Genomic DNA, 57422 nt, shown 5'->3' on the forward strand with positions numbered 1-57422 from the left:
GCCAGGGGCTTGTGGATCATCAGCCGTGACCCGGCGTGATAGCTCGGCTTCAACCCCGATATCAGCACGATGGAAGCCGCCATCAGCACAACCATCAGCGCCACAATCATCACCATCCGGCGACGGAGCAAACGTAATCCCGATGTCAGATCGAACTCCTCCGATTTCATCTCCGTCTGAAACCGGGGTTCATAATGCACCGCCGGGAGCGGGACGTTGCGATCTGGCGGAAAAGTTGAAATTGTCATTGTGCGCTAACCCTTGCTTGAGGTTGCGCGGAGATGGTTTCGTAGAGTTTTTCCATCGACCGCATATATGCCTTCATGCTGAAATGGTTGAGATAATGGGCACGCGCCCTGGCCGACAGGTGGCTGCGGACATCTGGATCAGTAACCAGTCTCGCAAGGGCCGCGGCCAGAGCGTCCTTGTCTCCGACAGGGACGAAGACACCGTTTTCGCCGTCGGAGATGACCTCGTCGTGCGCTCCAACGCGGGTGGTGACAACAGCAAGCCCGTGGGAAAGTCCTTCGAGCACCGCCATTGCCAGGCCTTCAGCATGCGAGGGCAAGACCAGGATATCGGCGCGGGCGCACAGCGCGCGGGCCTCGTCGGCGCCAAGCCATCCTGGCATCTCCACCAGACCTGAAAGGCCCATGTCCGCAGCCTGGCGGCGATAATCCTCTACAGGCCCATCGCCGGCCAGCACGGCGCGCCACCGAAGGTCTTTCATGATCGGATGGCTCAGGGCGAGCAGAAGTTCCGGAACGCCTTTGCGTTCGCTCAGCCGACCAAGGAAAACGATCAACGGCGGTTCGCCGGCACGAACATTGTGCGCGCCGGGATCGGGAACGCAATTGCGAGCGATCACGAGGCGGTGCTCATCTACGCCCAGAAGTGTTGCGAGTACCGTGCGATCCCGCTGGCCCAGCGCCACGACGCAGTCGGCACGCTGAAACATCCGGCGTATGAGCGATTGCTGACGCGGCGAGCGTGCAGCAAAGTCGCTGGCATAGTCGTAGTCGTGCAGGTGCAATATGTGAAAGCACCCGAGCAAATGGGCAACCTCGGTCAGGATCAGTTTTCGGGAGGTGCTGCCGCGGCCCGCAATATGGATATGGTGAATGCGTGTTGGATCGACGATTCGATCCTTTGCCATTGTCAGGATGGCGCCGAGCAGGCGCAGCGACGACGTCGCCGCCGACCATCGAGGCCCTCTTGTGTCGGTGACAGCATGTTCTGCCCCGCCTTCTTTCGCCGTGCTGGTTATATAACCGACCAGCCTGCCAATGCCGCCGCCGTTCTCGCAGCCACCCGGAACATAGTGGCGGACGCTTGCCGTGTTTCGCATCGACAGCTGATGACCATCCGTGCGCACCTTCATCAGCATGATCCGACCACCTCGCGATAAACGGCTGCGGCCCGGGCGCCGACCTGTTCGGGCGAATTCGGTCCTGTGGCCCATTCGAGTGCGCTGGCGCCGAGATTGTTTCTAAGCTCGCTATTGTCAGCCAATATCCGGATGGCTTTTGCGAGCTCTTCCGCATTGCCCGGCGGGACCACCATTCCCAATCCGTTGGGCTGAACGGTCGCTCGCAATTCGCCCACGTCAGTCACGATAACGGGTTTGCCGAACGCCGCAGCAAGGTTGAGCACGCCGCTTTGGGATGCTTCGGTGTAGGGAAGGACGACAATATCAGCGTCCAGGAAAAGCTGGGCGACCTCCTCGTCTTCGATAAAGCGGTTGCGAATGTCGTAGCGGCCGGCTTCGCCCATCAGTCGCTTGAAGACCCAGGGGTCGTCGCCGCGACCTGCGACCGTAATGTGCAGATTGGGGAGCGCATCCTTGAGCATCGCCTCGGCGCGGATCAGATATTCCAGGCCCTTGTAAGCGAAAATCCGTCCAAAGAGCAGGACGCGCAAAGTTCCGTCAGTGGTACGTCGCGCCATCTTCTGCCGCCGCGCGAGTTCCGCATAGCGATGGATAGCGGGATGCGACAGGACATGGACGCAGTCCGGGGATTTTGAATATCGATCGAGGACCATCCGCTTCAGCCCCTCGCCATGCACGACGACATGCCCCGACTGCCTCACCATCAATTCCGGAGCCCAGCCGGGCAGCGTGCGCGTATCGGAATCGCCGGGATGCACCTCCACATCATGGACGGTGGTCACGAGCGGAATCGGGCGCCAGAACGGTGCGGCAAAGTTCAGCCACAGCGTGGAGTTGCTCAAGAGATGAATGAGGTTCGGCTGCTCGTGCCGGATGAGACGCGTGAGCTGATGCAGGAACCAGGGATTGGCAAGCGAGCGGTGCCGTGGCCAGTCCAGAAGGTGAAGATCGACGGCCGGATCGAACCAGGAAGCGAGATGCGCGTAGCGCCGGCGCGGGACGCCAAGGACGACCGGCATGTGTTGGGCAACGCCGCTCGCGAAGGCAATGGTGTAGTCTTCCAGTTCAGAAACCAGCAGCAGTGCCTTCATTTGGCTGCCTCCGACAAGCCCACGTCCCGACTGGGGCGAGGAAGGTGGTAGGCGCTACGCAACGCGTCGCGCGTCCGCCGCAGCAGGTTTGGTTCTCCAGCGAAAAGCAGCCCTTCGACAGCAAGCCTGAGCCGGGTGCGCGCATTGACGCCATCCAGCTCTGCTGCCGCCATCTGATAGGGATAGTGATCCGAGAGACGGAGCCTTGCCGGCAAGTCGTGGAATGAGAGAAACCGGTTCGTCGCTTCGACACTACGCTGCCAATGCGCCATTCGCCTTTTCAGCATGGAGACATCATCGACTGGCCGGTACCAGTTGTTGCTATGAATTCGGTAGAATCCAAGTGAGTCCGGCAAGGCGGCAACGTCGCCCAGAAATGGATAGATCCCCGTGAGCCATGCATCGGCGGATATGCGGAACTGTTCGGGAATAGGCCCTGCAGCATCCCACGCGCTGCGCCGTACGGAGATGGCCGATGTCATCGGGAAGGGCCACCAGCCGGCCGATTTGGTCAACTGCGGCGACAGGTCTCCCGAACACAGGGTTCGGGGGATCGGCTTGAGGGTCGGGGAGCCATCGATCGAAGTTGGCTGAAGTCGGTGGTAGACAAGCGATACTTCGGGATGCGAGCGAAAAGCCGCTTCCGTCGCCGACAGCTTGCCCGGTGCCCACCAGTCATCGGCATCCAGAAAACAGAGGATGCCGCCGCTGCTGAACTTTACGGCCGCGTTGATCGCGGCCGCCTGTCCCGAGTTCTCCTGAAAGATCACTTTCACCCGGCTGTCATAGGCTTCCAGAACGGAACGTGACTCGTCGCTGGACCCATCATCGACGACGATTATCTCGACGTCGGCAATCTCCTGGCTCAAGACGCTGTCGATCGCATGCCCGACAAAGCGACCGTAATTGTAATTGTTGATGAGAACGCTGATGCCCTGCCGCTCCATGACACCCTCTCAAGCGGCTTGCTGCGCTGCACCGCGGTGCAGCAACATGATCATGATCGTGTCCATTGGGAGCTCCATGATGGCGACATCCAGGGCATCCCTCCGCTTGGCCGGGATATCGCATGGAACTGGAAAGGTCGCCGCCAAAAATGCCGGGACGGGTGACGCTTCCATCATGTAATGTGCAGAACTAGGACCAGAACGCGAAACCATAGGAATCCCAACCTCTAAGCGTCAACTACGAACAATCAGCCTGCGCCGGAACCATTGCCTTACGTCATCAGAAACTACTGCCCAGCCATGTCCTTTGCGCTATGCATTCCTTTCCAAGCTACCGGTGAATGGACACCCGCAACATCTGCTCTTATTGGCAATCCCCTAGACCCTGGCCGCCACCCTTTGGGGGAGGCAACCGCTGAGGGCGTAAGTGCAACCCGCTCCCTGGATAGTGGGTGTATGCTTTAGGCGTAGATACCGCCGCTACCGGGTTAGTTCCTTGCGGATGCGGTCGGATTGTTGTGAGGCGGTTTTGATGTCGCCGACCTACGTTGCCGGCGGCGACGGTATCAGGATCGCAGTCAAGCTGATCGAGCGCGCCGCACTGTTCGGCACCGCCAGCGGCTCACCGCCCGACCGGAGTAGCCCTGCGCACCATTTTCGATGGTGCGCAGTCATGGCAGGCACGATTGTGTACATTGAGATCAGTGCCTGAAGGCCGGATGTGGTTAGGCAGGCGCCCCGATAATCGGTGGAACAACGTTGTTGACAGCGAGCTGTGACAGCACGTCCGCACTGAGCGTTCCCCGAACGCCGGGATGGCGATGGCGGCCTTCCTCGGCATAGGAGTATGTCTCCGCATCTGATGGACCGAATGTCATGAAAACCGCGACGCGGTCAGGCGTTCTGCTGAGCCGTCGAATGATTGATCGCGTCACGGTGAATGCCTTCTGAACGTCCAGGCGAAGCAGTGGCCCGATCCGCTCGAAGAATTTGCGTAGGCTCCTGTCAACCAGTGTGGGCATCTGCCCGGCATGTTCGATGCGCACGTCGAAGATAATCGCATCGCCCGCCCGTACCCCAAGGCCCTTCGCTGGCAGGCTCTGGACCAAACCCTTGAGATGGGATCTCGGTCGCACCTTCAATGTGGCGTTCGAGTTCTCGTTCTGGTCCTGCAGGTAGAATGCGATCTTGTAGACCCTGAAGCTCTCGTCCGAGAAAATACTTCCATCAACGCAGCGAGGATGGTGAGGGACGTCATTATGCCACGACGATGTCGTGTTGATCATGAGATCGCATTCGCCTGTAAGAACGACATCGAGCGGTTGCGTTATTTCCTTGAGGCGATTGAGGATCGTATCGGCGGTCATAAACCTGGCGACTTCGTCCACGGCATACATGGCGTGAAGCTGGAATTTGCCGCCGTACAGATACTTGCCGCCGGACCTCAGATATTGTTTGGCAACCCGCCTTAATCTTTCCACCTGCTCAGGCGCCAGGACATCCCTGATGACGATATAGCCATCAGAGGTCAAATCGTTCTGCAGCTGGTTGGTCATGCTGGGCGCCTTTGAAGGCTCTCTGGTCGGCACCCGGAATTCGTCTATTGAATTCACCCCTGTTGAATTCACCATTGTCTCTCTCCCCGGCTTTATCGCGCTCAAACCTCCCCAGCTTTGGCCGCGCTAAAGCGACTGTCTTCTGCGGCAGCGCGAAGGTCAAACCGCTCTTTTGGGGTAACGCTTATCAAAAAGAGCAATCAGGCATACCCCGGGGACACTGCCTTACTTCGAATATTGTAATTCATTTCTATACAGAACGCAGAAATGGGAAGTCTTTCTACGTCCAATAGCTGCAGCTGCAAGTATGGAGGCAACAGGCTTGCCAGCATATTCTAGCTACAGTTTCAGTTGGCAAAAGCGTAGGTCATGAGAAATTCACCAGCAGACAGAAACCAAACTTCAGTCCTTGATCCAAAGGGTTCCCTGAAGTGGACGAATGTCCTTGGTGTTCGAGTTTCCGCAGTCAATCTCAAAAGCGCGACCGGGCTTATCGAAAAGGCGATTGAAGACGGCAGGAGAGAATATGTGTGCGTTCGCGACGCGCACGGTGTCGTGCGGTGTCAAAAAGATCCCGAGCTTCGGTCCATCCATAACCGGGCGTTCCTCGTAACCCCCGACGGCATGCCGTTGGTATGGGCACTGAAACACGCTGGTCATGTGGAAAGCGACAGGGTCTACGGACCCGATCTCATGTTGTCCGTTTTCACTGCCGGCAGCTCCAAAGGCGTGCGCCACTTCCTTTATGGCGCGACAGCCGAAACGCTCGAGCAACTGCAAGCGCGCCTTCTGGCAAAATTTCCGCAAGCACGGATCGTTGGCTCCTATGCGCCGCCGTTCCGCCAACTGTCGGTGCAGGAGGAAACAGATATTGCCGACCGGCTCAATCGGTCGGGCGCCGATATTATCTGGGTCGGGTTGAGCACTCCCAAGCAGGAGCTCTGGATGGCGCGCATGCGCGACCGTCTGGAGGCACCGATGCTCATCGGTGTCGGCGCTGCCTTCGATTTCCACGCCGGCCTCAAGCGCCAAGCTCCAAGGATCATTCAAAGAAGCGGCTTCGAATGGGTGTTTCGTCTTCTATGCGAGCCGCGACGGCTGTGGCGGCGCTATGCGCTCGTCGTGCCGACCTTCATCTCACTGACTGCCTTCCAGAGACTGGGCCTTCGGAAGTTTCCGATCGAAGACGCCGTTTCTGGATTGGGTACGTCGGGACAGAGGCCGTAGAGGAGTAAAAGCATCATGTCCTCATTTGCGCCGTCAGCGATAACATCGGGTCCGTCGAAGACATCCGCCACAAATGACATGACGTCGCGGGCAATTCCGGCAGGTTCCGTGCCACCGATAGCAGCCAGGACCGCCGATCCCCTGGGGCAGTCCGAGCTGAATATGCCGATTGCGCTGCGGCGCCGGCTTCCTCGGCTTGCAACGTCGTCATTCCTGGTTGCCGGCGACATTGCAAGCTATCTGGTTGCCTATTTTACTCTCCTGTCCTTTCTTCCCAGTGGTTCGGAGAGCACGGTTTTGGAGCGTGCTTTCACCCTGGCAGCGCTGGCTGCGATCGTTCTTTATGCATCGGCCGGCCTCTATCCCGGATATCGGCTGCACGACCACGAACATCTGCGGCGGCGCACGATGGCTGCCGTCAAGGTGGCTGTCCTGGCGGCATTCGGAGCAATCATCCTACCGGAAGGGGAACGGCTGCTGCTTGCCATCATTGGCTTCCTCGGCCTCGGGCTGGTCGTTCAGCCATTCATGCATTGGTTCGCACGAGGCCTGTGCTGGAGACTTGGAATCTGGGGGGAGCGCGCGGTGATCATAGGGGGCCGCAATCTTCTCCCCACGCTCATGGCGCATTTCAAGGACCATTGGCAGTATGGCATCAGGCCGGAGCCCTTTTCCCCTGAGACGTCGGAAGCATCGCCCGATGGCGGGCCATCCATTGCCCTAATTGCGGGTGACGCGGGCTCGCTTGTACCCGATCTGGCGGCGATGCGCGGGAAGTTCGCCGAAGTCATTCTCCTGTCCGATACGCCGAGCCTCAAGATCAGCGGCTTGCGACCTGCGGATGTCGGCGGAGAGATCGGTATTCGCCTCACCACCGGTGGGAGTTCGGTCAACACGGACCTGGTTCGCCGGATCCTCGATCTCGCAATCGCCATCCCTGCCGCAATCGTGGTTGCGCCCTTCATCGCGGTTGCGGCCGCCGCAATCTACGCCATCGATCCCGGACCCGTCTTCTTCCGACATGCCAGGGAAGGTCTGTCCGGCAAGCCGGTGCACGTCCTGAAACTGAGGACGATGTACAGAGACGCGGAACAGCGCCTCGAGGCATTGTTCCGAGAGAACCCCGCCATGCGGGCCGAGTGGTTGGCCCACTTCAAGCTCAAGGACGATCCGCGCGTCCTGCCGGTTATCGGACATCTCCTGCGCACTTCAAGCTTCGACGAGCTCCCGCAATTGGCGAACATCATTGCAGGCGAGATGGCCATCGTCGGACCGCGTCCGTTTCCGGAATATCACCTCCTGGCCATGGACGGTGAATTTCGAAACAAACGCCGTTCAGTAACGCCGGGGCTCACGGGCCTTTGGCAGATATCCGAACGAAGCAATGCTGATATCGAGCTGCAGCAGCAACTCGACGAGTTCTACATCGACAACCGGTCCCTGTGGTTCGACTGCCAAATTCTTCTCAGCACAATCCCTGCGGTCTTCAAGCGCAGGGGAGCCTACTAACCATCCTCGTTTCTGCGGGGCAACCATCAACAACGGAGCACACCAATGCACGGACAAAAGCGAATTATGGTAACCGGCGGCACCGGCTTTCTGGGGTCATTCCTGTGCGAAAGGCTCTTGCGCGAAGGCAATGATGTCCTCGCCGTAGATAATTACTACACCGGCTCGCGCGACAACGTGCTGCATCTTCTCGACGACCCACGCTTCGAGATCCTTCGCCACGACATTACCTTCCCGCTTTATGTGGAGGTCGATGAGATCTACAATCTCGCCTGTCCGGCATCTCCGGTCCATTATCAGTTTGATCCCGTTCAGACGGTCAAAACCAATGTACACGGGGCCATCAATATGCTTGGCCTTGCCAAACGCACCAAGGCGAAGATCTTTCAGGCCTCGACGAGCGAAGTCTATGGTGATCCGGCAGTCCATCCTCAGCCCGAGGAATATCGAGGCAGCGTCAATCCCATAGGGCCGCGGGCATGTTATGACGAAGGCAAGCGGTGTGCCGAAACATTGTTCTTCGACTACCATCGTCAGTATGGCGTGGAAATCCGGGTGGCGCGGATCTTCAATACCTACGGGCCGCGCATGCAGACCAATGACGGCCGTGTTGTCTCCAATTTCATTGTTCAGGCGCTTCAAAACGAACCGATCACCATCTTCGGCAACGGCACGCAAACGCGTTCGTTCTGCTACGTGGACGATCTGATCGAGGGTTTCATCCGCCTGATGGGCGCGCCGGCCGGTGTCACAGGCCCGATCAATCTCGGCAATCCGGGAGAATTCCAGGTCCGGGAACTGGCCGAAATGGTCATCGAAATGACAGGATCGAAATCAAGCATCGTTTACAAGCCTCTGCCGGTCGACGATCCGACGCAGCGCAAGCCGGACATCAGCCGCGCAAAGCAGGACCTGGGCTGGCAGCCGACGGTGAATCTGCGTGAGGGGCTTGAGAAGACGATCACCTATTTCGAGTGGAAGCTTTCTGGCGGAACCAGGAGCATGCCTGGCGTCCGGCCCCCGCAACCGGCTTACACCCATCTGCCCACCCCGGCCGTCGGCCTTCCTGTTCAGGAAGCCGTGTCGATCGGGACGTGAACAGCAACGTCGATCATAAGGCGAAGCTCGTTTTCTTTCGATGGGATGGTGCCGGAAACATGAATGTGCATAGCATACCAACAGGAGCCGCCCCTGTGGGCGCAAAACAGCGGTTAGGGCCTATCGTCTTTGCAGTCGATGCGGCCTACGCCGTTCCCTTGGCGACCGCCCTTAGATCGGTCGCCGAGAACAACGGAAGCGCATGGCCCCTGGATATCCATGTCATTCATGAAGGAATAGGCGAAGAAACCAAGCGACGGATCTTTGATTCTCTGCCCGCAAACTCTGCCGTCATCCAGTGGCATCCCATCGGTACCTTATCCTTCGCGAGCGGATTTTCCACTCGCCCCGGCGTCTCGAAGATGACCTTCGCAAGGATACTTCTGCCGCAGTTCCTCCCGGAGACTTGCAACCGGGCTCTGTATCTGGATGGTGACATCCTCGTGCTGACGGCGCTCGAACAGTTGTGGAATATCGATCTGGGCGAGGCAGTGATCGGGGCCGTACCGGATTACTGGCTGGACAATGTGGTGAGCAGCGGCCGGGGTGCTACAGGCGGCGCTCGAGTCGAGCGCTACTTCAACGCCGGCATTCTTCTTATCGACCTTGCAAGATGGCGAACCGAGCGAATATCGGAACGGTCTTTGGACTATCTCGATCGCTTTCCGACCACTGAATATTCAGATCAGGACGCTCTCAACGTCGCCTGCGACGGAAAGTGGAAAGTCCTGGACCGCGCCTGGAATTTTCAGTTCGAGCCTACGCAGGCGCTTGCTCGTATCACTCTCGAGCATAAGCCCGCGATCGTTCATTTCGTGACCAATGTGAAGCCCTGGAAATCAGGAAGCTTGAGCCCGAATGTCGCATTTTACGATACGTTTCGATCCCGGACCCGTTTTGCGCTCACGCGTCGGGAGCGCGTTCAGAGCGGCTTGAAGCGTGCAGGCTCCCGGCTGCTTGCCCGATCCGCCTTCTTGAGAGCTGCATGGTCCTGCACGAAATCGGCGATACGGGCGCACGCTTCAACGTTGGCGCGAGTGAAACGGCGAGTGAAGAACACATAAGAGCGAAAGCAAGCCGAATTCAGGGTGTCATGAAATGGCCCGAACGAAACGATTGCCTGCGGAGGAATAAGTTTGCAACGTGTTGATGTCGTAATTCCCTGCTACAACTACGCTCATTTCCTGCAGGAATGTGTTGAAAGCGTTCTTTCGCAAGCCAATGTCGATGTGCGCGTCCTAATTCTGGATGACGCCTCGCCAGACAACACGCCGGAGGTCGGAATGGCCTTGGCATCCCGGGACAAACGGGTGGCCTATAGGCGGCACACGGTAAACAAGCGCCACATTGCCACCTACAATGAGGGGATCGAGTGGGCCGGCGGCGACTTATTCCTGCTTCTTTCCGCAGATGATTATCTTTTGCCGGGCGCGCTGGGCCGCGCCGCGGAGCTTATGCACAATCATCCGGATGTAGGTTTCACGTTCGGGAACGCGCTCATCGCTGAGTCAGATGGCATCATAACCAAGCGGGTCGATCCTCTCGGAGACAATAATGTGCCTGCCATGCAGGTCTTGTCCGGTCCGCAGTTCATGCGGTTGAGCGGAGCAAGCAACCTAGTTCCGACTCCGACGGCCGTCGTGAGAACGACACTGCAAAAACAGGTCGGCGGCTACCATAAGGAGCTGCCGCATGCCGGTGATATGGAGATGTGGCTGCGGCTCGCATCACATGCCGGAGTGGGTTACATCAACGAAGACCAAGCAGTATATCGCAGACATGCTTCGAATATGTCGCTGCAATACTATGGACAAAGTATTCTTCCCGATCTCCGGCAGAGAAAACAGGCTTTCGATATTCTGTTTCGTCAGGGCGCAGATAGCCTCAAGAAAGACGAGAAACTAAGACGCTTTCTTGCCAAGGATCTCGGGAAAGAGGCGCTTCGACTGGCCGGCATGGCGTTCAATAATTTCGATGTTGCTACAGCCGTGGCTATTCAGCGCTTCGCTCTGGAGGTTTCCCCCGAAGTGCGAAATTCTTTGCCCTGGATCAAGTTGGTCTGCAAGCAAACCATCGGGCCCAAATACTGGTGTGCCTTGAATTCTATTGGGCGACGAGTTGCAGGATGAGTGGTTCATCTGGTTCATCCGCAGGGCACGGAAACAATAGCCGATGGTTGAGCGCTTGATCGCTGCTCATGCCAAGACGGGGATGTACGGCAGAATCGGAGATCTTCGACAGTTTCGAACGCGCTATGGCGACGTCAGATATTCGGGTAAGCGACAACGGGTCCGAGGTGCCGCGGCTTAAACAGAACCCCGGTGGCCTTTTGGTCTGCGCCACCGGGATAAGCTAGAGCAAGAACGTGCTTGCGGCATGTGAAAAGCTTTGATCGGACGACGGCGTCAGCACAGCGTCTTATTTGCGCTGAAGCCGGAAATACCACCCTGAAACAGATCATTTAGCTTGAACACAACTTCCGTTCTGTTCGTTGCTTTGACCTTTTTCATGATATTGCGAACATGTACCTTGACGGTGCTTTCTCGCAGATTGAGCTCATAGGCGATGATCTTGTTCGCCTTTCCGCGCCGAAGTGCCTCTACGACTTCGGCTTGACGATCCGTGAAGATCCCGGCCAGCGGACGAGCGGTGGTGTTGCTGGACTCCAGCAGGTGACGCATAGCGAATAGCGTGCTTGCAGGCACAAAAACGCCGCCCGCTACCGACAGCGCGATCAGCTCCATGCAGACGCTGATGCTGACCGAAGCGGGTATGTAGCCCTTGGCCCCGTATTCGATCGCCCTCACGATTTGGCCGAAATCGTCGCTGTCAGCCAATATGATGACTGGTATCGCCCCGAATTCCGCAGCAAGGCTCCTGATCTGCCCAGAAACAGAGGGCTCATCGATCTTCTTGCCGCCAATGTTCAGGAGGATTGCCGAAAGCGGCGGATATTCGTCGCATTTCTGCTTCCACTCCTCGACGCTTCCGAATGCCAGTATAAGTAAATCCGTCTTGTAGGCGGCCATGCACTGCGCGAGGCATTGCCGATCAAGTTCACGGTTGTCGAGGATAACCAAAGAGTGCTTTGGCCTCGACTGTAAGCTCAAACCAGTAGAACTATTCTCTACCTTAAGTGGAAGAGCTACATTTTCCTGCCTAAGGTCTAAATTTGGTACAAGCGCTGAATTCACTGCTTCATCCTCCCCAGCCGAGTTTCTCTACGCCTCAACAACAACCGAACACTCAAGCCCTTCAGATATGAGGGTTTGGCAGCACTAAAGTAGGAACTAAATACCACAGTTCCTTTTATCTTAAACTAGCTAATATAGGCTAAAGGAGCAGATTAGTTCCATCGTAAGGTGTAAAGAGGACGTAATTCTTGGTATAAACTCATGCGATACTAGGTCATTCGCGGAGGGGTTGATTACGTTGCTCCTCGGTTACGGACGAACTGCTAAACGCATGAAAATAATGCTCACCCCCGGCGCATGATCCGGGCCGGTCCGCGCTTGCTCCATCACCAATGTTGATCGTTGGCTATGAACTTTGGCGTACATCGTCATAGGTAGATACGTCTTTAGGTGAATAAGCTTAGACGTTTTGTTTCTTTACTCCGATGGCGAAAACAATTCTCTTTGAATGGAAAGAAATATTTATTTTTTCGAAATGAAACCTTGGGCGCAATCATATGGTTGACGGTTTCATTTAGAAATCCGGTTTGTAGAAGAGTAAGGGGTGCATGCGTATGATTGCATCAAACGTAAAGCTGGATGATAGCTGCGTCATCCATCATCGAGATCTTGTGAATCTCTATGGCTGCACGATCGGCGCGGGAACGCGCGTCGGCACTTTCGTCGAAATCCAGAAAAACGTCCTCGTCGGAAAAGACTGCAAAATCTCCAGCCATTCCTTCATCTGCGAAGGCGTGACGCTGGAAGACGGCGTTTTTATCGGCCACGGGGTGATGTTCACCAATGACACGTACCCGCGCGCCGTCAATGCGGATGGCAGTCTGCAGACCGAAGCAGACTGGGTTGTCATCCCCACGCTGGTCAAGCGCCACGCGTCAATCGGCAGCAATGCGACCATTCTGCCTGGCGTAACCATCGGAGAAGCCGCGCAGGTCGGCGCCGGGGCAGTTGTAACAAAAGATGTGCCTGCGGGCGCCATTGTCGCCGGTGTTCCGGCCAGGATTACCGGTCGCGTTCATGACCGGGCAGCTGACATGCAAGCGTTGGGAGGAATGCGATGATCGGTATTGCTGTTGTTGGATATGGGTATTGGGGCCCGAACCTGGTTCGCAACATCTCGGAAGCGGCCGGTGCGCAACTCATTTCAGTCTGTGATCTCAATGTCGAACGGTTGGCGGCTGTCAAAAGCCGCTACCCCGCAGTGACGATTACTGATGATTTTGAGGAAGTCCTGCGCGATCCGAGAGTGGATGCCATCGCTATCGCGACGCCGGTCTTCACCCATTTCAAGCTCGCAATGCAGGCTATGATGGCCGGAAAGCATGTCTTCGTCGAAAAGCCGATGGCTTCGACGACGGAGGAAGCCTCGCGGATGGTCGAAGAGGCCACACGCCGACGCCTCGTGCTGGCGGTCGATCATACCTTCGTCCACACAGGTGCCGTTCGCAAGATGCGCGAACTGGTCGAGAGCGGCTTGGGCGACATGTATTATTACGACTCGGTTCGGGTCAATCTGGGGCTTTTCCAGCATGATGTCAGCGTCATCTGGGATCTCGCGGTGCACGATCTCTCCATCCTGGACCATGTCGTACAGGAAAGGCCGGTGGCTGTTTCAGCGACAGGCATGAGCCATGTACTCGGCGAGCCGGAGAACATCGCCTATCTGACGCTCTTCTTCGAAAGCAAGCTCATCGCTCACATCCACGTCAATTGGCTGGCACCCGTCAAGGTGCGCCGCACGCTGATCGGCGGCAGCAACAAGATGGTCGTCTACGACGATCTGGAGCCCAGCGAAAAAATCAAAGTCTACGACAAGGGCATCACGCTGAACCCGAATTCTCAGGCCTATGGCGAGAAGGTGCATCAGATGATGGTCGGCTACCGCAGTGGTGACATGTGGGCGCCCAAGCTCGACATGACCGAGGCATTGAAACGCGAACTGGATCAGTTCGTTGAGTGCATCGAGCAGAATTCGCGGCCCATCACGGACGGCCATGCCGGCCTGCGCGTCGTTCGCATTCTTGAAGCCGCAAGTCGGTCGCTCGCTCAGCGCGGCCGTATCATCGAGCTCGAAGAGGCGAGGCGCATTGCATGATCCCCTTTCTGGACCTGAAAGCACAATATCAATCCATCAAGAGCGAAATCGACGCCGCCGTGCTCGGCGTCCTGGCCTCGGGACAATACATACTGGGCGAGGAGGTCATCCGTCTTGAGCAGGAATTCGCAGATTATTGCAACGTCAAGCATGCGATCGCAGTCAATACCGGGACGAGTGCTTTGCATCTGTCCCTTCTTGCGGCGGGTGTCGGCCCTGGCGATGAAGTCATCACCGTGCCATTCACCTTTGTCGCGACGGTGTCGGCGATCTGCTACACAGGTGCACGACCTGTCTTCGTCGATGTTGAGCCCGTAACGCTCACAATGGATGCGGCCCAGCTCGAGACGAAGATTACGTCCCGGACCAAAGCCATTATTCCCGTCCACCTCTACGGCCAGATGGCCGATATGGACGCGATCAAGGCGATCGCCGACCATTACCGGATACCGGTCATCGAGGATGCCTGCCAGGCACATGGAGCTTGCTACAAGGGCGCGCGCGCCGGCAGCATCGGCACATCCGGCTGCTTCAGCTTCTATCCGGGCAAAAACCTTGGCGCCTGCGGCGAGGGAGGTATCGTCGTAACGAACAACGACGATCACGCCAAGACGATGCGCATGCTGCGTGACTGGGGTCAGGAGCAGCGCTATCACCATCTGTTGAAGGGCTTCAATTATCGCATGGATGCCATTCAAGGCGCTATCCTGCGTATCAAGCTCCGGCATCTCGAAGCCTGGACCGAGGCGCGTCGAACGCATGGTCGCCGCTACTCCTCGCTGCTTGCGGGATCGGCGCATTTAAAGACGCCTGTCGAGGTCGCGGAGCGGCGCCACGTCTACCACGTTTATGCCATCAGAAGCCGTGATCGCGATGCGCTTCAGCGCGTGCTCGCTGCAGAAGGCATTCAGTCCGGGCTGCACTATCCGATCCCCGTTCATCTGCAGAAGGCCCATACCGACCTTGGTTACCAAGCCGGTGATTTCCCGGTCTCGGAAGCCGCGGCACGAGAAGTCCTCTCGCTGCCGATCTATCCCGAGATGCCCGCGTGGCACGTCGATCAGGTGGCCGCTGCGCTGGAGTACGCCTATGTCAGCTAGTTGTGCAGGCGAGACCAGGGTCGTGCAGGCGGTCCATGGCCGCCACGAAAGGCCGGCGGACCCTGCCTACCAGGCTGGGTTAGCCGAAGAACTCAGGCAATCATACGGGCGCGCTGGCCTGATCGAGCTCTACGGTCGCTTCGCCAGCGGTGACGGTGTCGTCGACACCCTGATGCGGAAAGCCATCTGGCAAGCGATTGCGCGCAGCTGCGGCACTGGATTGCAGGTCGCAGGCGGTGCCGGTTTCAAACATCCGGAGACCTTCGAAATCGGCAATGGCGTGTTCATCGGTGCCCAGGCCTATATCCAGGGGCGCTTCGACGGCACTTGCGTGATCGGCGACAATGTCTGGATCGGCCCGATGGCCTATTTCGACGCACGCGATCTGGTGATTGAGGATTGTGTCGGCTGGGGGCCTGGCGCCAAGGTGCTTGGTTCGACCCATACGGCACTGCCGGTGGATGTGCCAATCATCCGCACGGATCTCGAAATCAAGCCGGTCCGCATCGGCGCATGGGCCGATATCGGTACGAATGCCACAATTCTTCCCGGCGTCAGCATCGGGAAGGGGGCAATCGTCGGAGCAGGCGCGGTTGTCGTCTCGGATGTCGAACCGTTTTCAGTTGTCGCCGGTGTGCCGGCGAAGTTCATTCGCTGGCGCACGGAAGCCGATCCTGTGCTGGATATATCGCGTGGAGGAAGATCGTGAGAAATCAACGGGTGCTCATTACCGGAGGAGCCGGCCTGATCGGGTCGCATATTGCCGATCTCGTCGCATTGGAAAAACCGCGCGAGATCATCATCCTCGACAATTTCGTGCGCGGGCGCCGGGACAATCTCAGCACGGCAATAGCCGGCGGGTCCGTTAATATCATCGAGGGAGATATCCGCGACAGAGCGCTGCTTGCGAAAACCTTCGAAGGCGTTGACATCGTCTTCCATCAGGCGGCCATCCGCATCACGCAATGCGCGGAAGATCCGCGGCTCGCCTTCGATGTGTTGGCCGAGGGCACGTTCAATGTCCTTGAAGCTGCCGTCAAGGCAGGTATTTCGAAGGTCGTTGCTGCTTCTTCTGCCTCTGTGCTGGGGCTTGCCGAGAGCTTTCCGACCACCGAAGCGCATCATCCCTATAATAACAGGACGATCTACGGCGCGGCCAAGACATTCAATGAGGGGCTGCTTCGCAGCTTCGCTGACATGTACGGCCTGCGTTATGTGGCGCTTCGCTATTTCAACGTCTACGGGCCGCGAATGGACGTTTACGGCGCCTATACCGAAGTGCTGATCCGCTGGATGGAGCGTCTGGCCGCCGGAATGCCGCCGGTTGTCCATGGAGACGGTAGTCAGACGATGGACTTCGTCGATGCACGCGACATCGCCCGGGCAAACCTGCTGGCTGCGAAGAGCGATGTCACGGATGAGGTGTTCAATGTCGCGAGCGGCAGGGAAATAAGCCTCCTAGAACTCGCGCAGATGCTGAGCAGCATCATGGGTGTCTCACTCGAACCGGAGCACAAAGAAGCTCGTGCGGTCAATGGCGTGACCCGTCGTCTTGCCGATATCAGCAAGGCCGAGAAACTCTTGGGATTCAAAGCGGAAATATCGATGGAACAAGGGCTTCGCGACCTTGTGGCCTGGTGGCAGCTGAAGACTGCTGCAGCAGGAGGTCAAGCTGCATGAGCCCGTCACCATCGACAATTCCGGTTGCCAAGCCCGTTCTTGGGGAGGAGGAGGCCGAGGCTGCGCGCCGCGTTATTCTGTCAGGATGGGTGACGCAGGGGCCGGAAGTCGCAGCTTTCGAGAGCGAATTTGCCGCCTTTGTCGGTGCGGCGCATGCCTGCGCCGTTTCCAACTGCACGACTGCGCTGCATCTCGCCCTGAAGGCCGTCGGTGTCAGTGCCGGCGATGAAGTCATCACGGTCAGCCATTCGTTCATCGCAACCGCGAATGCCATTCGGTATTGCGATGGGGTGCCTGTTTTTGTCGACATCGAGGCGGATGGTTACAATATCGACGCCAGTCTGATTGAAGCGGCGATCACACCCCGCACCAAAGCAATTCTCTGCGTGCATCAGCTCGGCATGCCTTGCGATCTCCGACCGATCGTGGAGATCGGCAAGCGCCTTCAGATACCGGTTATCGAGGATGCAGCCTGCGCGACGGGAAGCGAAATCCTCTGGGACGGACGCTGGGAAAAGATCGGCAAAGCGCATGGCGACATTGCCTGCTTTTCCTTCCATCCCCGGAAGGTCGTCACGACAGGTGACGGCGGCATGTTGACTACGGCCAATCCCGAATATGACCGAAAATTCCGGCTATGGCGTCAGCATGGCATGAGCGTTACCGATACTGTTCGTCACGGCTCGAAACAGGTGATCTTCGAGGACTATGACGAACTGGGCTACAACTACCGTATGACCGATCTTCAGGCCGCCGTCGGACGCGAGCAGTTGCGGCGGCTGCCGGGACTGATCGCACAGCGGAGGCTGCTTGCCGAGCAGTATCGTGAGCACCTGTCCGTGATATCAGCAGGGTTGTCGCCGGTGGAGCCACGTTGGGCTCGCAGCAACTGGCAGAGCTTCTGTGTGAGATTGCCTGAAACCGTCGATCAACGGGCGGTCATGCAAGCCCTCCTCGATCAGGGGATCTCGACGCGGCGCGGCGTGATGAACATTCATCTGGAGAGAGCCTATTCCGACCGGAGCTCGCATCGCGTTGCCACAAGCCTGATGCGAAGCGTATCAGCGCAAAAGCAAACGATTATCCTGCCGCTTTATGCTCAGATGACGGAGCTCGACATCGCACGTGTTGTCGAGGCAGTTCGCGGAGCGCTTGCTGAAGCCGTGACCGGTCATGCGAGTGTGCAACGCGATCTGGACGTCGCTCTCGCCTGACAGCGTTTTTGCGTGACGTAATATTTGCATGACGAACAATGCGCGTATCACCCGATGCGCGCATTGTTCGTCATGCAGACTTCGCAATCCATCCCCGGATGATTGCTGGCACGGATTCTGGCGGAAGCAGATCAACCAGCATGCGCAGCGAATAGAGCCCGGTGAGAGCCACAGCGACGGAGCCAATCGCCGTCGCCGGCCATAGCGGCAGGACCGAGAACGACAGGAAGACCAATCCCGAGACAGGCAGGAAAAGCAAAGCGTGCCTGCGATTGCCGGTGGACCAGCGAAAACCGGTAACCTTCCGCACGATCACGTAGATCAGAATGCTATGCCAGACATAGAGGCCGAAAAACGCCATGCCGGCTCCTGGCGTGCCGAGCAGCGATACGAAGAACCAGGCGAGCCCCACATGAACGACTGCGGCCGCCACCTCCGTCCAGAAGAAAATCGCCTGGGTACGCTTCGCCACGACAATGAAGCCCATCGGCCAGGAGATGATCCGGAGCATCATTCCAAGGCAAATCCAGCGCAAAAGATCCACGGCCCCGTGAAACTCCGCAGAATAGAACAAGCTCATCATGAGCGGCGCCAAGGTCAGCGTGGCGAGCAGACCGGGGCCGGCCAGCAACATGCTGATTTCGGCCTGTTCATTGACCAGCCGATTGCATTCGGCATCGTTGTCCGCTGCTGCGGTCAACCGTGGATAGAAATCCGTTCCCATAGCCTGCAGGATGAAGCCGGCGTAGAGGCCGCCAAGGCCCCAGGCTGCCTGATACAATCCCGCCGCCATGACGCCACCCTCCTTCAGCACGATGAGGCGGATGGCATAGGCTGCACCGAAGGTCAGAAGCCCGCTTGCCATGAAGACGAAGCCGAGCCTGAGCAGCGCCGACACTTCCCGGCCGAACTGGCGCGCGGGCATTGGCGAGGGATGCGGGTAGATCCGCCGGCTGTACCACCAGGTCGGAAGGATTGAGGCAGCCGCGATCACCACGAGAGACGGTGCGATCGCCTGCATGCCGAACAAATAGATCAGCGGGATGCTGACCGCCGTGCCGAAAAGCCCGGCAAGCACGTTGATGCGGGCAAGATCTGCAATGCCCCGCAGGCCCTGGATCAATGCAGTCTGCCCTGCAGAGACCAGTCGACAGAAGATTGCCAGCGACAGCAATGCGATGCCACCGGCATGCTGGTAGTCGCCGAAAGTGAAATTCGAGACCGGGAATGCCAGCGCGGCGAGAAGGAGCGCACCAAGCAATGCGAGCACCAACGATATGCGTCTGAGCACTGTCGCCGATCGCGCGATCCTTTCTGCGTTATCGGTGCCCGCAGCCTCGGCAATCTGGCGCACGCCACTGCTTCCCACGCCAAGCCCGGCAATCGCCTGCGCGATATCGAGGATTGACCCGTAAAGGCCCATGAGCCCTACGCCTTCCGGCCCGAGGAGAACAGCCATGGCTTTGTTTCTGATAATGCTGAGTGCGACGTTCACGAGCGAAGAGCCGCCCATCAACATCGTCGACTTGAGGATCTGGGTGTAAGTCTGGCTGCTGGGTGGGGTCATGCGCAAAGTCATCAGATGCCCCAGCCGTTTATCCCGTGATGACGCTCAACCGCCCGCCGAAAGCGCGGCTGCGGCACATGCTTTTCGCGCTTCACCGGCTCACCTGACTGATATGCGCCTCTGTCTGAACAGGCAGCGCAGTGGCGTCGTCGGACGGCGCATCCGCGATGCGGGGCTGTATTACCTTGACCACGTCACCCGGCGCCAGTTCCGTCGTTTCGGAGGCCTGGAACTGATTGACTTGTCCGTTGTCCCGCCGGCTCACGGTGAATGTCAGCGGAAGTTCTTCACCGCTGTCACTCACGTTGCTGCCGTTGGAGAGCTCTTCAAGAAGCAGCTGTTGTGTCGTGTCGCGCTTCAATCTGAGCTGATCGAGGTTGGCCTTTTCCGCCTGCACCTCGGAAGCGACTTCGCTCCGGCGTGTGTCGGAAAGTCCCTCGAGATTGCGTGTCGTCTCGTTGATCGCCTGGCGACCCCGCATGATAGCCGTGACGAGGTCGAGCCGGTCGGAGCGATAGGTGGTGAGCAACCGTTCCAGATCCATCTGGCGTGAGGTGATCGTGAGGCCCTTCTCGACCAGCGTCTTGACGCTGGTCAACTGCTCCTCGACCGACTGGATATTGTCATCCGAACCCTTCAGCTTCTCTTCCAGCGTATCGATTTCCGCCTTCAAGAGATTGCGCAATTCGACAAGCGCCGTCGACTGCCTGTCCAGCGCGCTTGCGCGCGCCTGAAATATGACCCTCTCCTCGTCATGGATACTGGCGGCATATTGCTGGTCGACGGCGGGCGGCTGGTCGAAGCTTATCTCCTTTGCTCCGGCCATCTCCGCTTGCAGCCGCGCGAGCTTTGCGGAGCTGCGCAGCAGCGAATGGTCGATTTCCCGCAAGTCGCCGGCAAGCGTGATCGTTTGCGATCGTTGCCGTGCTCCCGGCCGCAGTGGGCCGCCGCTCATGGCCAGCGATTGCAGGACGCTAAGGCCGGAGCGAAACTTGTATTCCCCCGGCGTGGTTACGTCTCCCACGACATAGATGGACGGATAGTCGAGAATGTCGATGGTGACCGCAGGTGTCTGGGCCAAACCCATCTTTTCCTGCAGGCGCTTGGCAATCTCATTGGTTAGGCCGGCATTGTCCAGATTTCCAACGGACAGCGATCCCAGAAAGGGCAGGGAGACTGCGCCTTCATTCGAAATCGTATATTCGCCGCCGATCGCATCCCATCGCTCGAACTGACCCTTGGACGGCATCCATTGGACGACCGTCAGACGGATTTTCGTTTGCGGAGCAAAGGGCGTGTCGTCGGCGTAAGCTGGCGACACAGCGCCGGCGAGAAAGACGAGTGCGCTGACGGCAAACGTCGCACGATAGAACATGTGAGGAACGCGGTACGAAAACTTCATTTACATGTCCAGCCTGCAAAGCATCCTAATCGGATACAGGTTCAATGCCTTAGACGCTGCGCGCACGCCGAACACCGGGTCCGAGGCCGCAACATCAGTGTGCAGCCTGGCGAAGCCTTGAGGAAGATGAAGGCCGGATGCTTGGCTTCATCACTTTTGATGAGACGGGGTAGTGTGCTTCAACCCAAATCGAGCGGGCGCACATATCTCCGGCTCACGAACGGCCGTTGGAAGCGGAGAGGTCAGGCGCGCCCCCCACGGATTGAGGTCATAAGCAAGGAAATTGCAGTCAGATCGCATCCCGCTCCGTGCGCAGATTGGCGACGACGCGCCTGTTCTGCACCTTGCACGAACGCTGTGTGCAGTCGCGAACTTCCCGATCCGCACCGTAACCCTTGGCCCACATGCGGTTGGCGTCGACGCCCTTCGAGACGAGATAGGCCATGACGGCATCGGCGCGCTGCTGCGACAGGTTCTTCATTTTCGACTCCGAACCGGAATCATCGGCAAATCCCTGCAGCTTGATCAGCCAGGCCGGGTTCCTGTTCAGCCAGGCAGCCTGGTTGTCCAGCGTTGTCATGGAGACGGTATCGAGTTTGGCGGAATCTTGCGTGAAGTAGATCCGTCGGCCGACACTGAGGATGAAATCCTCTTCACTGCCAGCCTTGACGTTCTCGAAACCGGGTGCGGGATCGTTGGTCTGGCCGGTCATCGGTGCTGTCGCAGGTTCCTCCACGGAGGCGATATCGGTGGTGGTGCAGGCCGTGAGCGCCAGAAGCATGGCCGAGACGGCAAGGCGCCTCGCATATGCGGTCAAAACAGACATCAAGCTGATTTCCTCATTCGACCGGGGTGGCCTGGCTGACCTCGGCGGCGGGCGCCTGGTCGGCAATATGCGGCAGAACCTGCACCGCGGTGCCGATCGGGCAACGCTGGTAAAGATCAATGGCGTCTTCGTTGAACATTCGGATGCAGCCACTGGAGGCATCCTTGCCGATGCTCCACGGTTCCAACGTGCCGTGGAAGCGATAGCCGGTATCGACGCCGTCACGCAGCAGGTACATGGCACGGGGCCCGAGTGGATTCTTCGGCGAGCCTCCCGCCACGAATTCGGGCAGTTCGGGATGACGCTTGCGCATCTCCAGAGGCGGTGTCCAGCGCGGCCAAAGCGATTTGTTGTCGATCGTGGCGCGGCCAAACCATTTGAAGCCCTCGCGGCCGACGCCGACGCCGTAGCGAATGGCTGTCTTGTTCTCCATGATCAAATAGAGAAAATGATGCCGCGTATCGACAACAACGGTGCCGATCGGCTCGCTGCTGAAATATTTGACAACCTGGCGGTGCCATTGCTTGTCGATCTTGGCGAAGTTGGTCGCTCGGAACGTGACGCCATTGTCGACTGCGGTGCCGGCAAAATAGGAAGCTGCCTGGGCAAAGGCCGGTTTCCCTACCGCGCCGGTGCCAAGTAACGCCAATCCACCAAGCAGAATATCCCTGCGAGTCCACACCATCGGCCGTATCCCCCTCAAAGCCAAGCTGCGCGGTGCCAGTAAATCAGATTTTTCATTTGTCACAACACAAAACTCTTCTCATCCCCTAAAGACTGAGGTCGAGTTGCTAATGTCCGGGGTCTGCGTTGCTCTGATCGTTACTCGGCGAGATCGGCGCTATACCCACCTGCATAACATCGCCAGGAGGCGGCCACGAACTGTGCGGCCTTGCGAAGTTGGATCGCGGTTCCGTGCGGGGAGCCGCTGATCAGACGGTATTTGGCTGGCCTGCCGGTTGTTCATCTCCGCGTTTCGGGAGGACTGAGGCTGTCGATCGCTACCAAGCTGTCCGTGCGGTGCTGAGCGCGAACGTATGGGAAGAAGTGACAAGGGCCACGTGAGCCTTGAGCGAAACGGCACAGTTTCCGGGATAGGAGAGGTTGTGCTGGATCAGATGTTTAAGCAACTCATCGGCGTTGCGCTTTTCAGTTAGCGGAAATGTCACAGTCATATGCGTTCCTCCGAGGAGCAAATTGACCCTTCGGAGGGATTTAGGCCCGAATTCTTTTTGCGCTGCAACAAGAAAATTTTAACCGTAAAATTAAAATCGATTAGCTTTCTGGGTGGTTATTTTAAAATCGTTTTAAATCCTCCAGTGATTTTTGGCGCGGGCGTACAGAGCGGCTGCGACAAAATGCACGCAGCCGGATAAGACCTTGTTAACCATCCAGGTCTCAGATGGGCAGAAGTTTAAACGTTCTACCAGAGCCGTGGGAATGTGTTCCGCCGCGTAGGGCTTTAAATCCGCACATGCCTCCCCTCGAGAGTCGATGCCGACGGGTGGGTTATGCGCAAGTGCGTTCTGTTCTCGGTGTGTGGCAATGTCGATCATTCATAGTATCAGCGTAAGAAGCGGTCGGCTGGTAAAGCTCACCTTCGAATCTGCCCCCTTCACGCGAGCCGCTCGCAAGACCGCCGGAACGGCCCGGCAAGCCAGAAGCCGTATTGTCACCCTCGCAGGCGTCCTCGGCATCGTCTACGTCGGAATGTTCGGCAAGCTGATCTATTATGGCCTTGCCGTCGACACGACGACATCAAGCATTCCGCCAAATCCGATCATGGCCTCACGGCCGGATATCCTCGACCGCAACGGCGAACTCCTGGCGACCGATATCCGCACGGTTTCGATGTTTGCCGAGCCGAGCCATATGGTCGATGTCGATGAAGCGGTCGAGAAGCTCACACAGCTTTTCCCGGAACTCGACCGGAAAACGCTCTATCAGAAACTGTCGGACAAGCGTTCGCAGTTCACATGGCTGCGTCGCCAGCTGACGCCGAAGCAGCAAAGCGAGGTTCTGGCTCTCGGCCTCCCCGCCATCGGCTTCCGCCCCGAAGTGAAGCGCTTCTATCCTGGAGGGCGCACGGCGGCCCACATTCTCGGCTATGTCGATATCGACAACAAGGGCATGGCCGGCATGGAAAAATATCTCGACATGCAGGGGCTCTCTGATCTGGAATCCACCGGGCTTGCGGTGCGCGAAAATCTGGAGCCGGTGAAGCTGTCGATCGACATCCGGGCGCAGAATGTCGTTCATGACGTGGTCACCGACGCTATCACCACCTACAAGGGCAAGGCCGCCGGTGCCGTCATCCTCGATATCCATACGGGCGAGGTTCTGGCCATGGCTTCCGCCCCCGATTTCGACCCGAACGACCCGCAGGCGACCGGCAGCGAAGGCTGGCTGAACCGCATGTCGAACGGCACTTTCGAAATGGGCTCGACCTTCAAGACCTTCTCGATGGCATTGGCGCTCGACAGCGGCACGGTCAAACTCTCAGACAGTTTCGATGCCACCGGCCCGCTGCACTACGGCGGCTTCATCATCCATGACGACCATGACGTGCCGCGCCGCTGGCTGACGATTCCGGAAATCTTCCGCTATTCCTCCAATATCGGTACGGCGAGGATGATGGATCTGGTCGGCATGGATCGCCAGAAGGATTATCTGACCCGCTTTGGCCTCTTGACGAAGATGCAGACCGAACTGCCGGAGGTGAAAACGCCGACGCAGCCGAAAGTATGGAAGAAGATCAACTCGATCACGATCTCCTTCGGCCATGGTGTCGCGACCACGCCATTGCAGACAGCGGTTGCCGGTGCCGCTCTCGTCGATGGCGGTGAGCTCATAGAGCCGACTTTCCTGCCGCGCTCGGCCGAGGAGGCAGCGAAAACCGAGCAGCAGATCGTCAAGAAAAGCACAAGCGACACGATCCGCGCACTCTTCAAGCTCAATGGCGAACAAGGCTCCGGACGCACGGCCGACGTGCCTGGTTTCCATGTCGGCGGCAAGACGGGCACGGCGAACAAGGTCGTGAACGGCCATTATTCGCACACGCTGAGCTTCAACGCCTATCTCGCGGCCTTCCCGATCGATGCACCGAAATATGTCGTGCTGTCCTTCATCGACGAACCGCTGACCGGCCAGCACGGGCTCACCTTCGCGACGAATACGGCAGCACCCATGGTGCATGACATCATTAGCCGCGCCGCGCCCATTCTGGGCGTCGAACCGGATTTCGGGCAGAACCTGCTGGCCTCATATTGAGGGCTGGCGGGCGCGGTTTGAAATCTTCTGTGACGGTTTTTTCTGCTGAGCAGTGCAATTATTGACCGAATAGTTGCCGGCAATGAAGTTCATCGAACTTTCATTGCGTTGCGTCATCCAGGCTACATACTTGCGGCCTAGGTCATTGGGCGAAGGTGCGCGCCTCATGTCCAGTCGAACGAACGTCACTGCAAAACGCCTCATGGATGCCTGCGAGCTGCTGCTTTGCGAGGCGCATGCCCTCGAAGAACTGACGGCGCGCCGGATCGCGATCCAGGCGCAGGCGACGCCTTCGGCGATCGTCTATCATTTCGGATCCCAGGAAGAACTGATCACCGCCGTTGCAGAGCGCGTCTATCGCCGTCTGAACGCCGAGCGCCTGGGCCTGCTGCAGAAAGCCGTCGATCGGCGGGCGCCCAATCCCCCCGATATCGAGGAGGTGATCGCAGCTCTTGTCGGTCCGTCGATCCACTGGGCGACCGATCCCACATCGAGCTATCCAGTGCTGTCGCACTTCACCTCGATGGCACACAGTCACCGTGACGGCGCGCCGCATTACCGTCGCATCATCGACGACGTCGCGCATCACAGGGCCTTCATTCCGCAATTGAAGCGGATCGCGCCCTGGCTCGATGACGTCGATATCGGCTGGCGGCTGAACTGTGCGCTCGGCATCCGGTCGCAGGTCACCCGCAGCAGGCAGCGCACGGAACTTCTCACCAATCGTCAGATGGATCTCGACAATCCGGATCTCGTCATCGCGCGCATGGTTGAGGTGATTGCGCCGATGTTCCGTCGGGCTTCCTGATCTTCGCGGATGAAGTCCAAACGTCTTTCGAACAGCATTCGAAATCCGTCACGCCTGCGAAACACGCCCCCTCTATCGGTTTTCATCAGAGAACCGTTAGGGAGCCTTCCGATGCGCCGCGAGACCACTTTCATTCATCTGACTGACCTGCACATCGGCACCGCCGATGACGATCATCTTTACAGCGATACGACCGAGACGCTCAACCAAGTGCTCGATCTGGTCGCCACAGTCACGCCTAAGCCGCAATTCGTGATCGCCAGTGGCGACCTCACCAACCGCGGTGATGCGGAGAGCTTCCGCCGACTGAAGGAGATCATGGATGCACGCATCGACGTGCCGGTGATCTATGCGCTCGGCAATCACGACACCCGTCCCGGTTTTTACGAGGGTATGGGCGTTGCGACCGAAGATCCGGATGCCCCCTACGATCACGATGTCGTCGTCGATGGCATCCACATCGTCACGATCGACTCCTCGACGCCGGGACTGATCGGCGGCACGATCGATCCGGAACAGTTCGACTGGTTGGCCTCGACACTGGATACGCATCCCGATCTGCCGAAGCTGATCGTCGTCCATCATCCGCCGGCTCTAGGTGAAGAACCCGATACAACCCACTGGCGGACCATTCATTTTCCGCAGTCGGAACGCTTCAGATCGCTGCTCAAGGGTCGCAATATCATCGGCATCCTCAGCGGCCACATCCATCATGACCGCGTGTCCGTCTGGCACGGCATCCCTGTCATTGTCGGCACCGGCCAGCATGCAGCGACCGACATTCTGCGAACCGACATTTTGCGCATGGTGCGCGGCGCCTCCTTCGGCATCGGCACCATCCGTCCGTCCGGCCTGACCATGGCCTTCGTGCCGCTGCCATCCGACCGCGCCGAACTCAACACCTATCCACTCGAAATGCTGTTGGCGCGGGCTGTGCCCGTCGCGGCCGAATAAATTCCAGGAGATGTCCATGTTGCGCAGAACCATGTCGCAGTTCACGGCAGCACTCGCCGCCGTTTCGCTCTTACCATTGGGCGCATTCGCCGAAATGCCTGCATCCGTCGACAAGCGGGTGACGATCAGCTTCTACAACTACAATCTCGCCTCGGCGAGCGCCGGGGCCGATGCCACCAAGGAACTGATTGCCGGTTTCGAAAAGAAATTCCCCAACATCAAGGTCGAGACCGTCGCCGTCCCGTCCAATGAGATCATGTCGCGCGTGCAGGCCGATATCGTCGCCGGCAAGCAGCCGGACGTGGCGCAATTGGTGTTCCGCGATTTGATCTACATCGCCAGCGACCTCGGCGCCAACGCGCTGGAAGACATGGTCGATGCAAACGAACTAAAGGATCAGTTCGCCGGCATGATCCCGCAGGGCCTCGAACTCGGCAAGGTCGATGGCAAGACCTATGGCCTTGCCTATACGTTCTCGACGCCGATCCTGTTTTACAATGCCGACCTCTTCAAGCAGGCGGGCCTCGATCCGGACAAGCCCCCGAGGACCTGGGACGATATCAACGTTGCCGGCAAGGCCATCAAGGAGAAGACCGGCAAGAGCGGCTTCTTCCCCGGCGCTTACGGCCCGACCGACGGCACCTTCGTCTATCAGTCGATCGTCATGTCGAATGGCGGCAAGGTGCGCGACGGCGACAAGCTGACCTTTGCCGACAAGGACGCGGCGGACGCCGTGAAGATGCTGCGCAACATGGTCGACAGCGGCGCGCATGCCAAGATCGATCCGGCGAGCGCATCCGATACGTTTGCCGCCGGCAACATGGGCATGTTCCTCTATACGAGCGCACTACTGTCCAGCGTCAAGAAGTCGGCCCAGGGCAAGTTCGAGCTGCGGCTCGCACCGATGCCCTCCTTTGGCGACAAGCCGACGGCGCCGACCAATTCCGGCAGTGCACTCTTCGTCTTCAGCAAGGACCCCGACAAGCAGCGCGCCTCCTATGAGCTCCTCAAATATCTGACGAGCAAGGAAGCCTACACGATCATCACCAGCAAGATCGGCTACCTGCCGCTGCGCCTCGATATCGTCAACGACCCGAACTATCTCGGCCCTTGGCTCAAGGAAAATCCGATGTTTCGGGCCAACATCAAACAGCTCGACCGTCTGACCGCCAATATCGCCTTTCCCGGACCGAATTATCGCCAGGTCGAAAAGATGATGATGGACGGTGTTCGCGAAGCTGTCTTCGGAAGCGGCGACCCGGTCGAAGTGCTGAAGAGTGCGCAGGAGCAGGGTCAGGACCTGATGCCATAAGCCCATCTTGATCTTCACGAGGAAGGTGAGGGGCGGCGACGAGGGCCGCCCTTTGCCGACAGTCGATCGGAGCTTTCGCCAATGACAGATATCCAGGCAGAAGTGGCCGGCCCCGCCACAGCGAAAATGGCTTCGGTGCGGTCGGAAATGACCCGCGAACGGTTTACCATTGCGCCTTGGCTCTATCTGGCGCCTGCGCTCATCCTGCTGATGGTCTGGACCTACATCCCGCTTGCCGAGACATTCCGCCTGTCTTTCTATCAGTGGAACATGCTGCCGACGTCGCCGCAACGCTTTGTCGGACTGACCAATTACCAGCGGTTGCTGGCGCTGCCGGAAATGCGCAACGCTCTCTGGAACACGCTCTATTACACGATCGGCTTGTTTCCGATGTCGGTAATCATTCCGCTTTTCGTGGCGATCTGGACGCAGGATCTCGGCGGCCGCGCCCGGACGATCTACAGGTCGCTGATCTTCGTGCCGATGATCATTGCTCCAGTCGTAGCCGCCATCCTGTGGCGCTGGCTGCTGAACGAAGACCAGGGGCTTATAACGCTCGCTCTCGAGGGTCTTGGCCTCGGCCGCATCGGCTTCCTGACCGATCCCGCCTATGCCCTGCCGACGTTGACCTGGATCACCGGTTGGAAGTTGATCGGCTTTTCGACGCTGCTCTTTTCCGCCGCCAATGCGGGTATCAACCCGTCCTATATCGAGGCGGCGCGCATCGACGGTGCCAGCCGTTGGCGCATCATCCGCGATATCAGGCTGCCGCTGCTCTCGCCGACGATCCTGCTTCTGTCGATGATGACGGTGCTTTTCGGCGCGCAGTGGAGCTTTGCCTATATCAATGTGCTGACCAATGGCGGCCCGCTGAAGTCCACGACCAACATCTTCTACCTGCTCTGGGAATACGGCTTCCAGACGCTTTCAGCTGGCTGGAGCTCGGCCGCCGGTATGATCGCTTTTGCCGGCTTCGCGGTGCTTGCTGCGCTGTGCATGTGGTTGACGAAGAGGTTTGCCTTCTATGACAACTGACAGACTCGACGATCATAGGCCGAGCCGATCGGCTCCGTCCCGCGGATTGGTGCGCAAACTCGGCGTGCACGCCATCATGGTGCTCCTTTCCTTCGTTTCGATCTTTCCGATCTACTGGATGATCGTCACATCGTTGCGACCGGAGAACGAGATCTTCTCCACTGCACTCTGGCCGTCCCGTCCGACCTTCGACAATTACCTCTTCGTGTTAACGCGCGTGCCGATGCTGCAGATGCTCTTCAACACGGCGATCGTAGCAGCCGCGACTGCCTTGCTGCAGGTCGTGACCGGCATGTTTGCCGCCTACGCGCTGGTGCGCTGGCGAATGCGGCTATCGTCTGTCGTCCATGGTCTGATTGCGCTCTCCTGGCTCGTGCCTTTCCAGGTCACGATGATCCCGAATTATGTGCTCGCCTCCAGGCTAGGGCTGCTCGACACATTGACGGGCCTCGTCGTGCCGAATGCCGCCCACGCTTTTGCGATCCTGCTTCTCTATCATGCCATGCGGGCCTTCCCGACCGAAGTGCTGGAGGCTGCCCGCATGGATGGGGCACGAAGCCTGCGCATCCTCTGGCAGATCGTCACGCCCAACATGGGCGCGCCCATTGCCTCCTTGTCGATCATCGCCTTCATTTCCGCCTGGAACGAATATTTTTGGCCGCTGCTCCTGTCGCGAAAGCCCGAGAATTCGGTCGTGCAGATAGGCCTGCAGATGTTCATGACCCAGGAGGGCAACCTCTGGGGGCCGCTGATGGCGGCGGCGGCACTCGCCAGTCTGCCGATCCTGCTGATCTATCTCGTGCTCCAGCGCCACGTCATCGAATCCTTCATGAAATCCGGAATCCGCTGATCATGCAAAATTATGAGAGACTTATCGCGCTGGAAGGCGCCCATAACGTGCGCGACCTTGGCGGCTATCCGGCTGGCAATGACAGGCAGACGCGCTGGCGCTCGGTCCTGCGCGGCGACGCCCTGCATGCGCTGAGCGAAGCCGACATCGAGGCGCTGATCGCCCATGGGGTCACGACGGTGATCGACCTGCGCAATTCTCAGGAACTCGCACGTGAAGCCAATCCGTTCTTGAATGATCCGCGCGTTTACTACGAAAACGTCTCGTTGTTTTCGGCCCTAGCGCCGGTCGAATTGATGGCAGCGGAAGCGACCGATTTCGACATGGGCGACCGTTACTGTCACGCCCTCGACAATTGCCAGCCGGCGATCGCCAGGGTGCTGACGGCGATCGCACACGCACCCGATGGGATCGTTCTCTTCCATTGCACGGCCGGCAAGGATCGCACCGGCATCATCGCCGCTTTGATGCTGGCGCACGCCGGCGTCGATGAAGCAACGATTATCGAGGACTATGCGCTGACCGGCTCGATATTCGCGCCCTTGCTTACCGACTTCCGGGCACGGGCAATCGCACGCGGCGTACCTTCTGATCTTGCAGACCTGATACTCGCCTCGGCACCGCAGAGCATGGCCCGGGCACTCGGGTACCTTGCCGGGCATTATGGCCGCGTTGGTTCCTATCTCGCGCAGATAGGCTTGGGCGAAGCGGAAATCACCAACCTCAGGCAGCGGCTGTGCGATTGAGGCTTGCTCTGACGCGTTGAGCTAGAGGGCAGCCTGCGTAAATCGAGCGTCGTCAGCCCGGCCGATAGAGGCGCGGTCTGCCATTATCGAAACTCCTGCGTCCGCCCTTCCAGCCGGCAATGACGCGGGCGATCTCGCGTACCGCCGCACGCGGGCCAGGAGTATCGAGCAGCACGATCGTCGCCTCGGCGCCCACTTGCAACCGTCTCATGCCGCCGAGCTGGCGTGCCGCCACTTCTGTCACCATGTCGAAAACCAGCGCCATGTCCTCATCCCGCGAGAGCTGGGCGACATTGGCAAAAAGATTGGCCATTCGGATCAGCGAGGCATCGCCATAGGGGGTGAAGAGATTGAGCACGTTGTTCGTTGCAATGGAGGTGGTGACACCACGGCCTGCCAGCAGATGGGCGGGCGCAACGCCGCGGGGCACCAGCCGGTCATGGCTGCGCCCGTTCAGGAACAGATCGGTGGACGGCAGAACGGAAAGTGCAATGCCGGCTTCAGCCAGCCTGTCGGCGATGGCGACGACCTCTGCTTGTGACATGGCAGAGAGATTGGTGACGTGGCCGATCGCCACGCGACCCTGCCAACCGTGACGAAGCGTGGCCTCGATCACTGCCGGCAGATCGGTTCGGTGAGGATCGAGGCTGAAATCGAGATGGAAATCGACCGGCAAGTCATGTTTTTGTGCCAGCGCGAAGATCATTTCGATATGCCTGTTGGGATCGGGGTCCGTATAGGGACAGCCGCCGACCAGATCCGCACCATTGGAAAGGGCGTCATCGAGCATGCCTGATGTCTCGGGCTCGTTCGTCAGCCCGTCCTGGGCGAAGGCGCAGATCTCGATATCAACTGCGAAGGCATAATCCGCGCGAATGCGCTTGATTGCCTCGAACGAGCGGAAGCCAGCGCGGGGATCGATCTCGACAAAGGTCCGCATCCGCGTGGTACCGTGCGAAATCGCCTTCTCGACGACGCGTGCGGCCCGGGCATAGACATCCTCTCCCTCAAAGCCCGCCTTGGCCCTGGCCGTTTCCCGCACCGCCTCGGCAAGCGTGCCTTCGCAAATCGTGCAGCGGTCAAGAATGCAGGCCTTGTCCAGGTGGATGTGCGTGTCCACAAATCCACCGAAGGCGAAAGCGCCCTCGCCATCGACGCTTTCTATGGCCTCGCACCGTATATCGGATCCGATGTCAGCGATCAGACCCTTTCGCACGGCTATGTCGACGAGAGCGTCATTTTCTTCAATGCGGATGTTGCGGATAACGAGATCGAACAATTGGTTGGTGATCGTCACAGCGAGATCGCGCCTCCGTCGCTGCGCGGATCGTGGGCGCCGTCAATCATCCCATCTTGCCCGATGCGGATCACGCCGGCCTGGCCGCCGAGCGGGCTGAAGCTGTCGATCGTCGATATCTCATGGCCCATGGCGGCGAGCGCGGCGACAATTTCCGTGCCAGCATTCTCCTCGATCTTCAGGCTATCCCGGCTATCGGAGAAGGTGCGACCGAGCAGAAAGCGCGGGCGGGATAGCGCGGCGGCTGGATCGAGCCCATGGTCGATCAGCAGGCTGAGGAGCAGCGACAGAGTCTGTGGCTGTCCATCGGCTCCTTGGGTACCGTAGACGAGATGCGGGCGACCGTTCTTGAGAGCGAGCCCGGGATTGAGCGTGTAGAACGGTCGCTTGCCGGGACTGGCGACATTGGGGCTGGCGGGGTCGGTGCTGAAGGCCGTCCCCCTGTTCTGCCAGAGGATACCGGTATCGCTGACCACGACGCCACTGCCCCAGTCGAAGTAGAGGCTTTGCAGCAGCGATGCGCAGCGCCCCTTGCTATCGACAGCGGCAAGCAGGGCCGTGTCACCATGCCGATAGGGCTGCGGCCATGCTAATGCGCGGCTGGGATCGATTGCCGCCGCCTTTGCTGCGAGCCGCACCGGATCGAGCAGCGCCGAGGAAACATCGGCCGAATAGCGGGGATCGGCGATCGCATGCCGGTCGAGGAAGGCTTGTTTCACCGCTTCGACAAGCCTGTGGTAGAACGCCGCGCTGTCGGGAGAAAAGTTTGCCATGGCCAGATGATTGAGCACGCCCATGATACCGAGCGTCGTTATTCCCTGGGTTGGGGGAGGCGGTGCGAGCAGGGTTGTGTCGCGATAAGTCTGCCGGAGCGGAGGCGCGAGATCGGTTCGCGTTGCAGCGAGATCGGCGGCCGAAAGCGGCGAGCCGGCTTCTGCAAGCCCGGTGGCGATCCGTCGGGCAAGCGCGCCCTCATAGAATTCACGGGTGCCATGGCGGGCAATGGCGGCAAGTGTCTTGCCAAGTTCCGGCTGCCGCTGAATGCCTGTTGATCGGAACAGCTTCGTGAAGCCCGGCCAGCTACCGAGTTCACTGCGGCGGAATTCGTACCAGAAGGCATGCGAGCGGCTGACCTCGAAGCCGTCGTCCGCCAGGGCGATCGCGTCATCAAGCAGGCCTGGTAAGCTCTCCGACCCTGCCCATTCGGCTACGGAATGGGCAAGCACTTTCTCCCAGCTATCGACGAGGCAGGCGCTCGTCAGTGTGGAGCGGGCACCGCGAAGTGGGATGTCTCCATCCGGAATGACGCCCGCCGCCTGACCAATACCTAGGAAGGTTTGTGCCTTGCCCGTCTCATCCGCAATCAGCCAGACGCCATCGCCGCCGAGCCCGCAGAAATGCGGGTAGGTGACCGAAAGAGCTGCGCCGGCGGCAACCAGCGCTTCAATGGCATTTCCTCCGCGCCGCAGCACCTTCGCGCCTGCCTCGCTGGCAAGCCAATGCGGCGTCACAATCATGGCGCCGCGGGACGACGTGTCAGCTCGACTATTCTGAGTGACTGGATTGGACATCAGCGTATCACGGAGCCGTTCTCGGCGACGAGGCGGCCTTCCTTGAAGACCCGGCGTGGCTTTGGAATGGCGACGACGGCCTCCGGCACATGCTCGGCTGCAAGGGTGACGAAATCGGCCTTTGCGCCGATACCAATGCCGTAGCCCTCCAGCCGCAGCGCCTTGGCGCCGCCTGATGTCACCACGTCGAAGGCGGCGCTGAGTTCCGCATCGGTGTAGAAGCCGGAGCGGTAGGCGATAATCTCTGCGCGGCGCAGCATGTCGCCATCCCCGAAGGGCCACCAGGAATCGCGGATATTATCGCTGCCGCTGAAGACGGTGACGCCGGCAGCGCGCAGCAGTGCGACAGGAGGGAAATTGTGGTTGCCGGGCGCATTGGTCATGATCGAGACGCCGCTCTTGGCGATCAGGGTAGCGATCTTCTTGGCGGCGTCGGGCGCGAGATCGCCAAGACCGTAGGCATGGCTGACGGCGACATGCCCCTGCATACCAAGGGCGGTTGTGCGAGCACAGATCTCCTCGATCGTCATCGCGCCAAGCGTGCTTGCGTCGTGAAGATGGATGTCGACATCGACGCCGCGCTTTTCGGCAATGCCGAAGACCACGTCGAGATGACCCTTGATGTCGCGGTCGAAGGAGAGCGGATCGAGCCCGCCGACGAGATCGGCACCCATTGCGATCGCCTCATCCATCAATTCCGGCGTACCCGGGCTCTTCAGGATACCGCTTTGCGGGAAGGCGACGAGCTGAATGTCGATGATGTCAGCGTATTCCTCGCGTACTTTCAGGATGGTTTCGAGCGACTTGAGCCCGACCGACCCATCGACCATCACGTGGCTGCGCATCTGCAAGGCGCCGTTCGAAATGCAGAGATCGAGCTGGTTGCGGGCACGCTCGTCCATGGGCGCTGCGGCAGCCATATTCTCAGCCTGAAAGGCGACGCGCTCATGCACGTCGAAACCATTGGTGCACGGTTTGTGCGGGATCCATTTGTCTCCGTAGAAGCTCGTGTCGAGGTGGATATGACCCTCGACGAAGCTCGGCACGAGGAGCGCTCCGCCAATATCGACGACATCTTTCGCGCCTTCGCTGGAGCTTGCCGGCTCTATCGCCGCGATCCGGCCGTCCCGCACCATGATGTTTTTCAGCGTACCGTCGGCAAGCTTTGCGTTGGTGAAGACTGTTTCCACTGCACTCACTGATGGTTCCTTTCCCTTCCATTATCGGCCAGACCCCGCCCGATGCAGGGTCCGGCTATTCTCCAGCGATGGAGGATCAGTTCTGCGGCAGCGTACCTTGTACGCCTTCAATGAGCCATGTCATGCCCTTGATGTCATTCTCGGCCAGTTCCTGGCCGGCGGCGACTTTTGCCTTGCCGTTCTGGTCCTTGATCTCGCCTGCAAAGACTTTCAGCTTGCCGGCGACGATGGCGTCCTCGGCCGCTTTCATTTCCTTGGCGACGGATTCCGGCAGGTCCGGGCTGCTCGTCGTCATCTTGACATAGCCGCCTTCGCCAAGGCCGAGCCAGGTGCTTTCCGGCTTCCAGTTGCCCTCCATCACCGCCTTGGCGGCGTTGATATGGGCCGAGCTCCAGTCGAGTTCGTAGGAGACGAGCTGCTTCTTCTTCACATAGCGCGAGAAGTCACCGGTATTGCCGATCGACCAGACGCCTTTCTCCTCCGCGGCAAGGCCCTGAACGGGCGTGTTGGGGCTGCCCGAGAGAACGTCAGCCCCTTGGGCAACGAGCGCTGCGACGGCATCCTTTTCCTTGGCCGGATCGACCCATGCATTGGCCCACACGACTTTGACCACAACGTCAGGGTTGACGCTGCGCGCACCAAGCAGGAAGGCATTGATGCTGTAGATGACCTGCGGCACGGGGAAGGCGCCGACCCAGCCGAGAATGTTGGACTTCGTCATGCGGCCTGCGGCAATGCCGGTGACATAGGCGCCTTCATATTCGCGCGCTTCGAAGACGCCGAGATTGGTACCTGCGGCAATGCCGGCGCAGCATTCGAAATGCGAGTTTGGCAGGGTCGGTGCGAGCTTCTTCAGCGAAGCATATTGCGAGAACGTGGTGCCGAAGATCAGCTTGTGGCCCTGGGACGAAAGCTGCCGGAAGAGCCGCTCGCAATCCTGGATCTGGGCGATGTTTTCAAGCGCGGTCACTTTCACCTTGCCCGGAAAGGCATTCTCCAGGGCATGCCATGCATTGGCCTGGAAATATTCCCAGCCGCTATCGGAGATCGGCCCCATATGGATGACGCCGACCTTCAGCACTTCATCGGCGGCAAGAAGCGGCCGGACACCGGTTGCGGCGAGCAGCGAGCCGGCGGCGGCCGTCTTCAGGAAATCACGTCTGGATTGGAATTTCATCTTCAGTTCCTCTCTGTTTTTGTTGGCATGTGGCGTGAGGTTCAGCCTCCGGCGACGAAGGGCTGTCCAAGGGAAGCGGGGACGTTGAGGCGCATCAGCGTCGCGTTGCGCGAGATCAGCACCAGCACCGCGATGGTCACGAGATAGGGGAGGGCGGACATCAGCTCCGATGGCAGCCCGATCCCGGCGCTCTGGGCAAAGAGCTGCGCAATGGTCGCGCCGCCGAAGAGATAGGCGCCGAGAAAGCAGCGGCCCGGCCGCCATGTGGCAAAGACCACCAATGCCACAGCGATCCAGCCGCGCCCGGCGATCAGCCCCTCGGTCCAGAGCGAGGTATAGACGATTGAGATATAGGCGCCCGCGACTCCTGCCATCGCACCGCCGAAGAGCGTGCAGAGATAGCGGATCGGTACGACAGGGTAGCCGATGGCATGGGCCGAGGAGGGCGATTCTCCGACGGCGCGAACGATGAGGCCGAAGCGGGTGCGATAGAGGAAGAACCAAACGCCGGCAAACAGCGCCCATGAAAGCCAGACCAGCGGGTGCAACTGGCCGAGCACGGCGCCGAGCAGCGGAATTCTGCCTGCGAAAGCCGAGAGCCTCGATGGCTCCATGACGATCGCCATGCCGACATAGCTCTTGCCGATGAAGGAACCGAAGCTGGTGCCGAAAATGGTCATCGCCAATCCGACGGCCACCTGATGCGCGCGGAAGCTGACGACCAGCACCGAGAACATCAGCGCCAAAAGCATGGACGCCAGCATGGCGGCGAGAACGGCGAGCCAGAGTTCGCCTGTCGCCTGCATGGTGATGAAAGCGATGACCGCACCGACCACCATCATACCTTCGACACCCATATTGAGCACACCGGAGCGCTCAGTGACCAGTTCGCCAAGGGCTGCATAGACGAGCGGCGTACCGGCAATCAGCGTGGCAATGAAAATGGGAAGAAGCTGGCTCATCATGCCGTGACGCCCTTTCTGCCGGAGGTCCTGAAACGGATGCGGTGGTGGACGAGGACATCTGCCGTCAGCAGGAAGAAGAGCAGCGTGCTCTGCAGCAGACCGGTGATCGAGGAGGGCATGCCGAGCGACATCTGTGCGAGATCGCCACCGAGATAGAGCAGCGCCATCAAGAGCCCCGACAACAGGATGCCGAGCGGGTTCAGCCGGCCGAGATAGGCGACGATGATCGCCGTATACCCATAGCCGGGCGAGGCATTGGGAAAGATCTGCGCCAACGGCCCGGCGATCTCGCCGACACCGGCGATGCCGGCAACCGCACCACTGACCAGCATTCCGATCCATACCGCCCGCGTGACGCTGAAACCGGCGTAGCGCGCGGCTCCCGCTGACAGGCCGGTGACTTTCAGCTGGAAGCCGATGAAACTGCGTTTCATAAAGATCCAGCCAAGGACGACCGCGATTAGAGCGAAGATGATGCTGGCATTCATCCGCGTGCCTTCTATGAGGATCGGAAAGAGGGCGGCCGGTGCGAGTGGCTCGGATTGCGGGAAATTGAAGCCGGCCGGGTCGCGCCATGCACCGAAGATCAGCCAGGTGAGCCAAAGGCCGGCGACATAGTTCAGCATCAGGCTTGTGAGGATTTCAGACGCGTTGAAGCGGACACGCAGGAAGGCAGGGATTGCCGCCCAGAGCATGCCGCCAATGGCACCTGATATCACCATGGCCGGCAGCACCCAGACGCCACCATCCGAGCCGAAATGTAAGGCGACATAGCCGCCGAAGATCACACCGACGGTCAGTTGTCCCTCCGCACCGACATTCCAGATGCCGGCACGGAAGCCGATGGCAAGACCGATGCCGATCAGCACAAGAGGGGCAGCCTTGATTAACAGTTCGCCGAAACCATAGAGATCGCCGAGCGGGGCGGTGAGAAAGGTAACGAGCGCCCCTGATGGTTCCAGGCCAGCGGAGGCGAAAATGATCATCGCGACGATTGCCGTCAGAGCGAGCGAGATCGCCGGCGACAGGAACACCATCAACGCGGAGGGTTTCGGGCGCGGTTCAAAGCGCATCGGCCATCTCCCTTTCCATTTTGCTGCCTGACATGGCGAGGCCGATATCGTTGCGATCTGTCTCGGCGCGAGGCCGTGCTTCGGTCAGCCGGCCGCCGGCAATCACGGCAATGCGGTCGGCAATGTCGAACAGTTCATCCAGTTCTTCCGATATGACGACTATGGCGGCACCGCGCTCGCGCAGGTCGAGCAAAGCCTGACGGATAACGAGGGCCGCGCCGACATCGACGCCCCAGGTCGGCTGCGAGACAATGAGCACGCCGGGCTCCTGCAGGATTTCGCGACCGATGATGAATTTCTGCAGGTTGCCGCCTGACAGGCTGCCGGCAGGCGCTGTCGGTCCCGGGCAGCGAACGTCAAAGGCCTTGATGCAGCGCTCGGCAAAGCCAAGAACGCGGTCGAAATGAATGAGGCCGGCCCTGACGGCGCCGCCGCTATTGGCGGTGAGAAGCACGTTCTCTGATAGTGGCAGCGAGGGAACTGAACCCTGCCTCAGACGGTCCTCGGGCACCGAGCAGAGGCCGAGCTTGCGCCTCCCCGCCGGATCGAGATGGCCGGCCGGCGCGCCGTCGATGGTAATGGCATCGTTTCTCGCCAGGCGGGTTTCACCCGAGAAAGCCGCGAGCAGTTCCTGTTGCCCGTTTCCGGAAACCCCGGCAATGCCGAGGATTTCTCCACCCCGCACTGAAAGGTTGATGCCGGACAGCGCGGTGCCGAAAGGATCTGCTGTCGGCAGATCAAGGCCGTTGACGGTGAACCGGCTTTCACCGGCGACGCTATGCGAACGATGGCGGTACTCTGCAAGGTCTGAGCCGATCATCATCCGCGCCATCGAGGCCGGGCTCTCCTGTGAAGGATCGCAGACGCCGGTGACACGCCCGCCACGCAGGATTGTCGCCTTGTGGCAGAGATCCCTGATCTCATTGAGCTTGTGGCTGATATAGAGAATGCTGCAGCCTTCGGCAGCGATCTGCCGGAGCGTCACGAACAGCTTTTCGACCGCCTGCGGCGTCAAGACGGAGGTTGGTTCGTCGAGGATCAGCAGGCGCGGATCCTGCAGGAGCGCGCGGATTATCTCGACACGCTGCCGCTCTCCGACGGACATCGTGTAAATATGTCTGTCCGGCTCGACCGGCAAACCGTAGCGGGTCGCGACATCTGCAATTTTCGCGGACAATGTCTCGATCTTCTGCTTGCCCGGCAGGGCAAGGGCGATGTTCTCGGCGACGGTCAACGTATCGAAGAGCGCAAAGTGCTGAAACACCATGCCGATGCCGAGTTTCTGCGCATCGGCGGGCGAGGCGACGCTCACCTCCCTGCCATCCCACAGCATGTCGCCGGTATCAGGGCGGACCATGCCGTAGATGATTTTCATCAGCGTCGACTTGCCGGCACCATTCTCGCCGACGATCGCATGGATTTCACCGGGGTTGACGCTGAGGTCGATCCCATCATTAGCGATGACGCCCGGATAGGCTTTCCGGATGCCTCGCAACTCCAGACGATATTCCGGCGATGATGACACGGTATGCGACATGAGCGAAATCCAGGCTACATGATACTGAAAATCACGTATGCAATATAGATGCCAGAATGTATCGCAAATCGCAGCCTAAAGCCTGTGAGAGGCTAAGCACGCGAATTCGTTTAGAGAAAAATAGCGATAGGCCGCCTTGTCGGGAAGCGCGACTATAAATCTAGAATGCGTAGAAAGCAGATCACGTCTACATAATAGTCAGAATCTTGTATACGTGATTGAAAAACCGGCAGTTCACCCGGCTGCGCGAGTGGAAAATCGCGACAGGATCGACCCGATATCGGGTTCTGCTGCAAGATCGTCTTCGATCAGGGCGCGGCTTTCAACTGATGATAGGTGTTCGTCCATCAGATGTTCCGCCGCAGCCAAGTCGCCCTTTTTCAAAGCGTTGATGAGGCCGGAATGCTCGCTGATCGCGCATTCGCTCGAATGGGGCCGGCTATACATGGCAAGGATGAGCGAGCAGCGGGAGACGAGTTCAGAGAGGTAGCGCTCGAGCAGAGCATTGCCGGACAATTCAGCAAGCTTCAGGTGAAATTCGCCCGCAAGACGGGTCGACAGGCGCACATCTCCCTTGGCATGAGCGGCTTCCTCTTCCTGCACATGTTCCCGCAACAGTTTTTCGATGGCGGGGTTCCAGCGCTTGATGACGGCCTTCATCATCTCGCGCTCAAGCGCACGGCGGATGGCAAAAGCATCACGCGCCTCATCGAGGCTCGGTTGGGCCACAGTGGCCGTGCGCTTGTGGTAGGTGTCGACCAGCCCCTGGGCCTGCAACTTGGCCAACACCGTGCGGACCAGAGTGCGGCTCATCGAAAAATGCCGACCGATCTCGTCTTCGGGGAGCTTGGTACCGGCTTTCAACGCCTGCTCGATGATGGCCTGCCGAAGTGTGCGATGGGCGATATCCACCCGGTCGGAATTGGATGACATGATTTCAAGGCTCGTTTGGTTCTGCATACATTACAGCGCCGTCAGGGATACAACAAGGCGATACTTGTGATGCGAACCCGTCGATGCCACGCTGAAATATTCTGGATCAGATGATAGAAAGTTACCCTCGTATGAAGGCTTAAATCTCGCTGCCGATAGAGACTAGATATTGGTCTTCGGTGCGACCGTCAGCTCCGAACCGTAGGCGCCGCGCATTTCGGTCGCCTCGGCCGGATCACGGTCGTCGGCCTTGTGCAGAAGCGTCGAGCGATAGCCTTCCACACGCGTGCCGTGGATCAGAGTCACATCGGCATTGCCCGGATTATCGGAGCGCTCGAACCATTCGACGCTGTGATGCAGGAAATTCATCTCGAAAGCACGGTTGGTGACGCCGTGGCCGACGATGATTACGGTGTCGTTGCCGCTGCCGATGTCATGCATAACAGTTTGCAGAAACAGCCGCACCCGCTGGGCAACGTCCGCGCGGCTCTCCCCATCAGGCGGGCGGGCATAGAACTTGCCGCTACTGTTGCGAAGGCGCGCCCATTTCTCAAATTCTTCCGGAAATTTGCGCCGCTGCTCGGCCCGGTCGTAGATCTCGGTAAACAAGCCGAAATCCTGTTCCCGCAGCAGATAGTCCTCATGCACATCGCCGATAGCGCCAGTAGGCGAGGCCTCGATGATCGCGTCTTTCGTCTGGCGCGTCCGCAGATATGGCGAATGCCAGATGGCCGCCTTTCTGGTAACACCAGGTAGCGCTGCCAGATAGGAAGCGATGCTGCGTCCCGCTTCCAGCGCCTGCCGGTAACCCCATTCCGTCAGCGGAACATTGTGATCGCCGAACTGCCGGTAGGCGCTCTCGCTGATGTTGCCGAGAGATTCGCCGTGTCGAACGAGAAAGATGTGCATGGCTGCCTGTATATGCTGAGGATGAGGCATCATGACGGGCGTGAGGGCGGTGTGCAATGGCCGCGAAGCGTTGGACTGCGTAGTCGCCCCCCCAAAACGCCAGCCCAATGGGCGGCCGCGCGCTAATCGAATACGCCGGCCTGGAATTTAAGCATTCGGACGGTGGGATCGACCGCGAGGAGGTCCGCCGGGCGATGCTCGGCTGATCTCACCGACCGGATCTGCGAAAAGGTTCCATGCCTGAGCTTCTGTCAGCGGTTTGCAACGAGTGACCGGCCTTCGAAACGGATACCTTCGGCAAGAAAGGCGAGGGCCGCAGCTCCGATCAGGCCGGAATTCTGTCCGAGAGCCGCACGCAAGACCTTCACATCCTTGAAGCCCGGCATCGCCCACTGAGTGATACATCCCTGAATCCCGGGTTGAAGCCGCTCGAATTCATTTGAGAGACCGCCGCCCATCACCAGCATGTCGGGCGAGAATATATGGATGAGGCTCGTGAAGCCGCGCCCAAGTATCTCTGCCTCCTCATCGATAAGCCTGTTGGCGAGCGCATCGCCGGCTCTTGCAGCCGCGAAAACATCGCGACTGTGAATATCCTCACCCGGTCGACCGAGCGTCGTGTCGCTGCACTCGGCGGCGCGGGCGCGGGCGCGCCGCATGAACGCCGTGCCTGAACCATAGGCTTCGAAGCACCCCCGGTTTCCGCAGGGGCAGAGTTCACCGTCAGGAACCACCGACATATGCCCGATATGAGCGGCCATGCCCTTGCGACCACGCAACACGCGCCCGTCGGCGATAACGCCGCCACCTATGCCTGTGCTGACGGTTATGTAAATCAGATTGTCTACGCCCTTGCCTGCGCCAAACGTCCATTCACCGATCGCTGCTGCGATACCGTCATGTTCGAGGCTGACCGGGAAGGGGAAGCGTTTCTGGAGTTCGGCTCGCAAGGGGAAGTCGACAAAACCGGAAAGCGTCGGGATGCTTGTTGCGATGCCGGAGACAGTATCGATGGGGCCGGGAGCAGAAACTCCGATACCGACGACATCGGACGGTTTTACTGTCGCCAGCAGTTCATCCGAAAGCGTCCGGATCTGCGAAAGGATGCGATCGGGGCCGCCATTGGCGTCTGTCAGCTCTTCGCGCCTGGCGACGAGGCTTCCTCTTTCGTCGACAAGTGCGGCCCTGACCTGCGTCCCGCCCAAATCTATCCCGATGGCAATCTGCTGCATTTCTGAACCATGCGTTAGAGGGCACGAAGCCACGTCATCCGCTCTTCAAGGGACGGCGCGTTGAAAGCGAGGGAGCCAAGCACGACAGTCTCCGCGCCTGACCGGCGCAGGATCGGAACCGTATGTTCCCTGATGCCGCCATCGGCGGCAAGCACGATACGCCGGGGTGCCCTAACCTTTGCGATCAGCCCTTTTGCTTCGGCAAGACGGGTGCCTGCATTTTCGTTCAGTCCCTGTCCTTTTACGCCTATGGCTGTGCCCAGCAGTGTCACGAAGCTCAGACGCGGGAGGTAGGCCTCTATCGTCTTGACCGGCGTCTCGACCTTGAGGACCATACCGGCTGCGACCCCGCGCTGTTCGAGACGATCGAGCGCTTCAACCGCGACGCTTTCATTCTCGCCATGAATACTGATCAGGTCGGCTCCCGCATCGGCAAACTGGTCAATCTGCGAAAGAAGAATGCTGTCGGCGGCCATCAGATGAACGTGAATGGGCCGCGCGGAAACTCTCTTGAATCCGGCAACGAGGTCGGGGAAGAACAACATCGCGGGCGCGAAATGACCGTCGGCAACGTCAATATGGAGGATATCAACATAGGGATCGACGCGCGCAAGATCGTCGGCAAGGCGCACGAGGTCGGCTGACCAGACGGAGAATTCGGCGATCAGGCGATCTCGCGGGAGATCCTCGATCCAGTTCTTTGAGACTGAAGACATCGACTAAAGCTCCTTCAGGAAATTGCGCATGGCTTCGTGGAAGTCAGACACATACCGGGCCCGGTTTTCAGCCTTCGGTGTAATCTCTGCGAAATGTGCGCCGGGGATGAGCTCGCCAATGGCGCGTGCGTAGGAAAGTGGATGGATGAGATCCCTTTCATGACCGATGACAAGTGTCGGAATCTGGAGAGCGCGAACCTCCTCTTCCGTCACTCCAGGCCCGTCGTTTGATATGGCGGTCAGCAGTGCTGCAGTGACCTCGATTGGCTGACGTGCGAAGAAGCCCATCAGGGAGGTCAGATTGTCCGGAGCCTCGCCGGCGAGACGCTGCCCTGTTTCACCGGCGATGAAGGCAGCCTTTGCGGCTTCCGGGTCGAGTCTTTTTAGCAGGCGTCCGACTTCAGCGTTCGGCGCCATATTCGCCGGCGCGCGGGCAGTTACCCAGGCAGGCCTGGCGACGACCAGAGCTTTGACGAGGTCCGGACGTTTGACGGCGAGACGCAGCGAAATCGCCGCGCCCATCGAAATCCCGCCAACCACCACAGGGCACCCGAGCTCCTGCTCGATGAAATCACTGATATCATCGGTGAACGTGGCGATTGACAGCTTACCAGGATCACTGGCCTGCGATGAGCCATGGCCGCGGGACTCGATCGTGATGCGCTGAAAGCCGCTCCCGGATGGAAAGGCTTCGCGGGTCTGGCCGGCATCGCCGCACAATCCGTGCTGGAAGATAACCGCAGGACCATAGTCTGTCGTGTCGACGTTGAGCTTTGTGCCGTCCTTTGTCGTGAAGGTCCTGATGTCGGTCATCTCTGGGCTCCGACACCATTCTTGAGCTTCGCTGTGAGGAAAGCCTCAACACCTTCAGCTTCATTGGCCGAAAGCCCGTGGGTGATCAGGCTGCCGCCAAAGCCGATCGACGTCAGGCTGCGCAGATAATGGCCATAATCGAGCACGCCCTTGCCGGCGGTCGCAAACCGACCGTCTCTCGTGCGGTCCTTAGCATGCGCCATGACGATCCGATCAGCGAGCAGATCGATCGCCGAGGAGATGATCATACGCTGCTCACCGAGTGTCTCGACCTCGAAGAGGTTGGCTGGATCCATGACGATCTTGATGCGCGGGCTCTTGAGCTCGTCGATCAGCCGGCGGGCCTTGGTGGCCGAATTGACAACGTTGGCGAGCTCCGGCTCGATGCCGAGATCGACATTGTAGCGGTCGGCAATCTCGATGGCCGTCTCCATTGCGCCAAGCAGATCGCGCCATGCCTCGGGCGAGTTATTGTCGGGGTGCTCCTTCCACTGGTCGATTGGATCGCGTGTGCCCGTGCACAATGTGATGAGACCAGTGGACATCGTGGCGCAATGTTGGGCCAGCACCGCCAGTCTACGATGACCGTCCTCGCGGGTAGAAAGGTCGGGATGGATCATGTTGTAGGTGCCGGAAATAGCGACGATCTCAACGCCGGTCTTTTCGGCCGCCTCCGCAACCGACCGGGCTTCAGCCGCCGTAATCTCATCCGGCATGGAGGGGAGGCCCGAACACGCCATGTTATACTGCGCGCAGGTGTAGCCGGCTTTAGCGACGGATTTCAGAACGGTAGCGGGATCCGTTCCTTCGAAGGTCTTGGCGAAGATGCCGAGCTTCATCACACGCCGCCCTCGACATCGGCGAGTGGGACGGTCTTTCCGCTTTCGACGGACCGGGCAATGGCAACCATGGCCTGGACGGAAGCCAGGCCATCATCGATGTCGGCGCCTTCCATGGGTGTGCTGTCCAGAATGGTGCGCGCAAAACCCTCGACCTGGCGGCGATAGAAGTGGCCATCCGCCCCCAGCACGCGATGGGTGGCGCCATCGGCTTCGCGGAAAATATCGACTTCGCTCGTCTTGTAGTACCAGGGATTATAGGTCTTTCCGAGAATGCTGCCGTTCTTGCCGTAGATCTGGAAGCCCTCGTGCCAGTCCATGCGGACCTGCACGGTCAGATCGAGGTGACCGAGCGTGCCCGAGGCGAATTCGACGTCGACGAACCAGCACCAGATACCCGCACGCTCCGAAAGCCGCGCGTTGACCGAAACGATATCGCCGGCAAAATAGCGCGCGGTGTCGATCAGATGGCAACCATGCGCGAGCATGTAATAGCGCCTGAGATCAGCCTTCGGATTTTCCGATGGCTTCTTCGCCTTGGCGCTGGAAACGATGAGCGGCTGAACGGCGTCCGTCATCGGATACCGGTATGTACTGTCGCAATACCAAGCCTTTAGACCAATTACCTCACCCATTTCATTAACGATGAAGGACTTTGCCGCTTGCAGGCCGGCGTCGAAGCGTTTCATGTGACCGACCTGGAAGACCTTGCCGGATTTCTCGACGGCTGCCTTCAACTGCAGGCACTCTTCGACGGTTATGCCAACCGGCTTCTCGCAGAGCACATGCTTACCGGCCTCCAGCGCGCGGAGCGAGGCGGGTACGTGGAAGGCGTCGGCCGTGGCGATGATGACCGCATCGAGATTCGGATCGGCGAGCATCTTGTCGTACTTGCTGTAGGTCCTTTCAGCGCCATGCGTGATCGCCATGCGCTCGCGCAGATCGTCGGCGACATCGCAGATGGCATAAAGATCAGCATTGACCGCCTTTGTGCAGCTTTCAAAATGCGCCGCCTGGGCGATCTGCCCGGCGCCGAGGACGCCCACGCGAAGGCGCCGTTCCTGTTTTGCTGGCATCTGACGTTTCCTTATTTCTGCAATTAGAGAGCAACACCGGTTGGCGTCGAAGATAACAGCTTTCGAGAGATCGGCTGCATGACGATACCGACGGCCCATCACTGCGGCGGAATGACGCCCTTGCGCAGGATGATACTGCCGTAGAAGCGTCGCTCACCGGTCACAACGACCGTATGGGCGGCACGCACGCGATCCTTAAAGTCGTCTGGTTCGACAGCGGTCAATTCTACCGGCTTGCCCTGGGTCTTCTGAAGGTTCTCGCTGTAATCTTCGAAGACCGGCAGGATCTTGGTCGGGTCGTTTTCGGCGATCATGCGCCACGCCACCTCGGGCTCCTGTTCCTCCAGAGGGAAGATGCCAAGAATGGCTTCAAGCGCATGCGGACCCGATACGCCGTCGAGGCGGATGAGCCTGTCGTCACCGGCGTCGCATGGGAAATTTGCATCGACGACGGCGATGTCGTGGCGATGACCCATCGCGCGAAGTGCGTAAAGCAGTTCGGGGGACAGGATCGGATCAATGAGCTTCAGCATGGGGTTCCTCCGTTTGGTGGTTTATTTGCGTTTGTATTATACAAATACAAATTTGCTGTCAAAGGGATTTGAGGCCAAAACCGAATTACACTGATGGCAGTTCGGGAATGTCGAAAAGGCTTTCGCGCAACAGCGCGGCAGCGCCGATCGCAGCACCGTCGCCACCGAAGCGGGCGACCGATATCGGCGGCACCTGGAAGCCGTGAACGAGGTTGTCAACAAGCAATTGCTCGACGCGGGCGGAGACCTTTGGATAGAGAACGGCGAGGGGGCCGCCAAGCACGATCGTCTTCGGATCGAGGATATGGATCAGGTTGAGGACGCCGGTAGCGAGCGCAAGCGCCCATTCGGCAAGTGCGTCTTCAAACGCCGGAGAACTGTCGCGCGTAGCGAGTTTCGCCAATCCCTCGGGGATGGGAATGTCCTGGTCGATGAAGGGCAGAAATTTCTGATAGCCGGCAAGAATTTCAAATGTATGGGTCGCGGCCATTCCAGGTTGGCTGCCCATCACCATGTGACCGACTTCACCACCCAGACCGTGAGCGCCCTCTACGACGCGGCCCTGCCGCAGGTGCGCGCTGCCGATACCCTGTGCAAGGAGGAGCAGAAGAACATCCCCGAGATCACCTTCGGCAGCATCCGCCGCGACGGCACTCGCAAGGGCAACGGCGTCATTGCAGATATGGACCTTCAACGAAGGCTGCATTGCCTCCGACAGGGCGGCAACAACGTCCACGTCCTGCCAGTTCAGCCAGGGCGCCGAGATGATCTTGCCGTCGCGCACGATGCCAGGAACGGAAATACAGACACCTCGCACCCGGGACGCGCGCACCTTGGATATCTCGATAAGCTCCTTGGGCAGGCACGCCAGCAGATCGATCACGCGTTCCGGTGCGTGATAACGGTCCGCGATCGACACGATCCTTTTGGCGATCACACGCATCGAAAAGTCGATTAGAACCGCGTTGATTTCCGCCGAGGAAATGTCGAGGCCGATGAAATAGGCGCCACCCGGATTGAGCGACACCAGCGCGCCGGGTCGGCCCGCACCACTCGCCTCCGCGCTCTCGTTGAGATCGATGACGAGTTTTTCGGCGAGAAGTTGCTTGATGGAGTTGCCGACCGTCGCCCGCGTCACGTTCAATTCGCGCGCAATATCGGCACGCGACAAGGCAGCGTCCCTGCGCAGGACGCGCAGGCAACGCACCGCATTCATGTGTCGTAAGACACTGTTCGTCGTCAATATTCCTCCCAGGGACACCATGTGCCGATCAGGAGCTATTGGGGAATGCCAGCAGGCCTTTCGAATCGGTGCAGGCAATAATCCCTGACGAAGTACCAGATGCCCGTCCGCAAGCAAAGATTGGCATCAAGCACAGTGTCACGCGACCGACCATCCCCCGTCGACCAGCAGGTTGGCGCCCGTGACAAGAGCTGCGGCCGGCGAGGCGAGGTAGACGACTGCGCCGACGACGTCGTCGGTATCGCCAATCCGTCCCAACGGAATATGGCCAACAGTGCGATCATAGAAATCCTGATCGGCAAGCACCGGTCGCGTGGAATCCGTCCAGATGAAGGTTGGCGACACGGTATTGACCGTGATGCCATGCTGCGCCCACTCGGCGGCAAGGCAGCGTGTCAAATGGTTGATGGCGGCCTTGCTCATGCAATAGATCGCCTCTCCGCGCAGCGTTACAGTTCCGGCCTGTGAGCTGATATTGATGATGCGGCCGCTCTTTTTCTCGATCATGTGGCGGGCAACCGCCTGGGTGACGAGGAATGTGCCTTTGATATTGACGTTCAGAATCTGGTCGACATCTTTTTCCTCGACGAGTTCCGCAAGATTGCCGGGCGCAACGCCGACATTGTTGACCAGAATGTCTATTTTGCCGAACGCCTGAATAGACTGGGCAACCGCTTCGGAAATCTGTCGGCTATCGGAAATATCCATGGTGACCGCAAAGACTCTGCGGCCGGTCGTTTCCAGCTCGGCAACGAGATCCGCAGCCGCCTCAACGTTGCGAACGCCAACGATCACGTCGGCGCCTGCGGCCGCGCAGGCCAGTGCACATGCCCGTCCAATACCGCGGGCGGCACCGGTGACGAGCACGACCTTACCTTCGAGGCTGAAATTTGGTGCTTTTACGGTCATTTGTTCGATCCACTTCGCTTTCTACATCACGCCGTTGCGGCGGCAAATCGCGCCGGCTTGCGGCCGAGGATTATCATTTCAAGGGCATCGTCCTGGGTCAGGTCGCGTGTCGGGTAAGAGCCGACAACCTTTCCCGCCTTCATCACGATGATCCGATCAGACAGCGCGAAGACATCGTGCATGTCATGGCTGATTAGGAAAATGCCCAGGCCTTGCTTTTTGAGCTCTTGAATCAGAAGGCCGACGTTTTTCGTCTCCTCCGGTCCAAGGGCTGCGGTCGGTTCGTCCATGATCAGGATTCGAGCGTTGAAATGCAACGCTCGGGCAATTGTCACAGCCTGGCGCTGACCACCCGACATCGATCGCACCGAAGCATTCAGTGAGGGAATTCTCAGTCGCATCCGCTCAATCGTCTGGCGGGCTCCATGCTCCATCGCTTCGGTATCGAGAAATCCGAAGCGATCGGTCTGTTCGCGGCCGAGGAAGAGATTGGAGACTGCATCAAGATTGTCAGCCAGCGCAAGCGTCTGATGGATCGTCTCGATGCCAAGCTCCTGGGCATCGTGAGGTGAGTGAATTTCGACCTTCTTGCCATCGATACGGATTTCACCACTGTCGGTGGGAAAGACCCCGGACAGCATCTTGATGAAGGTCGACTTGCCAGCGCCATTGTGGCCGAGCAGGGCGACGACCTCACCAGGCATCAGCGACACGCTGACATTTTCCACTGCGTGAACGCCGCCAAAGGCCTTGCTAACGTTATGCGCTTCGAGCAATGGGATTGTCATGATGGCCTCCTTTCGCGCCACATCGTATCGATCCAGACGGCGAGAACGAGGACGCCGGCAAGGACCATGCTCTGCAAGGGGCTGGCAATGCCGAGCAACACCATCGCGCTCTGAAGGCTCTGCATGATCAGCGCGCCCACGCATCCGCCGAGGATCGTCCCGGCACCGCCTGCAAGCGACGTGCCGCCAATGACAGCTGCGGCAATCACATAGAGCTCCATCATCGTGCCTGCACCGCTGGCGGCGGCGTTCAGCCGGGCCGTGAGGACAATCGAGGCGAGCCCTGACAGGAACCCCATCAGGACAAAAACCTTGAGAACGACGTGTTGCGTGTTGATGCCGGTCAGGCGGGCACTCTGCGGATCGCCACCGACGGCAAATACGTGACGTCCAAACCTGTGTCTCCTGGCAAGAACGGTCATGAGCGCCGTGACCGCAATGAGGATGAGAACCGGGAAGGCGAGACCCATCGCTTCATCCGTTCCCGGTCGCTTGTAGCTGTTCATGACTGCAGCCAAGCCGAACGCGCAGAGGCACCAGAGCGCGGCAGAGATCAGATCGAATGCCTGCAGCGGGTTCTGGATGCCGAGCTTCTTCTTGCGTTGATATTTACGCATCAGGCTGAAGGCGATGTAGGCCGCTACGGCACCAGCAGCTGTCCAGCTGAGCGGCCCGCCGAGCACGCCGTTCTGTCCGCCGCCGAGGACCTGAAACGTATCGCTGAGAGGCGCGATCGTCGTCCCGTCGTTGAGTTCATAGGCGGCGTTTCGAAGGAAGAGCAGACCACCCAATGTCACTACAAAGGAGGGGATACGCGCGTAGGCGACGAGCGCTCCTTGGATCAGCCCGATCACCATTCCGCCCGCCAGCATGACGAGGCTCGCGAGCCACCAGGCATGCATGCTTCCGGGAAGCCACGTGCTCTGGACGAGGCCGCCAAGCACACCCAGAAAGCCGACTTGCGAGCCGACCGACAGGTCAATGTGGCGTGTCACGATCACCAGGATCATGCCTGACGCCATGATGGCAACGACGGACACCTGGAGCGACAGGTTGAAGAGATTGCGGGGCGACAGGAAAACCCCGCCGGTGAGAGCGTTGGCGCAGAGCCAGATCAAGGCAAGGACTATGACCATCGCCAGAAGGCGCGTGTCCCGACCGCCACCCCCGGCCGCTTGTAGCAGCCGAGGGAGGAGCCTTGTGGAGTTGAGTGCAGTCTGAAGGACAGGTGTCATGGCGGAACTCCTGCTGGGGCTGCTTATTCGCAGGCCTTGGGCGGATTCTTGGTCACGCTGTTGCAAAGAACATCCTTGGAGATCCAGCCGGACTTGACGACGAGGTCGAGATTGTCCCGCGTGATCGCCACGGGATCGAGGATGATCGAGGGCTGGGAGGCGCCAGACTCCGTCTTGACGGCCTTGACGCCGGTCACGGCGTCGATCTTGGCACCTTGGATGATTTCGACGGCTGCTTTTGCTGCGACATCACCAAGCGCGTTCGCATCCTTCCAGACGGTCATAGTCTGCTCACCCTTGGCAATACGGTTGAGTACGTTCTTGTCGCCATCTTGGCCGGAAATGCCGACCTTGCCCAAGAGATCCTGGCTGGAAAGTGCGGCGGCCACGCCATTCGCGATGCTGTCGTTCATGGCGAGCACCGCATCGACCTTGTTGTCGTTTGCCGTCAGCACCTGCTCCATCAGCGCCTCGGCGACATCGGGCTTCCACTGTTCGACATTTTGTTGGGCGACGATCTTTATGTCGCCCTTGTCTACGGCCGCCTGGATCGCCTGCATCTGGCCGCTCTTGAAGACCTGCTGGATGGTCTGGGCCGGATCGCCGTCCATGGCAACCCAGTTGCCCTTCGGTACGGCCTTCAAGAGCGCTTCGCCCATCACCCGGCCGACCGCCACGTTATCGAAGCTTGCATAGAGAACGTCACCCGTATCGATCGGTGCATCATAGGCGATGACGGCGATGTTACTGCGTTTCGCCTCGTCAATAGCAGGAATGATTGCCTTGGCGTCCTGCGCAACGATGATCAGAACCTTCACGCCGCGGGCAATCAGGCTTTCGATGTCGGCGGCCTGCTTTTGCGGATCGCCCTGGGCGTCGATGCCAACATAGGATACTCCCGCCTTGTCGAAGACCGTCTTCATGGCGGCTTCGTCGATTTTCCAGCGTTCGTCCTGGAAGTAGCGCCAGCTGACGCCAACCGTATCCTGCGCGGCGGCAGCGCCCGCCATAAGTGCGACTGCCGAAATGGCACCTGCGAGCATCTTCGTGAACTTCGACATGAATTCCTCCCTCTTGAAAATTGTGGCACGTCCAACCGCGTTGGCCGGCCCAAAGCGCAGCCTCCCGCCGCGCTATTTATATTTGTTTAAAGCAAATACATATTGAAGTCAATCCGACCGATCGGACTGCCTCTCCGGAGCGCGATGACGAGCTGCAAGCAATTTGTTCGGAGGAGAGGGAGGGCGGACGCGGGTTATCCCGCGCCCGTCTTGTTGATCTCAGATCAGGCCGCATCCGTCGCCTTGCCTACATCAGGGGCGAACATATCGCGCATCCTGGCGCGATAGTGGTCTTCCGAGGTGGACCAGCGAAGCTCGGCAAGCATCTTGCTGTCGGCGCCGGCCAGATAGCGAAGCCGGGTGCCTTCGTCGGTCGCAGCGAGATAGGCGGCTTCGGCAACTTCCGTTTCGGTGCAATATGCGGTCGGGTAATTTGCCATCTTTTCGAAGTAGGCCTGCGCGAAAGCGCCGTAATCGGCAGGGATCAGACCCTGCATGCGCTCACCGCCATTGGCGGTGAAACGGGTGGTCGGTGCGTAGCCCGGCTCGACCAGCCGCGCCTTGATATTGAACTGCTCCAGTTCATAGGACAGTGAGTCCGTGTAACCCTCGACCGCGAACTTGCTGGCCGCATAGACCGCAACGAGCGGCATAACGCCGATTGTCACGCTCGAGGTGACGTTGATAATGGTGCCATGGCCTTGGTTTCGCATCTGCGGGATGATCGCACGGCAGACACTGAAAACCCCGAAGGTATTTGTATCGAAAACTTCGCGGATCGTATTGTCGGGCGTCGCCTCGACGGCGGATGCCATGCCGATCCCGGCATTGTTGATCAGCACGTCGATCGAGCCGAACAACGCCACGCTGTCGAAAAGCGCCTTCTCGATCGTCTCGGGCTTTGTGATGTCGAGAGGCAGCACCTTCAGCCTGTCGGATGGAGAAGGAAACACCGTAGGATTCGGACGGCGCATTGTCGCAACGACATTCCATCCGCGTTGAAGAAAGAGTTCCGCCGTCGCCTTGCCGTAACCGGACGATGTACCCGTGATCAGGACTGTCTTTGTCATTTGCATCTCCGTTCATTGATGTCTGGAGATTATGTTTGATTGGCGGGACTATGAATAATTTAAGGTCCATAAAGCATTATGGATCGTCCACCATTTCACCGGAAAGCAGTGCCAATTTCGCTCATCGAGCATGCAGCTCTATCCTGCCGGCAAAGTGCGATCCATAATGAAGGGCATAGGATATATTACGGATCGTACCATTGGACGCTTTGACGGATGTGATTCAGCTGCTGAGGCCCAAGACAGTCCTGATGGGCAGCATGGCAGCTTTCGGGGGCTGGGGCATTAAGGTTCCGCCCCAACCGGGGCCCATGCTCTATTTCGTGATGGAGGGAAGCGCCCTGTTTCGCGCCGGCGAAGGCGAAACCACCGGTTTGAGCGCCGGTGACTTCGTCCTGTCAGGCAATCCGATCGCGGATTCATTCTTCAGCAGACCCGGCGAGAAGATTGTTCTTTCCGACGACGACTTCAAAGCCCGACATCTGGCCGATGGCGAGATTATAATCGGCAATGTCGGCGAAGGAAGTGCCACCAGGATCGTCGGTGGCTGCATCCTGTGCGACCCGACCAACGCCGACCTCTTGTCCGAGCTCTTGCCCCGGCTTGTGCATGTCAAGGTGGGAGAGGGGATCGGCGCCCGGCTTGGTGGCCTGATTTCCTATATCCGCGACGAAGCGGAAAACGCGCGCGTCGGTAGCGATCTCATCCTGTCCAGATTGCTCGAAGTGCTGTTGATTGAAACCCTTCGCAGGGAGGCTTCCAGGCTGCTTCACCCTGGCATGCTGCGAGGGCTTTCGGATCCCCAACTTGCCCGGGCGATCGGTGACATTCATTCGGATGTACGGCGTGGCTGGACAATCGCTGACTTGGCGCAACGGGCCGGAATGTCGCGCTCGGCCTTTGCGCGGAGATTCTCGGAAGCGGTGGGGCTCGCGCCCGTTGAATATCTTTTGCGCTGGCGAATGGCCGTCGCCAAGGACGCTTTGCGTTACTCCCGCTGCAGTCTGGAGGAGATTGCCGAGAAGGTCGGCTATCGTTCCGCCAGTGCGTTCAGCACCGCATTCAGCCAGAGGGTCGGTTGCCCGCCGAGCGAATATGCGAAGATGTCGCTTGCGACATGAGCCACGGCGCTTCGTATTGGCCGCCCGATTGACAGGCGGCCGCATCTTCGGGGCAGGTTAGGGCAGAGTATGTCCTGCAGCTCGGAACAGCCGATACCATTCCTCGCGGGTCAGTGAGACAGAAGAACCGGCCGCGGCTTCGACGACACGTTCCGGCTTCGTAGTGCCGAGGACGACCTGGATCTTTGCCGGATGACGGGTGATCCAGGCGACGGCAATACCCGTCGGCGTGACGCCATAGGCCTTCGCGAGTTCGTCGATGGCGTCGTTCAGATCGGCGAAATTTTCACGGTCGCCGAGGAAGACACCGTCGAAGAAGCCCTTCTGGAACGGCGACCAGGCCTGCAGCATCATGCCGTTGATGCGGGAATAATCGAGCAGGCCGTTGTCGCGATCGATCGATTGATCAAGCCCGGCCATATTGGCGGCAACGCCCGATGCGATCAGCGGCGCATGGGTGATGCTGAGCTGCACCTGATTGACGATGAGCGGTTGCGTGACCGCGGTCTTGAGTAGTTCGACCTGGCCAGGCGTATGGTTGGAAACGCCGAAATGGCGGACCTTGCCGGCAGATTTGAGCGTGTCGAAGGCTGCTGCGACTTCCTCGGGTTCGACAAGCGTGTCTGGGCGATGCAGCAGAAGGACGTCCATATAGTCAGTCTTCAACGCTGCGAGCGACTGATCCACCGAGGCCAGAATATGCTCGGCAGAGAAATCGAAGAATCCCTTGCGAATGCCGACCTTGCTCTGGATGATAAGCCTCTCGCGTTCGGCGGCGGTGAGTGAAATCGCCTCGCCGAAACGAGCCTCGCAGCGATGCGGAGCACCGCCATAAATGTCCGCATGGTCGATAAAGGTCACGCCGGCATCGCGTGCGCCGCCGACCAGCTGCTGGATTTCGCCATTGCTCATATTGGCGATCCGCATCATTCCGAGGATGATGCTCGACACGTCGAGGTCGGTCTGCGGAAGCCTATAGAATTTCATGATGAATACCTCAGGGGTTGCGAAATAACTAAATGGTTATCCGCTTATTACGGGAACGGCGGCCGCGTGGCTAGCCGGAGCTGTTGCTGTCAACGACCGATGGCGTCGAGAATTCGCAGATGTCGGCTTCGGATTCCGCCGCTCCCTTTGGACGAAACTCCCATGATAGGCTAGAGATCGCCGTGGTCCAGCAAGGACATCGGCTGTCAAATTGGAGGAAATCTGCGTGGCGGATCAAGCAAAACTGGCGGCATCCCGCCGGGCTGCACAACGGGTGACCCTGCGCACTGTGGCGAAGTCGCTCGGCCTTTCCGTCACGACCGTCAGCCGCGCCTTGAAGGATGGCCCCGAGGTCAACCGGGAGACGATCGACCTTGTCAAAAAAGCCGCGTCCGATCTCGGTTACCGACCGAACCTCGGCGGCATCAATCTGAGAACAGGCAAGACACATGCCGTCGGCGTCATCATGCCGTTCCATCGGGAGGGCGAGATGAATATCGTGGTAGCCTCACTGATCGAGGGCTTCTGCGGCGCAATGAAACAACATGGCTACCGCACGACGGTCGCCCCACAGTTTCAGGCTGACGACCCGCTGACAACCGTCCGGGATCTTGTCGAGGAGGGGACCGTCGATGGTCTCATCCTTACTCATACGAGGCCTCAGGACGATCGGGTGAAATATCTGCTGGAAGTCGGCATGCCCTTCGTCACCTTCGGCCGCACCGAGCTGCTCAGCAAACATCCGAGCATCGATATCGACCACGAGGAGATCGGCGCGGCTGCGGCGGCGCGACTGCTCGATGCCGGACACAAGGCGCCGCTGCTGGTCGCGCCCTCCAGCCAGTTCACTTACAGCCTGCAATTCATCAAGGGCTGGACAGCTGAGTTCAACCGTAGGAACCTGACTGTTCCTGACGAGCGGATGTTCTTCACCGCAACCACGCCTGATAGCGGCAAGAAGATTGCCGTGGATGCGCTTGTCAAATATCCCCAGGTCACGAGCGCCTTCGTGGCAAGCGACGAGGCAGCCCTCGGCTTCGTTTCCGCTCTGGCCGATCTTGGGCGAAAGGTCGGCGAGGATTTTTCCATCGTGACCTATTCCGGCAGTCGTCTCCACGATTTCTACAATCCGCCGCTCAGTACCTATTATTTTCCAAATTTCATCATCGGACAGCGTCTGAGCGATCTCCTCTACAGGTCGATGCAGGGCGAGCCGGCATCCGGCCTGAGCGAGATTGTCCGCGCCAGTTTTGTCGAACGCCGCAGTGAATTCAGCCTGCGCTAAAAATCCCTCAGAAATATTGCGCGAGTCAAGTCATTCGTAACGTTACGAATTCGTCTTTTCCTACCGCAATGCGGCAAAAGTTCGTTGAGGGAGACGTTGACAGTATAAGCTTTGCCATGCATTCGTAACGTTACGAATTGACTTTTGGGCGGGTTGGAGCGCTCCAAAGGGAAGACAAAGACGCTACGACAATGATGGGAGGACGGCGTGGGTGCTCAAGCACTTTTTTTCGGTTCGCCAATTTGGACGTTCAACTGGAATCCGCCTTATGCGGCGCCTCTGCGCCGGCTGGCGGCCACCGGTTGCAAGGGTTTCGAGCTCACTGCATGGTCGGTCGACATGCTCGGCTATTACACCGACGAGACGATCCGCGAACTCAAGTCGATCGCTGATGGTGAAGGGCTGACGCTGACCAACTTCTTCTACAATCTGCCGTTTTCGCGTGATGATAACGCACCGGTCTCTCGCGTAGACCTAGATGCTTATAAACGCGGCGTCGAGCTGGCGGCAAAGATCGGCACGCCGATCATGACAAGCATGACGCCTTATCCTTTCCAATCGGATATCAGGCCGATCCTGCAGCGGCCGACGGCCCAGGAATGGTCGGCTGTCGTGAAGCCCGAATGGGATTGGGCGGAGGAATATGAGGTCGTCGTCGAAGGTTTCGCGGCAGCCTGCGCCATTGCCGCTGATGCCGGGCTGCGTGTCGCCATCGAGCCGCATCCCTATCGCTGGGTTAGCTCAGGTCAGGGAATGCTGCGGTTGATCGAGCGCACGGGCGCTCCCAATCTGGGGCTCAATTTCGATCCAAGCCATCTCTTTCCTGCCGGTGACATGCCACATTACGTGGTGCTGTCGCTTGGAGACCGGATCTACAACACGCATTTCTCCGACAATGAAGGGCACACCAATGCCCACTGGCGCCCCGGCCGTGGCAAGATCGACTGGAAGGCGATTTTCGCGGCCTTGCGAACGATCGGCT

At 59.1% G+C, this 57422-nt stretch carries 53 protein-coding genes and 1 pseudogene (1 of these 54 running past the window's edge); 22 read left to right on the forward strand and 32 right to left on the reverse strand.

Annotated elements, in window-relative coordinates; genetic code table 11:
• The 4 genes and pseudogenes from AB4Z13_RS29165 to AB4Z13_RS29180 form a co-directional block, all read right to left on the reverse strand.
• Positions 1-248 (reverse strand): annotated as a pseudogene (locus AB4Z13_RS29165) (exopolysaccharide biosynthesis protein); the annotation flags it as partial.
• Positions 245-1381, reverse strand: a complete 1137-nt coding sequence (locus AB4Z13_RS29170; protein ID WP_442207500.1) for a glycosyltransferase family 4 protein — start codon at positions 1379-1381, stop codon at positions 245-247. The gene AB4Z13_RS29170 and the pseudogene AB4Z13_RS29165, both read right to left, overlap by 4 nt.
• The gene (locus tag AB4Z13_RS29175; protein WP_442207435.1) at positions 1381-2481 is read right to left on the reverse strand and encodes a glycosyltransferase family 4 protein; all 1101 of its coding nucleotides are present in this window, start codon (positions 2479-2481) and stop codon (positions 1381-1383) included. Before AB4Z13_RS29175 ends, AB4Z13_RS29170 begins: the two co-directional genes overlap by 1 nt.
• Positions 2478-3428: a glycosyltransferase family 2 protein gene (locus AB4Z13_RS29180; protein ID WP_113321740.1), complete on the reverse strand. Its 951-nt coding sequence runs from the start codon at positions 3426-3428 to the stop codon at positions 2478-2480. Before AB4Z13_RS29180 ends, AB4Z13_RS29175 begins: the two co-directional genes overlap by 4 nt.
• Positions 3429-3960: 532 nt before the next feature.
• On the opposite strand from AB4Z13_RS29180, the gene AB4Z13_RS29185 reads away from it, so the two are divergent.
• Entirely contained in the window at positions 3961-4140 is a 180-nt protein-coding gene (locus AB4Z13_RS29185; RefSeq protein ID WP_113321739.1) for a hypothetical protein, read from the forward strand.
• A gap of 13 nt (positions 4141-4153) precedes the next feature.
• Here the strand turns inward: AB4Z13_RS29185 and AB4Z13_RS29190 are convergent, their stop codons facing one another.
• Positions 4154-5089 carry a phytanoyl-CoA dioxygenase family protein gene (locus AB4Z13_RS29190; protein ID WP_442207436.1) on the reverse strand — a complete coding sequence of 312 codons (936 nt, stop codon included), beginning with the start codon at positions 5087-5089 and terminating at the stop codon, positions 4154-4156.
• A gap of 264 nt (positions 5090-5353) precedes the next feature.
• On the opposite strand from AB4Z13_RS29190, the gene AB4Z13_RS29195 reads away from it, so the two are divergent.
• From AB4Z13_RS29195 to AB4Z13_RS29215, 5 genes are all read left to right on the forward strand, one after another.
• On the forward strand, positions 5354-6211 hold the full coding sequence (locus AB4Z13_RS29195) for a WecB/TagA/CpsF family glycosyltransferase (RefSeq protein ID WP_442207437.1): 858 nt from the start codon (positions 5354-5356) through the stop codon (positions 6209-6211).
• A 15-nt stretch (positions 6212-6226) separates the two neighbouring features.
• Complete coding sequence (locus tag AB4Z13_RS29200) at positions 6227-7720, forward strand: sugar transferase (RefSeq protein WP_442207438.1); 1494 nt, start codon at positions 6227-6229, stop codon at positions 7718-7720.
• A gap of 45 nt (positions 7721-7765) precedes the next feature.
• A complete protein-coding gene (locus AB4Z13_RS29205) occupies positions 7766-8818 on the forward strand; it encodes a UDP-glucuronic acid decarboxylase family protein (protein WP_442207439.1) in 1053 nt (350 codons plus the stop codon).
• A gap of 59 nt (positions 8819-8877) precedes the next feature.
• Positions 8878-9882 carry a glycosyltransferase family 8 protein gene (locus AB4Z13_RS29210; protein WP_442207501.1) on the forward strand — a complete coding sequence of 335 codons (1005 nt, stop codon included), beginning with the start codon at positions 8878-8880 and terminating at the stop codon, positions 9880-9882.
• Between the two features lie 72 nt (positions 9883-9954).
• Complete coding sequence (locus AB4Z13_RS29215; protein WP_442207440.1) at positions 9955-10947, forward strand: glycosyltransferase; 993 nt, start codon at positions 9955-9957, stop codon at positions 10945-10947.
• 276 nt (positions 10948-11223) lie between these two features.
• On the opposite strand, the gene AB4Z13_RS29220 is transcribed toward AB4Z13_RS29215, so the two are convergent.
• Positions 11224-12012, reverse strand: coding sequence for a response regulator transcription factor (locus tag AB4Z13_RS29220; protein WP_113321733.1), 789 nt, complete (start codon positions 12010-12012; stop codon positions 11224-11226).
• Positions 12013-12566: 554 nt separating this feature from the next.
• On the opposite strand from AB4Z13_RS29220, the gene AB4Z13_RS29225 reads away from it, so the two are divergent.
• From AB4Z13_RS29225 to AB4Z13_RS29250, 6 genes are read left to right on the forward strand one after another with little or no spacing between them, the layout of a single operon-like run.
• Entirely contained in the window at positions 12567-13073 is a 507-nt protein-coding gene (locus AB4Z13_RS29225; RefSeq protein ID WP_113321745.1) for an acyltransferase, read from the forward strand.
• Positions 13070-14107 (forward strand): Gfo/Idh/MocA family protein, encoded by a 1038-nt coding sequence (locus AB4Z13_RS29230; RefSeq protein ID WP_007813020.1) that lies wholly within the window; start codon positions 13070-13072, stop codon positions 14105-14107. Before AB4Z13_RS29225 ends, AB4Z13_RS29230 begins: the two co-directional genes overlap by 4 nt.
• Positions 14104-15207: a DegT/DnrJ/EryC1/StrS aminotransferase family protein gene (locus tag AB4Z13_RS29235; RefSeq protein WP_113321732.1), complete on the forward strand. Its 1104-nt coding sequence runs from the start codon at positions 14104-14106 to the stop codon at positions 15205-15207. The genes AB4Z13_RS29230 and AB4Z13_RS29235 overlap by 4 nt, the downstream gene beginning before the upstream one ends.
• Positions 15197-15916, forward strand: coding sequence for an acyltransferase (locus AB4Z13_RS29240; RefSeq protein WP_442207441.1), 720 nt, complete (start codon positions 15197-15199; stop codon positions 15914-15916). Before AB4Z13_RS29235 ends, AB4Z13_RS29240 begins: the two co-directional genes overlap by 11 nt.
• Positions 15913-16887, forward strand: a complete 975-nt coding sequence (locus tag AB4Z13_RS29245; RefSeq protein WP_442207442.1) for an NAD-dependent epimerase/dehydratase family protein — start codon at positions 15913-15915, stop codon at positions 16885-16887. The genes AB4Z13_RS29240 and AB4Z13_RS29245 overlap by 4 nt, the downstream gene beginning before the upstream one ends.
• On the forward strand, positions 16884-18101 hold the full coding sequence (locus AB4Z13_RS29250) for a DegT/DnrJ/EryC1/StrS family aminotransferase (protein WP_442207443.1): 1218 nt from the start codon (positions 16884-16886) through the stop codon (positions 18099-18101). Before AB4Z13_RS29245 ends, AB4Z13_RS29250 begins: the two co-directional genes overlap by 4 nt.
• A 70-nt stretch (positions 18102-18171) precedes the next feature.
• On the opposite strand, the gene AB4Z13_RS29255 is transcribed toward AB4Z13_RS29250, so the two are convergent.
• From AB4Z13_RS29255 to AB4Z13_RS29270, 4 genes are all read right to left on the reverse strand, one after another.
• The gene (locus tag AB4Z13_RS29255) at positions 18172-19680 is read right to left on the reverse strand and encodes an O-antigen translocase (protein WP_442207444.1); all 1509 of its coding nucleotides are present in this window, start codon (positions 19678-19680) and stop codon (positions 18172-18174) included.
• 79 nt (positions 19681-19759) lie between these two features.
• Positions 19760-21070, reverse strand: a complete 1311-nt coding sequence (locus AB4Z13_RS29260; protein WP_442207445.1) for a polysaccharide biosynthesis/export family protein — start codon at positions 21068-21070, stop codon at positions 19760-19762.
• A gap of 289 nt (positions 21071-21359) precedes the next feature.
• A complete protein-coding gene (locus AB4Z13_RS29265) occupies positions 21360-21896 on the reverse strand; it encodes an OmpA family protein (protein ID WP_442207446.1) in 537 nt (178 codons plus the stop codon).
• 13 nt (positions 21897-21909) lie between these two features.
• Entirely contained in the window at positions 21910-22581 is a 672-nt protein-coding gene (locus tag AB4Z13_RS29270; protein WP_442207502.1) for a L,D-transpeptidase, read from the reverse strand.
• A gap of 860 nt (positions 22582-23441) precedes the next feature.
• On the opposite strand from AB4Z13_RS29270, the gene AB4Z13_RS29275 reads away from it, so the two are divergent.
• The 7 genes from AB4Z13_RS29275 to AB4Z13_RS29305 all read left to right on the forward strand — a co-directional run bounded on the left by AB4Z13_RS29275 (position 23442) and on the right by AB4Z13_RS29305 (position 30871).
• Positions 23442-25166 carry a peptidoglycan D,D-transpeptidase FtsI family protein gene (locus AB4Z13_RS29275; protein WP_037070581.1) on the forward strand — a complete coding sequence of 575 codons (1725 nt, stop codon included), beginning with the start codon at positions 23442-23444 and terminating at the stop codon, positions 25164-25166.
• Between the two features lie 166 nt (positions 25167-25332).
• The gene (locus AB4Z13_RS29280) at positions 25333-25974 is read left to right on the forward strand and encodes a TetR/AcrR family transcriptional regulator (RefSeq protein ID WP_442207447.1); all 642 of its coding nucleotides are present in this window, start codon (positions 25333-25335) and stop codon (positions 25972-25974) included.
• A 111-nt stretch (positions 25975-26085) separates the two neighbouring features.
• Positions 26086-26928: a metallophosphoesterase family protein gene (locus AB4Z13_RS29285; protein WP_442207448.1), complete on the forward strand. Its 843-nt coding sequence runs from the start codon at positions 26086-26088 to the stop codon at positions 26926-26928.
• Between the two features lie 16 nt (positions 26929-26944).
• On the forward strand, positions 26945-28240 hold the full coding sequence (locus AB4Z13_RS29290) for an ABC transporter substrate-binding protein (protein ID WP_442207449.1): 1296 nt from the start codon (positions 26945-26947) through the stop codon (positions 28238-28240).
• A gap of 81 nt (positions 28241-28321) precedes the next feature.
• Complete coding sequence (locus tag AB4Z13_RS29295; protein WP_442207450.1) at positions 28322-29275, forward strand: carbohydrate ABC transporter permease; 954 nt, start codon at positions 28322-28324, stop codon at positions 29273-29275.
• Positions 29265-30125: a carbohydrate ABC transporter permease gene (locus AB4Z13_RS29300; RefSeq protein ID WP_442207451.1), complete on the forward strand. Its 861-nt coding sequence runs from the start codon at positions 29265-29267 to the stop codon at positions 30123-30125. The genes AB4Z13_RS29295 and AB4Z13_RS29300 overlap by 11 nt, the downstream gene beginning before the upstream one ends.
• Positions 30126-30127: 2 nt before the next feature.
• The gene (locus AB4Z13_RS29305; RefSeq protein WP_442207452.1) at positions 30128-30871 is read left to right on the forward strand and encodes a tyrosine-protein phosphatase; all 744 of its coding nucleotides are present in this window, start codon (positions 30128-30130) and stop codon (positions 30869-30871) included.
• A gap of 52 nt (positions 30872-30923) precedes the next feature.
• On the opposite strand, the gene AB4Z13_RS29310 is transcribed toward AB4Z13_RS29305, so the two are convergent.
• From AB4Z13_RS29310 to AB4Z13_RS29410, 21 genes are all read right to left on the reverse strand, one after another.
• The gene (locus AB4Z13_RS29310; protein ID WP_442207453.1) at positions 30924-32168 is read right to left on the reverse strand and encodes an amidohydrolase family protein; all 1245 of its coding nucleotides are present in this window, start codon (positions 32166-32168) and stop codon (positions 30924-30926) included.
• A complete protein-coding gene (locus AB4Z13_RS29315; RefSeq protein ID WP_442207454.1) occupies positions 32165-33739 on the reverse strand; it encodes a gamma-glutamyltransferase family protein in 1575 nt (524 codons plus the stop codon). Before AB4Z13_RS29315 ends, AB4Z13_RS29310 begins: the two co-directional genes overlap by 4 nt.
• Positions 33739-34938: an amidohydrolase family protein gene (locus AB4Z13_RS29320; protein WP_442207455.1), complete on the reverse strand. Its 1200-nt coding sequence runs from the start codon at positions 34936-34938 to the stop codon at positions 33739-33741. The genes AB4Z13_RS29315 and AB4Z13_RS29320 overlap by 1 nt, the downstream gene beginning before the upstream one ends.
• A 76-nt stretch (positions 34939-35014) precedes the next feature.
• Positions 35015-36115 carry a BMP family ABC transporter substrate-binding protein gene (locus tag AB4Z13_RS29325; protein ID WP_442207456.1) on the reverse strand — a complete coding sequence of 367 codons (1101 nt, stop codon included), beginning with the start codon at positions 36113-36115 and terminating at the stop codon, positions 35015-35017.
• A gap of 41 nt (positions 36116-36156) precedes the next feature.
• Positions 36157-37077 carry an ABC transporter permease gene (locus tag AB4Z13_RS29330; protein WP_442207503.1) on the reverse strand — a complete coding sequence of 307 codons (921 nt, stop codon included), beginning with the start codon at positions 37075-37077 and terminating at the stop codon, positions 36157-36159.
• Positions 37077-38153 carry an ABC transporter permease gene (locus AB4Z13_RS29335; protein WP_442207457.1) on the reverse strand — a complete coding sequence of 359 codons (1077 nt, stop codon included), beginning with the start codon at positions 38151-38153 and terminating at the stop codon, positions 37077-37079. Before AB4Z13_RS29335 ends, AB4Z13_RS29330 begins: the two co-directional genes overlap by 1 nt.
• Entirely contained in the window at positions 38143-39690 is a 1548-nt protein-coding gene (locus AB4Z13_RS29340) for an ABC transporter ATP-binding protein (protein WP_442207458.1), read from the reverse strand. The genes AB4Z13_RS29335 and AB4Z13_RS29340 overlap by 11 nt, the downstream gene beginning before the upstream one ends.
• Before the next feature lie 234 nt (positions 39691-39924).
• Entirely contained in the window at positions 39925-40623 is a 699-nt protein-coding gene (locus AB4Z13_RS29345; RefSeq protein ID WP_310388994.1) for a GntR family transcriptional regulator, read from the reverse strand.
• Between the two features lie 162 nt (positions 40624-40785).
• Positions 40786-41532 (reverse strand): histidine phosphatase family protein, encoded by a 747-nt coding sequence (locus tag AB4Z13_RS29350; RefSeq protein ID WP_442207459.1) that lies wholly within the window; start codon positions 41530-41532, stop codon positions 40786-40788.
• A gap of 251 nt (positions 41533-41783) precedes the next feature.
• The gene (locus AB4Z13_RS29355) at positions 41784-42764 is read right to left on the reverse strand and encodes an ROK family protein (protein ID WP_442207460.1); all 981 of its coding nucleotides are present in this window, start codon (positions 42762-42764) and stop codon (positions 41784-41786) included.
• 14 nt (positions 42765-42778) lie between these two features.
• A complete protein-coding gene (locus tag AB4Z13_RS29360) occupies positions 42779-43480 on the reverse strand; it encodes a ribulose-phosphate 3-epimerase (protein WP_442207461.1) in 702 nt (233 codons plus the stop codon).
• 3 nt (positions 43481-43483) lie between these two features.
• Positions 43484-44293: an alpha/beta fold hydrolase gene (locus AB4Z13_RS29365; protein WP_442207462.1), complete on the reverse strand. Its 810-nt coding sequence runs from the start codon at positions 44291-44293 to the stop codon at positions 43484-43486.
• Positions 44290-45132, reverse strand: coding sequence for a sugar phosphate isomerase/epimerase family protein (locus AB4Z13_RS29370; protein ID WP_442207463.1), 843 nt, complete (start codon positions 45130-45132; stop codon positions 44290-44292). Before AB4Z13_RS29370 ends, AB4Z13_RS29365 begins: the two co-directional genes overlap by 4 nt.
• On the reverse strand, positions 45132-46208 hold the full coding sequence (locus AB4Z13_RS29375; protein ID WP_442207464.1) for a Gfo/Idh/MocA family protein: 1077 nt from the start codon (positions 46206-46208) through the stop codon (positions 45132-45134). The genes AB4Z13_RS29370 and AB4Z13_RS29375 overlap by 1 nt, the downstream gene beginning before the upstream one ends.
• Before the next feature lie 98 nt (positions 46209-46306).
• On the reverse strand, positions 46307-46741 hold the full coding sequence (locus tag AB4Z13_RS29380) for an RbsD/FucU family protein (protein ID WP_442207465.1): 435 nt from the start codon (positions 46739-46741) through the stop codon (positions 46307-46309).
• 85 nt (positions 46742-46826) lie between these two features.
• Positions 46827-47984, reverse strand: coding sequence for an ROK family protein (locus tag AB4Z13_RS29385; RefSeq protein ID WP_442207466.1), 1158 nt, complete (start codon positions 47982-47984; stop codon positions 46827-46829).
• 138 nt (positions 47985-48122) lie between these two features.
• The gene (locus AB4Z13_RS29390) at positions 48123-48893 is read right to left on the reverse strand and encodes an SDR family NAD(P)-dependent oxidoreductase (protein ID WP_442207467.1); all 771 of its coding nucleotides are present in this window, start codon (positions 48891-48893) and stop codon (positions 48123-48125) included.
• A 26-nt stretch (positions 48894-48919) separates the two neighbouring features.
• The gene (locus AB4Z13_RS29395) at positions 48920-49681 is read right to left on the reverse strand and encodes an ATP-binding cassette domain-containing protein (RefSeq protein WP_442207468.1); all 762 of its coding nucleotides are present in this window, start codon (positions 49679-49681) and stop codon (positions 48920-48922) included.
• On the reverse strand, positions 49678-50916 hold the full coding sequence (locus AB4Z13_RS29400) for a sugar ABC transporter permease (protein ID WP_442207469.1): 1239 nt from the start codon (positions 50914-50916) through the stop codon (positions 49678-49680). Before AB4Z13_RS29400 ends, AB4Z13_RS29395 begins: the two co-directional genes overlap by 4 nt.
• Positions 50917-50939: 23 nt before the next feature.
• Positions 50940-51977 carry a substrate-binding domain-containing protein gene (locus tag AB4Z13_RS29405; protein WP_442207470.1) on the reverse strand — a complete coding sequence of 346 codons (1038 nt, stop codon included), beginning with the start codon at positions 51975-51977 and terminating at the stop codon, positions 50940-50942.
• Positions 51978-52201: 224 nt separating this feature from the next.
• On the reverse strand, positions 52202-53047 hold the full coding sequence (locus AB4Z13_RS29410; protein ID WP_442207471.1) for an SDR family oxidoreductase: 846 nt from the start codon (positions 53045-53047) through the stop codon (positions 52202-52204).
• Positions 53048-53298: 251 nt separating this feature from the next.
• Here AB4Z13_RS29410 and AB4Z13_RS29415 point away from each other — a divergent pair, with 251 nt between their 5' ends.
• Positions 53299-54168: an AraC family transcriptional regulator gene (locus tag AB4Z13_RS29415; RefSeq protein ID WP_442207472.1), complete on the forward strand. Its 870-nt coding sequence runs from the start codon at positions 53299-53301 to the stop codon at positions 54166-54168.
• Positions 54169-54225: 57 nt separating this feature from the next.
• Here the strand turns inward: AB4Z13_RS29415 and AB4Z13_RS29420 are convergent, their stop codons facing one another.
• Positions 54226-55155 (reverse strand): aldo/keto reductase, encoded by a 930-nt coding sequence (locus AB4Z13_RS29420; protein ID WP_442207473.1) that lies wholly within the window; start codon positions 55153-55155, stop codon positions 54226-54228.
• Between the two features lie 226 nt (positions 55156-55381).
• Here AB4Z13_RS29420 and AB4Z13_RS29425 point away from each other — a divergent pair, with 226 nt between their 5' ends.
• Positions 55382-56440, forward strand: coding sequence for a substrate-binding domain-containing protein (locus AB4Z13_RS29425; protein WP_442207474.1), 1059 nt, complete (start codon positions 55382-55384; stop codon positions 56438-56440).
• Between the two features lie 207 nt (positions 56441-56647).
• A protein-coding gene (locus tag AB4Z13_RS29430; protein ID WP_113321694.1) for a sugar phosphate isomerase/epimerase family protein crosses the window boundary here: on the forward strand, positions 56648-57422 show its 5' portion. The gene runs 155 nt beyond the window's last position; only the first 775 of its 930 coding nucleotides appear in the window; the start codon lies at positions 56648-56650; its stop codon lies beyond the right edge, outside the window.

It is taken from the genome of Rhizobium sp. YAF28, assembly GCF_052113285.1.
GTDB lineage: Bacteria > Pseudomonadota > Alphaproteobacteria > Rhizobiales > Rhizobiaceae > Rhizobium.

Bases quoted from the DNA above. Each gene is read 5' to 3' on its own strand.
- AB4Z13_RS29170 (WP_442207500.1), bottom strand. From the start codon at position 1,381: ATGAAGGTGCGCACGGATGGTCATCAGCTGTCGATGCGAAACACGGCA.
- AB4Z13_RS29175 (WP_442207435.1), bottom strand. From the start codon at position 2,481: ATGAAGGCACTGCTGCTGGTTTCTGAACTGGAAGACTACACCATTGCC.
- AB4Z13_RS29180 (WP_113321740.1), bottom strand. From the start codon at position 3,428: ATGGAGCGGCAGGGCATCAGCGTTCTCATCAACAATTACAATTACGGT.
- AB4Z13_RS29185 (WP_113321739.1), top strand. From the start codon at position 3,961: ATGTCGCCGACCTACGTTGCCGGCGGCGACGGTATCAGGATCGCAGTC.
- AB4Z13_RS29195 (WP_442207437.1), top strand. From the start codon at position 5,354: ATGAGAAATTCACCAGCAGACAGAAACCAAACTTCAGTCCTTGATCCA.
- AB4Z13_RS29200 (WP_442207438.1), top strand. From the start codon at position 6,227: ATGTCCTCATTTGCGCCGTCAGCGATAACATCGGGTCCGTCGAAGACA.
- AB4Z13_RS29205 (WP_442207439.1), top strand. From the start codon at position 7,766: ATGCACGGACAAAAGCGAATTATGGTAACCGGCGGCACCGGCTTTCTG.
- AB4Z13_RS29210 (WP_442207501.1), top strand. From the start codon at position 8,878: ATGAATGTGCATAGCATACCAACAGGAGCCGCCCCTGTGGGCGCAAAA.
- AB4Z13_RS29225 (WP_113321745.1), top strand. From the start codon at position 12,567: ATGATTGCATCAAACGTAAAGCTGGATGATAGCTGCGTCATCCATCAT.
- AB4Z13_RS29230 (WP_007813020.1), top strand. From the start codon at position 13,070: ATGATCGGTATTGCTGTTGTTGGATATGGGTATTGGGGCCCGAACCTG.
- AB4Z13_RS29235 (WP_113321732.1), top strand. From the start codon at position 14,104: ATGATCCCCTTTCTGGACCTGAAAGCACAATATCAATCCATCAAGAGC.
- AB4Z13_RS29240 (WP_442207441.1), top strand. From the start codon at position 15,197: ATGTCAGCTAGTTGTGCAGGCGAGACCAGGGTCGTGCAGGCGGTCCAT.
- AB4Z13_RS29250 (WP_442207443.1), top strand. From the start codon at position 16,884: ATGAGCCCGTCACCATCGACAATTCCGGTTGCCAAGCCCGTTCTTGGG.
- AB4Z13_RS29255 (WP_442207444.1), bottom strand. From the start codon at position 19,680: ATGACTTTGCGCATGACCCCACCCAGCAGCCAGACTTACACCCAGATC.
- AB4Z13_RS29260 (WP_442207445.1), bottom strand. From the start codon at position 21,070: ATGAAGTTTTCGTACCGCGTTCCTCACATGTTCTATCGTGCGACGTTT.
- AB4Z13_RS29265 (WP_442207446.1), bottom strand. From the start codon at position 21,896: ATGTCTGTTTTGACCGCATATGCGAGGCGCCTTGCCGTCTCGGCCATG.
- AB4Z13_RS29270 (WP_442207502.1), bottom strand. From the start codon at position 22,581: ATGGTGTGGACTCGCAGGGATATTCTGCTTGGTGGATTGGCGTTACTT.
- AB4Z13_RS29275 (WP_037070581.1), top strand. From the start codon at position 23,442: ATGTCGATCATTCATAGTATCAGCGTAAGAAGCGGTCGGCTGGTAAAG.
- AB4Z13_RS29280 (WP_442207447.1), top strand. From the start codon at position 25,333: ATGTCCAGTCGAACGAACGTCACTGCAAAACGCCTCATGGATGCCTGC.
- AB4Z13_RS29285 (WP_442207448.1), top strand. From the start codon at position 26,086: ATGCGCCGCGAGACCACTTTCATTCATCTGACTGACCTGCACATCGGC.
- AB4Z13_RS29290 (WP_442207449.1), top strand. From the start codon at position 26,945: ATGTTGCGCAGAACCATGTCGCAGTTCACGGCAGCACTCGCCGCCGTT.
- AB4Z13_RS29295 (WP_442207450.1), top strand. From the start codon at position 28,322: ATGACAGATATCCAGGCAGAAGTGGCCGGCCCCGCCACAGCGAAAATG.
- AB4Z13_RS29300 (WP_442207451.1), top strand. From the start codon at position 29,265: ATGACAACTGACAGACTCGACGATCATAGGCCGAGCCGATCGGCTCCG.
- AB4Z13_RS29305 (WP_442207452.1), top strand. From the start codon at position 30,128: ATGCAAAATTATGAGAGACTTATCGCGCTGGAAGGCGCCCATAACGTG.
- AB4Z13_RS29315 (WP_442207454.1), bottom strand. From the start codon at position 33,739: ATGTCCAATCCAGTCACTCAGAATAGTCGAGCTGACACGTCGTCCCGC.
- AB4Z13_RS29325 (WP_442207456.1), bottom strand. From the start codon at position 36,115: ATGAAATTCCAATCCAGACGTGATTTCCTGAAGACGGCCGCCGCCGGC.
- AB4Z13_RS29330 (WP_442207503.1), bottom strand. From the start codon at position 37,077: ATGAGCCAGCTTCTTCCCATTTTCATTGCCACGCTGATTGCCGGTACG.
- AB4Z13_RS29335 (WP_442207457.1), bottom strand. From the start codon at position 38,153: ATGCGCTTTGAACCGCGCCCGAAACCCTCCGCGTTGATGGTGTTCCTG.
- AB4Z13_RS29340 (WP_442207458.1), bottom strand. From the start codon at position 39,690: ATGTCGCATACCGTGTCATCATCGCCGGAATATCGTCTGGAGTTGCGA.
- AB4Z13_RS29345 (WP_310388994.1), bottom strand. From the start codon at position 40,623: ATGTCATCCAATTCCGACCGGGTGGATATCGCCCATCGCACACTTCGG.
- AB4Z13_RS29350 (WP_442207459.1), bottom strand. From the start codon at position 41,532: ATGCACATCTTTCTCGTTCGACACGGCGAATCTCTCGGCAACATCAGC.
- AB4Z13_RS29355 (WP_442207460.1), bottom strand. From the start codon at position 42,764: ATGCAGCAGATTGCCATCGGGATAGATTTGGGCGGGACGCAGGTCAGG.
- AB4Z13_RS29360 (WP_442207461.1), bottom strand. From the start codon at position 43,480: ATGTCTTCAGTCTCAAAGAACTGGATCGAGGATCTCCCGCGAGATCGC.
- AB4Z13_RS29365 (WP_442207462.1), bottom strand. From the start codon at position 44,293: ATGACCGACATCAGGACCTTCACGACAAAGGACGGCACAAAGCTCAAC.
- AB4Z13_RS29370 (WP_442207463.1), bottom strand. From the start codon at position 45,132: ATGAAGCTCGGCATCTTCGCCAAGACCTTCGAAGGAACGGATCCCGCT.
- AB4Z13_RS29375 (WP_442207464.1), bottom strand. From the start codon at position 46,208: ATGCCAGCAAAACAGGAACGGCGCCTTCGCGTGGGCGTCCTCGGCGCC.
- AB4Z13_RS29380 (WP_442207465.1), bottom strand. From the start codon at position 46,741: ATGCTGAAGCTCATTGATCCGATCCTGTCCCCCGAACTGCTTTACGCA.
- AB4Z13_RS29390 (WP_442207467.1), bottom strand. From the start codon at position 48,893: ATGACCGTAAAAGCACCAAATTTCAGCCTCGAAGGTAAGGTCGTGCTC.
- AB4Z13_RS29395 (WP_442207468.1), bottom strand. From the start codon at position 49,681: ATGACAATCCCATTGCTCGAAGCGCATAACGTTAGCAAGGCCTTTGGC.
- AB4Z13_RS29400 (WP_442207469.1), bottom strand. From the start codon at position 50,916: ATGACACCTGTCCTTCAGACTGCACTCAACTCCACAAGGCTCCTCCCT.
- AB4Z13_RS29405 (WP_442207470.1), bottom strand. From the start codon at position 51,977: ATGTCGAAGTTCACGAAGATGCTCGCAGGTGCCATTTCGGCAGTCGCA.
- AB4Z13_RS29410 (WP_442207471.1), bottom strand. From the start codon at position 53,047: ATGACAAAGACAGTCCTGATCACGGGTACATCGTCCGGTTACGGCAAG.
- AB4Z13_RS29415 (WP_442207472.1), top strand. From the start codon at position 53,299: ATGGGCAGCATGGCAGCTTTCGGGGGCTGGGGCATTAAGGTTCCGCCC.
- AB4Z13_RS29420 (WP_442207473.1), bottom strand. From the start codon at position 55,155: ATGAAATTCTATAGGCTTCCGCAGACCGACCTCGACGTGTCGAGCATC.